This is a genomic window from Streptacidiphilus sp. EB103A, assembly GCF_041261405.1.
GTDB lineage: Bacteria > Actinomycetota > Actinomycetes > Streptomycetales > Streptomycetaceae > Streptacidiphilus.
Genome location: NZ_JBGCAQ010000002.1, coordinates 1 through 57,671 on the forward strand (window position 1 = coordinate 1; position 57,671 = coordinate 57,671).

The window sequence follows — 57,671 nt, forward strand, 5'->3', positions numbered from 1 at the left end:
GTGCGCGGCCCTCGACCTGCCCGAGCAGGCCCTGGACGCCGGACGCGTCGACGAAGCCGGTGTGCCACTGGTCGGCCACCGGCTCCCAGCGGCCGGAGTCGGGGTCCTGCCGCCACTGCCTGCGCCCGCGGCGGGTCTCGTCGATGCCCAGCACCTGGACCGGCGGCAGGGGCGCGGCGGTGACCTGGGTCGCGGCGGTGCGGAACGCCTCCATCACGGTGGGCCAGGACAGGTGCAGGTCACGGGCGGCCTGCACGACGGTCGAGCCGGTGTCGCAGACCCTGCTCCCGGCCGCGGCGCGTAACCGCCCGGTGATCCGTGCCCGTGCCGGGACCTGTCGGACCTGCTCGGTGAACGACACCGTGGGACACGGGGGCTCGCGGCAGTACCAGCGGCGTTTGTGCCACACCAGTTCCAGGGCCCGCTCGCCGTGGGGCAGGTCGCGCGGGCGGGTCACCGCGGAGCCCTTGGGCCTGGTGGCCTGCACACCGCAGTCGGGACAGGCCCGCGCGCCCGCCTCGGCCGTGACCAGGTGCACCCGCCGGGTGCCGTCCTCCAGCCGCTCGACCCTGTCCACGGCCAGGCCGTCCAGGTTGAGCCCAGGCCGTCCAGGTTGAGCAGTAACGTCGTATTGTTGTCCAAGCCCGTGGTTCCGTAATGATCAGGTTGCGTAGAGAACAACCAAGATCACTGACGGCCAGGGGCGCCCTGCATCCAGGGGGCCAACAAGGCTACCGGTCACCTTCCGTGACGTCCCATCAGGCCAACACCGCCACCACGCCGCTGAACTTCGAAGACCCGCCACAGGGGCACGTGATGGGCAAAGCGATCGAGGGCCGGGAGTATCCCTGACGGGGATCTGCCGCTTGCAGCCCCCTCCACCGTCTTACGAGTGCTAGGGCTGCAACGTCTATCGCAGCCCAGCTCCTAGCTACATGCATACGCAGCAGTATCCCTGGAACATCTCGCAACTGCCGGAATCAGCTGTCACTACACAGGGCCCTGAGACAGATGCTGCAACGTGAGCGCATTCAAGGTTGCATGGATTCGGTCCACAGATGGCGATGGACTGTTTTGCTATTCCGGCTTCCCCTTGTGGGCCCTGGTTTCCCGTAGCTCCCTTGCGTCCCTTATCTCCCTGAATCCCGATTCTTGTTGCGCTGGTCTGGACTGTTCCGTCGGGGTACTTAATGCCGCCCACGGTGCTTTCTATGACCCCCTGAACAGTCAGAGTCTGACCGGGGGTGGTAGTCCCGATTCCAACGTTGCCACTGTTTGTTATCGTCAAACGTGTGGCATGACCGGTAGCAAGGCTGAGGCCATAGAGGTTGTCACCCTGTTCGGCATGCCGCTCAGACATGATCCACTCTCCGGTATTCCCGAAGCCGAAGAGTGCGGTGTTGTCGAGCACGACGTTGCCCGCCACCCCAAGCCTGGCCCCGGCGCCGGGATCGGTGACGCCTATGCCTACACCTCCAGTGTTGGTGATACTCAGTCGACAGGCATGGCCAGTGTAGAAGTCCAGGCCCCACTGGTTCGCCCCGGGAGACCGGTTGGACGAGACTCCCTCCCCCGTGGGGTATCCCGCGCCAAACAAGAGACCAGGACTGATTCCACCCGTGTTCGCACCCGCCGGATCCACAGTCAGATCTGCCATACCAGGTCCACTCCAGAGTCTCTTCCTAGGCTGTGCAAACGCAACAATAGCCGGCTGCATTAGTACAGGATCCGGTTTGAGAGGTCACCGAACACGGGCCAGACTGCTCAGCGAGCACTTGATCACAAATCAATCCACACTGAATTGGCCCGCATGCCGCGAAAGACTTGAGAGATATCCCAGGAGGGCCCTTCTTTCCCAACATCCCCGGCGCCCCTTGATCTCCCACTAGCCCCTTCGGCCCTTGCACGATAGCGCTGGTCTGGACTGTTCCGTCGGGGTACTTAATGCCGCCCACGGTGCTTTCTATGACCCCCTGAACAGTCAGAGTCTGACCGGGGGTGGTAGTCCCGATTCCAACGTTGCCACTGTTTGTTATCGTCAAACGTGTGGCATGACCGGTAGCAAGGCTGAGGCCATAGAGGTTGTCACCCTGTTCGGCATGCCGCTCAGACGTGATCCACTCTCCGGTATTCCCGAAGCCGAAGAGTGCGGTGTTGTCGAGCACGACGTTGCCCGCCACCCCAAGCCTGGCCCCGGCGCCGGGATCGGTGACGCCTATGCCTACACCTCCAGTGTTGGTGATACTCAGTCGACAGGCATGGCCAGTGTAGAAGTCCAGGCCCCACTGGTTCGCCCCGGGAGACCGGTTGGACGAGACTCCCTCCCCCGTGGGGTATCCCGCGCCAAACAAGAGACCAGGACTGATTCCACCCGTGTTCGCACCCGCCGGATCCACAGTCAGATCTGCCATACCTTCACCCCATCTGCCTCGGTTCCCCAACCGGATTCATGGTCCATTGCTGTTAGGTGGGTCTGTAATTAATTCTTCGACAACTTGAATAGCTCCACGTATCCGCAAGATGGTCTCGTGCACACGAATCCGCTCGGCGGATAGCTCATGCTCTTTCAATATCCCTCTATGGAGCTCAACTCTTAATTCGGACAGCCTTTCCTCCATTCTCTCCAGAGGGATGCCCTCTTCTCTCTGCAGAGAGATTGACCTAGCAAGATTGATGATTGCATCTTCGCCAATTACTGCATCGGTGGCGAGAACCCCTAGCTTGTCCACGAGGTAAGCAACTGGAGTTGCCATTATTCCGTACTGTCCGGAAATTGCCCAAGCACTCTGCGTGGCATAGTGGAACGTAAGGTGATTCTCTTCAATTTTCCCGATATTATCCTCCAGGCTTCCACGACTTACCATTAATATTTGAAGTCTGGGAAATTCTTGATGCAATGCCTGAAGCCTCGGCGCAAGCGAATTACAGGGCGTACAGTGCGGGTCCGAGAATATCAGAAGAACTGGGTTTCCGAGGAATGATGGCAAGGATATATCGCCGCCTGCTGGCCTGGGCAGCGTAAAGATCGGGGCTACATCGCCACGACGCAATGGATTCTTCTGTCGGGTGACGTTTGGCCGATCCGGCATGCCCGATGTTCCCAAATTTCCATTCTTCGAGATGATGGTTTGCCCTCCTGTGACAGGCGAAAGAGTTCATGTCAGATATTCCTGATAATTGCGGGATCGGGCTTGCTTGTAGGCTAGCGCGGGGATCATGAGCTGTCACCCGACTTGCGCCAGATCATAAAGTTGGCCCTAGCTGAGGGCGGCCCCTCCTTGCTTGCGGACTGATTTCGTGTGGCTGGTGTTACTGGACAGTGCCCGTGTGATTCGATCTACGATTTCGCCGCAGTTGTTTGCCTGGATTGTTGGATGGCCGTGCAGCAGACGCGATGAGGAGAAACGGGCGCTGGGTTCGCCGCGTACTCGGCATCATGGGATTACAAAGCAGACAGCATCCGAATTTCAGGGCAGTCCTACGGCTTGAGCCTGCGGGCCGTCCTGGTCTTGGGGTGCAGCGTGTAGGCGAACTGGGCGCCGCCTGCCCCGAGGCTGGTGGTCTCCAGGATCAGGGCTAGTCCTTCGGCTGCCCGTAGAGTGACTCGCTGGGAGATCAGGAGCGGCACACCCTCAGGTAGGTTCAGAGTGGCGCGTCATCGGGCTGCGGCATGCGTGCGCCGACGGTCTCACGCCACTCCAGTTCACCGTTGGCGGTGGCGAGGATCGCGTATGCCTTCGCGACGGACACGGCTGCGTTCTTCGCAAGCGGTGTGCCGGTGATCCGCTCCATGGGCAGGATCATGGGATGCAGCGCCCGGGTGCCACTGGCCTGGTGAATCAACGGACACTCGACCGCGTAGGCGGCTTCGCCCTCGGCGATCTCCAGCAGTTCGGCTGACGCCTCGTCAATGCGGATGTGGACGGCGGCCGGTTCCCCGCCCCGGGACCACTGGTCGACGCCGGTTGCGTAGCGGGCCCCGGTGCGGGTGATGGCCCGCTCCATGAGTACACCAGCCTTGGCCTGGCGGTCACGGACGATGCTGCCCCGGCCCTGCTGGACATCTAGCAGACCTTCGGTGCGGAGCACAGCGACGGCTTGGCGGATGGTCGGGCGCGATACCTCATAGAGGGCGCTGAGTTGCTCCTCCGGTGGAATCTGGCGGCCCGGCTCCCACTCGCCGCTGATGATCGAGGCGCGATCGGCACCGGTATCCCGGCCGCTGGGAACACCCTCCCCCAGACTCCGTCCTGGGGTGCCCCCTGGTGGCCCAGCAGGCCGACCCCTCCGCCCGGGTCGCCTATGTGGACAACGACCCGATCGTGCTCACCCACGCCAGGGCGCTGATGAGCGGCTCCGGCCACGGCGCGACCACCGTCACCCAGGCCGATCTGCGCGACCCCGAGGCGATCCTGTCCGCACCCGGGGTGCGCGATCTCCTCGACTTCGGCCGGCCGGTCGCCCTGATGCTCGTCGCGGTGCTGCACTTCGTCGGGGACGACGAGGACCCGCTGGGAGTCGTCAAGCACCTGCTGGAGGCCCTGCCGGGAGGCAGCCACCTGGATCCTGTCCCACGGCACCGGGGACACCCTGTCCCAGGACCTGGCCGACCGCGCCGAGCAGACCTACGACCAGGCCGCAGCCCACCTGCACCTGCGCCCGCGCCAGGAGGTGGAGCGGTTCTTCGGCAGTGGGGAACTGCTGGAGCCGGGGCTGGTGCTCGCGCCGTTCTGGCGTCCGGACGGACCGCTGAGCCCGGACGCCGATCGCCTCGGCATCTACGTCGGGGTCGCCCGTTACTGAGCCGGGTACGGGCCCGCCATCTGACCTGGTACGACGAACAGATGACTGATTTTCCGGACAGGTGTGAGGCGGGTGCGGGCGGGCACGCTCCCACTGTGAGGACCCCCATGCGTACGGTAGCCTTGGCCCTGCTCGCCGTCGTCTGCTCCGGTGTCGCCGGCTGCAAAGCGACCGGCACCTCGGCCTCGGGTGACGCCGCGTCACACTCCGGCAGCTCGGCCACGGCTTCGACTCCGTCGAAGGACGGGGGAGGGGCGCTGCCGATGGGGGCCGGCCCGCAGCAGATGTACACGGTGCAGGCGCAGCCTGCGGTGGGCTCCTGCCATTTCGGGGACGACCACGGGCAGCCGCTGCCGGACCCGCACTGCACTCCGGGCGCGCTTTCCCCGGCGGTGACGCAGGCGACGCTGTCGACGACGATCTGCCGCAAGGGCGGCTACACCTCCACGATCCGGCCACCGGCGGCGGTGACCGACAAGGAGAAGGCGGCGAACGCCAAGTCCTACGGCTACACCGGAACGCTCCACGATGCCGAGTACGACCATCTGATCAGCCTTGAGCTGGGCGGCGATCCCAACGACCCGCGCAACCTGTGGGTCGAACCGCCGTCACCGGGCCATCGGGCCGGAGCCGGCCCGAACAACCCCAAGGACGCGGTGGAGACCCGGCTGCACACCGCCGTCTGCGGCCACCAGGTCACCCTGAGCGCCGCTCAGCAGGCCATCGCCAGCGACTGGGAGACCGCCGAGGCCAAGCTCGGGATCACGCCCGCCAGCGGCTCGTCCTCCGGCTGAACGGCGGTCGCCGGTCACAGCGGGGGAGCGGGAGGTGCCGCCCCGCCGGTGCCTGACGCGGTGCCTGACGCGGCGCCAGGTGCGGCGCCAGGTGCGATGCCCGGCATGGACCCGGGCGCGGCGCCCGGCGCGATCGCGGCGCTGAGGACCGCGTTGTTCGGCAGCAGCACCGGCCCTTCGGCCGTGCGGAGCTGGACGAAGAGCAGGGTCATGTCGGTGACGTGGCCGTGGATCCGGCCGCCGAGGGCACCGGACTGGATCGTCACGTCCTCGCCGACGTGGAACGGACGCGCGGTCAGCAGGACCAGTCCGGCGAAGATGTTGCCCAGCACGGGCTGGGCGGCGATGCCCACGATGACACCGGTCAGCGCGCCGCCGAGGATGAGCCGGCTCCACGGCACGTGCAGCAGGCTCAGCGCGCCGAGGACGACCATCGCATAGCCGGTCAGCAGGCACAGCATCCGCAGCGTGGTCACCCTGGAGTCTCCGAACCGCTGCGGCACCAGCGCGATCAGGTCCTGGGTGGCGCCGCGGACCGCGATCAGTGCGAAGACCAGGAAGACCAGGGCGCTGACCGCGGCCACGATGCGGTCGGCCAGCGCATGATGGGAGGCGGAACCGGCGCCGAGCACGCCTCCGTAGTACGTGGACACGGCCAGCCCGGCCACCGCCATGGTGGTGGTCACCACGGCCTTGCGGGTGCGGATCACGTCGCGCGCGCGAACCCGGTGGACGTCGGTCCGGCTGCTGTCCGCCTCGGCGGACCCAACCTCATCTGGTGTTTTCACGCTCCGTATTGTGCAGCCGACGGCCGCCGCAGCGAAACGGACGCCCCCGGCCGGTCTAGGCCGCCGTCAGCAGCCGGGACAGGCCGGTGGCGTTCAGCACGCGGAGCAGCAGCGGGCCCGCCTGGACCAGGCGCAGCGGGACGCCGTAGTCGGCCGCGAGATGCTGCGCCCGGATGAACACGGTCAGTCCGCCGCAGTCGCAGGAGTCCACCAGGGCGACGTCGACCTCGATGCGCTGCACCTGCGGGTCGACGAGCAGCGGTTCGAGGGCGTCGTCGAGCAGTGCGTCGGCGCTCCGGTCGACGCACCCGGAGAGCAGGATCTCCGCGGTGCCGGAGCCCTCCCGCACCAGCACGGCCACGGCTGAACGCTCGCCCATGAATTCCTCGATCCCGCAACGATTCTGGGCAGCAAGGTAGTTGAATCGGCCGGGGCTCGTACGCGACTCCCCGTGATCCCCGTCGCATCGTGTCTCTGTCGTTATCCACGACGCGCCTGCGAGTCCGGGCTACCGGCGGGGCAGCTTCCAGCCCGCTCGCGGGAAGTGGCAGGTGTAGCCGTTGGGGTAGCGCTCCAGGTAGTCCTGGTGCTCGGGCTCGGCCTCCCAGAAGTCGCCGAGCGGCTCGACCTCGGTGACCACCTTGCCGGGCCACAGGCCGCTGGCGTCGACGTCGGCGATGGTGTCCAGGGCGGTGCTGTGCTGGCTCTCGTCCGCGTAGTAGATCGCGGACCGGTAGCTGGCGCCGATGTCGTTGCCCTGCCGGTCCACCGTGGTGGGGTCGTGGATCTGGAAGAAGAACTCCAGGAGGTCGCGGTAGTCGGTCTGGGCGGGATCGAACTCGATCTCGATCGCCTCGGCGTGCGACCCGTGGTTGCGGTAGGTGGCGTTCGGGGTGGTCCCGCCGGAGTATCCCACCCGGGTGCTCTTCACGCCCGGCAGCTTGCGGATCAGGTCCTGCATGCCCCAGAAGCAACCGCCGGCCAGAACGGCCTTCTCCGTGTTCGCAGCCATGGCTTCTCCCTCTGTGTCGTCGGGGCCGGTCGCTCCCCTGACCGGCCGGCCCGTGGCAGGTGCCACGGGCGGTCGTCTCCACTCTTGTCGTGCCGGTGCCCGAGGTCAAACCTGAACGGTCCGCCCGGGCTCCCGACTATCCGAACGCGATGAGGTGGCCGTTTGTGCCCACGTAGACCCGGCCGTTGGAGGTGGCCGGCACCTGGAACTTGGTCATCGCTCCCAGCGGCAGCGGCGTGGAGAAGAGTGGCTGCAGGACGCCGTGCACCGGCACGGCCTTGTAGGCGAAGAGTTTGCCGGTGCCGTAGGAGTGGGTGTTGTACTCCACCCAGATCACGGCGGATCCGGCGGTGGCGCCGTTGGAGGTGACCACCGGAGAGCCGGAGGTGTAGCCGAAGCTCTGGGCGCTGCTGCCGACCTTGGTGAGGGTCGGCACGCCCGCGCTGGTCGCGCCGTACTTGAGGGCGATCAGCCGGCCCGGGGCCTTGCTCTCCAGGATGTAGACGTAGCCGCCGTCGCCGCCCCAGACGCCGGGGTGGCCGAATACGCCGCCGGAGAGCCCGGTGACGCCCAGGACGTGGTCGGTGGTGGTGCTGCGGCCGCCCAGGTTGTCGCGGTTCAGCAGGAAGACCCGGCCGTCCTTGCCGACCTGGACCAGGAGGTGCGGAAAGCGGGAGGTGCCGAAGTAGGGCTGGGGCAGCGCCGCAGGGCCGCCGGAGCCCAGGTCGGTGTCGTTGGCGTTGAGCGTGGGGGCGTTGGCCGGGCTGAAGAACTGGCGGGCCGACAGCGTGCCGTTGGAGTTGACGCCGAGCTGGACCACAGCGTCGCCGAGCTGGGTCGGCGGGTGGTTGTACGCCGCGGCTGCCGGGCCCAGGCCGTTGCCGGTGGCGAAGAAGATCCGGCCGGCACCGTCGGAGACGGGACCGCCGCCGCTCATCCAGATGCCGCCCTTGCCGTCGGCGGCGCCCTTCTCGGTGGTCCACAGGGTCTGCTTGCGGGTGCTGGTGTTCACGCCGAGCAGGTAGCCGTTGTACGGGCCGATGTCGCAGTGCGAGGCGAAGCCGGCGTACACCGAGCCGCCCATCAGCAGCAGCCCAGGCCGCTGCATCGCGGTGAAGGAGTTGAACGGACGGGTCGGGTCGTTGGTCGGGGCGCCGGACACACGGACCGGCCAGCCGCTGCGCTCGGCCCCGGTGGCCGCGCTGAGGGCGTGCACGTACCAGTTGGGGTGCTGCGCGTCCTTGCCGTTGTTCTGCTCGGAGACCAGGTAGACGTTGCCGGAGGACGGGTCGTAGACGGGAGTGGAGGTGACGCCGATGCTGGGCGTCAGGTCACCGCAGCCGATCGCGGAGGCCGGCCAGGCCGCTCCGAGCGAGCGGGACCACTTGACGGCTCCGGTGGCCGCGTTGAGGCCGTAGACGTGGTTGGTCTCGGTGGCGGTGACGACCGTGCTCCCGACCACGATCGGCTGGGCGAAGACCTGGCCGTCCACCGACCGGTCGAACAACTGCTTGATGTGGGGCGCCAGAGCCGGGGACAGGGCGGGCTCGTTGGCGTCCCAGCCGGTGCGCAGTGCGTTGACCGACACCGTCGACTCGTCGGCGAAGAGCGGGCCGGCAGCGGCGCCGCCGATCAGGAGCGCGGCGACAGTGAGCGTGGCGACGCGGCGAAATCTGGACCGATTCATCTGGTTCGTCCTTCAGTTGGCGGAATCGAAGGAGATGTGCCGTTAGTTGACGACAGGTCAGACTTACACGCCTTGATGCAGATATGAGGGATTACTCCTAGTGACGGCGTTTCGTGGAGCCGGGGTGGGGCTACCCCCACCACGGACCCGGTGACCCGCCCCATGGCTGCGGCCTGGCCCGCTCCAGGAGGCTGGAGGCACAAGGACGCACGCCCGTGTCGAGCATTCAGGAGCAGTCCAGTGACCATGTCCGTATCGAGCCCCCAGGCCCAGAGCGGCGCAGCGCGCACCTCGGCCGCCCGCGCGCGCGGCCTCACCAAGGCGTACGGCAGCGGCGAGACCCGCGTGGTCGCGCTCGACGCCGTGGACGTCGACATCCCCCGCGGGCAGTTCACGGCGATCATGGGTCCGTCGGGTTCCGGCAAGTCCACGCTGATGCACTGCCTGGCCGGTCTCGACACCGCCTCCGGCGGCAGGATCTGGGTCGGCGAGACCGAGATCACCAGGCTCAGGGACAAGCGGCTGACCCGGCTGCGCCGTGACAGCGTCGGCTTCGTCTTCCAGGCGTTCAACCTGCTTCCCACGCTGACCGCGCTGGAGAACATCACCCTGCCGATGGACATCGCCGGCCGCACCCCGGACCGTGCGTGGCTTGACCGCGTCGTGGAGACGGTGGGCCTGGCCGGACGGCTCAAGCACCGGCCGGCGCAGCTCTCCGGCGGCCAGCAGCAGCGTGTCGCGGTGGCGCGGGCCCTCGCCGCCCGCCCCGAGATCATCTTCGGGGACGAGCCGACCGGGAACCTGGACTCCCGCGCCGGCGCCGAGATCCTCGGCTTCCTGCGCCACTCGGTCGACGACCTGGGCCAGACGATCGTCATGGTGACCCACGATCCGGTGGCCGCCTCCTATGCCGACCGGGTCCTCTACCTCGCCGACGGCCGCATCGTGGACGAGATGCACACCCCGACGGCCGGCGCCGTCCTGGAGCGGATGAAGTCCTTCGACTCCCGGGGCAGGACGTCATGACCGTGCTGCGAACCTCCGTGCGCAACCTCCTCGCGCACAAGGGCCGGGTGGTCCTGTCCGCGGTCGCCGTGCTGCTGTCGGTGGCGTTCGTCTGCGGGACACTCGTCTTCACCGACACCATGAACGCGACCTTCGACAAGCTCTTCGCGACGACCTCCAGCGACGTCACCGTCAGCCCCAAGAAGATCGACAACGCCCAGCAGACCGGGACGCCGGAGACACTCCCCGCCTCGCTGCAGGCCCGGCTGGCGAAGGTCCCCGGCGTGGCCCGGGTGGTGCCCGAGGTCAGCAGTCAGCAGGCCACCGTAGCCGACAGCCGCAACCAGGACGTCGGCTCCAGCACCGGCGCGCCGACCATCGTCGGCAACTGGAACCCGACCCAGACCAAGGCCGTCGACATCACCTCCGGCCACGTCCCGCTCGCACCGGGCGACGCTGTGCTCGACGCCGACACCGCGGCCAAGCACCACCTGGCCGTCGGCGACACCCTCCGGGTCATCGCCGGACCCGGCGAGGTCAAGGTGACCATCAGCGGCATCGCCACCTTCAGGACCACCAACCCGGGCGCGGCCGTCGTCTACCTCGACACCCCCACCGCCCAGCAGGCGCTCCTCGGCTCCCGGGACGCCTACACCGACTACGCCCTGGACGCCGCACCCGGCGTCAGCGACGACCAGCTCAAGGCGCGGGTCGACGCCGCCCTGGGCGGCAGCGCCTACCAGGTGCAGACGGCTGCCGAACTGACGGCCCAGAACCAGAAGGACATCGGCTCCTTCCTCACCCCCATGAAGGACGTGCTGCTCGGCTTCGCCGGGATCGCCGTCCTGGTGGGCGTCTTCCTGATCGTCAACACCTTCTCCATGCTGGTCGCCCAGCGCACCCGCGAGATCGGACTGATGCGGGCCCTCGGCTCCAGCCGTCGGCAGATCAACCGCTCGGTGCTGGTCGAGGCGATGCTCCTGGGAGTCGTCGGCTCGCTCGCCGGGATCGGCGCGGGCATCGGCCTCGCCGTGGGCCTGATCAAGCTCATGGGCGCGCTGGGGATGCATCTCAGCACCGCCGACCTGACGATCAAGGCGGCCACCCCGCTGATCGGTCTGACCGTCGGCGTCGTGGTGACCGTCGCGTCCGCCCTGCTGCCCGCCCGCCGGGCCGGTGCGATCTCCCCGATGGCCGCCATGCGCGACGCAGGCATCCCCGCGGACGCCCGCGCGGGACGGGTCCGTGCCGCGATCGGCGTGCTGCTCACCGCGGCGGGCGGGACCGCCCTCGCCTTGGCCGCGGCCTCGTCCACGGCCTCGGCCGGCTCCGGACTGCTCGCCATCGGCGTGCTGCTGACGCTGGTCGGGTTCGTCGTGGTCGGGCCGCTGCTCGCCGGGCTGGTCGTACGGATCCTGGGCGCGGTCACGCTGCGGATGTTCGGCCCGGTGGGCCGCCTCGCCGAGCGCAACGCGCTGCGCAACCCGCGCCGCACCGGGGCGACCGCCGCCGCGCTGATGGTCGGCCTGGCGCTGGTCGCGGGCCTGTCGGTGGTCGGCGACTCCATGGTCGCCTCGGCGACCGCCCAGATGGACAAGTCCGTCGGCGCCGACTTCATCATTCAGGCCGGCAACGGCAACCCGATCAGCCCGGCCGCCGCCAGGGCCATCCACGCGGCCGAACACCTGTCCCACGTCACCGACCGAACCGACGTCTCCGCGACGATCACTGCCCCCGACGGCAGCAAGGACCGGACCGCGATCGCGGCGGCCACCCCGTCCTACACCGACGACCTCCAGGCCAAGACGGTGCGGGGACGGCTGATCGACGCCTATTCACCTGGTGCCATGTCGGTGCCCGAGGGCTGGGCCAAGGCCCACAAGGTCACCCTCGGCGACCGGCTCAATGTCGCCTTCACCAGCGGCGGCGCGGCACGGCTCACGGTCAGGGCGATCACCTCGGACGACACGGTCTTCGACCGGGGCGCGATGTACATGAACATCGCCGACGCGAAGAAGTACCTCCCGGCCGGCAAGTTCCCGCTGAACGACATGATGTTCGCCGCCGCGGAGCCCGGGCAGCAGAGCCAGGCAGCAACGGCGCTGAAGGCGGCCACCGCCGACTACCCCCAGATCAAGGTCCGAGACCAGGCCGACTACAAGACCATGATCAAGCAGCAGCTCGACCAGCTGCTCAACATGATCTACGCCCTGCTCGCGCTCGCCATCGTCGTCGCCGTCCTCGGTGTGGTGAACACCCTGGCCCTGTCGGTCGTCGAACGCACCCGAGAGATCGGGCTGATGCGCGCCATCGGGCTCTCCCGGCGCCAGCTGCGCCGGATGGTCCGGCTGGAGTCCGTGGTCATCGCCCTGTTCGGCGCGGTCCTGGGGGTGGCCCTGGGCATGGGCTGGGGCATCGCGGCGCAGAATCTGCTGGCCCTCTCCGGGCTGGGCGTGCTCAGCATCCCGTGGACCACCATCGCCGTCGTCTTCCTCGGATCCGCGCTGGTGGGCCTGCTGGCGGCGCTCTTCCCGGCCTTCCGCGCCGGGCGGATGAACGTCCTGAAGGCCATCGCGACGGACTAGCCGGACCGGGGTCCTCCGGGAACGGTCAGGGACCGTTCCCGGAGGACCCCGGCAGCGGCACGGTGTTGAAGGTGCCGAAGGGGACGCCGTTCAGTGCGGCGCCCATGGCGTCGTGCCAGATCGGGCCCGCCACGGTGCTGCCGAAGACCTGGCCCTGGCCGTAGGAGGTACCACCGATGGACTGGCCGTCCTCCAGGCTGCTGATGCTGTTGCCGGTGTCGCTGACCACGGTGGCGCCGGAGAGCTGCGGGGTGAAGCCGACGAACCAGACCTGCTTGTGGGAGTCGGTGGTGCCGGTCTTGCCGGCGCTGGGGCGGCCGTCGGTGAAGCCGTCCGCCGCGCCGGTGCCGTCCTCGACCACGCCCTTGAGCATGGTGGTGATGGCGTCGGCGGTGCTCTGCTGCATGACCGAGTGGCAGTTGGCGGAGGGCACCGGCAGGCTCTTGTGGTTCACGTCGGTGACCGAGGTGATCGCGGTGGGCGAGCAGTAGACGCCCCGGGCGGCGAAGGTGGCGTAGACGTCGGCCATCTCCAGCGGGGTGAGGCTGTTGGTGCCCAGCGTCAGGGACTGCACCTGCGCGATGGGTGCCAGGTGCAGTGTGCCGGGGGAGTAGGTGGCCTGGGTGGTGATGCCCAGCTTGGCCATCATCTGCACGACGTTGCACAGCCCGGCGTCTTTCTCCAACGGCACGAAGTAGGTGTTCACCGACTTCGCCATGGCCTCGGGCATGGTGAACGGGCCGACCAGGGAGGTGGAGTCGTTCTGGTTCGGCGGGTTGTTCGACTCGGGCAGCGGTTTGCCCTGACAGTCCGTCATGGCCGGGTAGGGCTGCTGGTAGGGGGAGGGGTAGCTCTGGTCCATGCCGATGCCCTGCTCCAGCGCGGCGGCCGCGGTGATCGGCTTGACGGTCGATCCGGTCGGGAAGCCGCCGCCTCCGCCCATGGAGCGGTCGACGTTGTAGTTGAGGGTGGTCACCGCCGGGCTGCTGCCGTTGCCGTACGGACGGCTCTGGCCCATGGCGACGATGGCGCCGGTGCCCGGCTGGACCATGGTCATCGCGGTCGCGGCCTTGTCGCCGGCGTTGACGTGCGAGGTGACCGACTTCTGCAGGGCGCTCTGGGCCTTGGGGTCGAGTGTGGTGTGGATGCTCAGACCGCCTCGGTCCCACAGTGCCTGGCGCGCGGTTGCGGTCGCGCCGAAGGCGGGGTTGCTCAGGAAGACGTGCTCGACGTAGTCGCAGAAGAACTGCTCGCCGTTCTGGGCGGTGATGCAGCCCTCCTGGGGGCGGCTCACCTTCAGCCGCAGCGGATTGGCCTGGTAGGCCTTGGCCTGGGCCGCGGTGATGGCCCCGTACTTCGCCATCGCGTCCAGCACCACATTGCGGCGGACCAGGGCGGCCTGCGGGTCGGCGAGCGGGTCGTAGCCACTGGGGGACTGCACCAGACCGGCCAGCAGCGCTGCCTGAGGAACCGTCAGCTGGGAGGCGTGGACGCTGAAGTAGCGCTCGGCGGCGGCCTCGACGCCGTAGGCCTGCTCACCGAAGAAGGCGATGTTGAGGTAGTCGGTGATGATCTGGTCCTTGCTGAGGGTCTCCTCCAGCTTGATGGCGACCTTCAGCTCGGCGATCTTGCGCCCGATGGTCTGCGCCTGGGCCTCGCGCACCTTGGCCGGGTCGTTGCCGGCCAGCTCGACGTTCATGTTCTTCACCAGCTGCTGGGTCAGCGTCGACCCGCCCTGGGAGGCGCCGGAGGAGGCGTTCTTGGTGAGCGCGCGCAGGGTGCCCTTGAGGTCGATCGCGCCGTGCTGGTAGAAGCGGTTGTCCTCGATGTCGACCAGGGCCTGCCGCATCACCGGCGCGATCTGACTGAACGGGACCACGATCCGGTCCCGGGCGTAGACCTTGGCGATCACCCCGCCGTTGGCGTCGTAGATGGTCGACGCCTGCGACAGCGTCGGCTCGGTGAAGGCCGACGACAGCTTGTTGAAGTCGGTCACCGCCGACTTCGCCCCGAAGCCGATCGCCCCGACCGCAGGCAGCGCCAGACCGGCGACGAGCGTGCCCGCGAGCACACTCGCGCCGACCATCGCCGCGCCCAGACCGAACCTGCGGATGACACCGTGCGAACGCTTCGCTGCCATGCCCCCCGGATACCCGGTTCGCCCGCTTCCAGCACCATTCCTTACCGCTCTCACACGTTCCCGGCCGTCAGAGCGATTGCAGCCGGCGCCGGAGGAAGCGCCGTTCGGCGTCGGTGGGGGCGAGGTCGAGGGCCGCGCGATAGCTCGCGCCGGCCTCCGCCGCGCGGCCGAGCCGGCGCAGCAGGTCGGCGCGGGTCGCGTGCAGCAGGTAGTAGCCGTCCAGTCGCCCGGTCTCCGCGATCGCCTCGACCAGCGGCAGCGCCGCCTGCGGACCGTCGGCCATGCTGATGGCGACGGCGCGGTTGAGATCCACGACGACGCTCGGCGCCACGGCCGCCAGTTCCGTGTACAGCCCGACGATCTGCGGCCAGTCGGTGTCCTCCGCGACCGTCGCGGTCGCATGGCAGGCGGCGATGGCCGCCTGGATCTGGAACGGCCCGGCCCGGCGTCGCCGCAGCGCCCGTTCGAGGACCGCGCTGCCCTCGGCGATCCGGGCCTGGTCCCAGCGCGAGCGGTCCTGCTCGGCCAGGGTGACCAGTTCGCCGTCGGCGTCGATCCGGGACGGCCGCCGGGCGTCGTGCAGCAGCATCAGCGCGAGCATGCCCTGAGCCTCGGGTTCGTCGGGCATCAACGCCGTCAGCACCCGGGCGAGACGGACCGCCTCCTGGCCCAGCCGACTCTTCGGCGGGTCCCCGTTGCTGCAACCCTCGTTGCTGTAACCCTCATTGAAGAGCAGGTAGAGCACATGGAGCACGGCGGGCAGGCGCTCGGGCAGCAGATGCCCGGGCGGCACCCGGAACGGGATGCCCGCATGCGCGATCTTCTGCTTGGCCCGGAACAGCCGCTGGCCCATGGTGCGTTCCGGCAGCAGGAACGCGCGCGCGATCTCGGCGGTGCTCATCCCGGTCAGGCTCCGCAGTGTCAGCGCCACCTGGGCGTCCAGGTTCAGCGACGGATGGCAGCAGGTGAAGATGAGCTCCAGGCGCTCGTCCGGGATCTCCTGGTCGCTCACGTACGGCTGCGGATCGGGTTGCATCGCGGCGGCCTCCCGTAGTTTCGCCGCCTCCGTCGACGCCCGGCGGATCCGGTCGATCGCGCGGTTGCGCGCGGTGGTGGTGAGCCAGGCCAGCGGCTGGTCCGGTACGCCGGTCTCCGGCCACTTCGTCAGGGCCCGTGCGAAGGCGTCCTGCGCGCACTCCTCGGCCAGGTCCCAGTCACCGCCGGTGAACCGGATCATGGTGGCCACGATCCGGCTCCAGCCGTCGGTGTAGATCCCGGCGATCCGGTCCTCCACCTGTTCTGACACGGTTGCTGCTCTAGTCCTCGTCGTCGGGCCAGAACGGACGCAGCTCGATCATCCCGTGCCAGGCCATCGGGTGCTTGGACGCGACCTCGATGGCCTCGTCGAGATCGGCGCAGTCCAGGATGTCGAAGCCGGCGATCTGGTCCTTGGTCTCGGCGTACGGACCGTCGGTCAGCAGCACCTCCCGGTTGCGGACCCGCACGGTGGTGGCGTCGTCGGCCGGCCGGGTGCGGTTGCCCATCAGCCGGATCCCCTTGCCGTCCATCTCGGTGACCCAGTCCTCGACGTCCGGCGCGCCGTCGTCCTGGCCGGGCGTGAAGTCGGGGTCGGTGCAGACCAGCATCAGGTACTTCATCGGGGTACTCCCATCGTGCGATCAGCGGTGACCATGGCGGGGACCGTGGTCCTTTCATCTTCTCCGTGTGATTGACGAACGGCTGGGGCGTTCTACTACCGCGGTGCCCGAGATTCTTCCGAGCGGGATCCGGATCATGCCGGAGGACGGCTCTAGACTCCAAGCGTTCTGTCTGCGCCGCCTGGTGTGGCCCAACGGTGCCGGGAGTGGGTTCATGGGTGGTCCCAAGCGTGTGACGTTGAACGACGTCGCGGCGGCGAGCGGTGTCTCACGTGCCACGGTCAGCTTCGTGCTCAACGACGATCCGCGGCAGACCATCTCCGCGGCCACCCGGGGCCGGGTCCGCGAGGCGGCGAAGGAGCTCGGCTATGTGCCGCACGGCATCGCCCGCGCCCTGCGCGAGGGGACGTCGCGGGTCGTGGTGCTCAACCTGGACCGCGAACTGGAGGGCAACTACTCGCACAGTTATGTGCAGGGGCTCGACGACGAGTTGGCGGCGCACGACCACGTCCTGCTGGTCCGCTACGGGCACTCGGCGGCGAAGGCCACGCAGCAGGTGCTGGACGCGATCGTCCCGCGCGCGGTGATCAGGTTCGGTGCGGCCTATCTGACCGGTCATGCCCTGGACGACGTGGGGGCCGGCTGGAACGACGGCCTGGCCGCGCACGCGGCGCTGCAGATCCAGTACCTCGCCGACGCCGGGCACCGGCGGATCGCCCTCGCCCTGCCGGACAGCGACTCCCCGCTGATCGACGTGCGCCGGAACTTCGTCCGCGAGTCCGCCGAGAAGATCGGGTTGGAGCCGTTGCTCCCCCTGGTCGTCCCCCTGTCCCGGCCGCAGGGCCGGGCCGCGGTCGAGGCGTTCCTGGAGGCCCACGGCGAGGTGACGGCAGTCGCGGCCTTCGACGACCGGGTGGCCCTGAGCACGCTCGCCGCGCTCAGGGACCTGGGGGTCGAGGTGCCGGGCCGGATCGCGGTGATCGGTTTCGACGACACCGAGTACGGCAGCCTCGTCACGCCCGCGCTGACCACGGTCCGCATCGACGCCGAGGCGCACGGCCGCAGGGCGGCACGCGCGGCACTCGGCCTGGACGACGCGGGCCTGCCCTCGACCCCGGCCCGGGTGATCGTGCGCGAGTCGGCCTGACCGGCTCGGAGGGCGGCAACGGACCCGCCCTGTAAGCCGCCTACGGCTTCCGCCGACCGTCGACGCCGCCCCGCTGTCGACGTGCCTCAGATGGGCTCTGCGGAGCCGGACAGTTGCAGTTTGCGTTGGGCGCGCTGGTAGAAGGTGGTCTGGCCGAGGCGCACGATGCGTGCCGCGGCGGGGAGCATGGTCACCTCGACGACGTCTCCCGGGCGGACCTTTCCGACCAGGCGGCCGTCGGCCTCGATGGCGAGGTCGCCGCTGTTGGGGAGGATCTCCAGGGCGAGCCGCTCTCCGCTGGAGAGGAAGAGGGAGCGGTTGAACGCCGAGTGCGGCGCCACCGGCGTGACCAGCAGTCCCTCGGCGTTGGGGGAGACGATCGGTCCGCCGGCGGAGAAGCTGTAGGCGGTGGAGCCGGTGGGGGTGGCGACGACGATCGCGTCGGCGCTGTAGTGCACGAAGGGCTGGTCCTGGACCCGGACCGCGACCGCGGCGGAGCGCTGCCCGGGGGAGCGGATCAGGACGATGTCGTTGAGTGCCGTCTCCTGGCCGGATCCGAAGCGGACCTGGACGCCCGAGCGGCCCTCCACGGTGAAGCGGTGCTGGTCGATGGCGTCGAGCGCGGCCGGGAGGTCCGGCATGTCGATCTCGGCGAGGAACCCCAGACGTCCGACGTTGACCCCGAGGACGGGAGCGCGGCCTCCGACCGCCAGGCGCATCGCCCGCAGCATGGTGCCGTCCCCGCCCAGGCTGACCACCAGGTCGGCGGAGGCGTTCATCTCCTCGGCCTGGACCGGTACGGCCTCGCAGCCGATCCGTGCGACTTCCTCCGCCAGCCCCAGGACCTTCGTGTTCCGGCCCCGGCTCCAGCGGACGATGGTGTCCACGAGCTGGGTAGGGGTGCGCTCGGGGTGGAGCACCAGCCCCACTGAACTGATCAGTCCCATCGGAACACCTCGATGTCGGTCAGGCCAGCCACCGTGACGCACTCAGTCAGGCACATCCGGCGAGCACGGACAAGACCTTATCCCGACGTCCGGACGCATCCCCACCGCGCCGCGCCGCGCTGCGGTGAAACGAAATGAAACACAGCACCGACCTTCGGCCTGGGGGTAAGCTCCGGCGCATGAAACAAAACCCGGTCTCGCATGGCTAGACCCCGGGCGAAGCACGTCACGGTGCGGGCCATCGCGGCGGAGGCCGGGGTGTCCATCGCCACCGTCTCGCGCGTGATCAACGGACATGTGACGGTCGCCCCCGAGACGCAGGACCTGGTCCGCCGCGCCATGGAACGGCTCCAGCCGGCGCCCGCCGCCGCGCGTCCCGGCGCGGTGTACGTGCGCTGTCCCTATGTGCTGACGGACTACTTCGGCGTCATCGTCACCTCGATCGCGGACACCCTGGCCCTGCACGGGCGCGACCTGGTCCTCGGCGCGGGCGAGTCCGCGCAGAGCGCCCATGTGCTGACCGCGCTGCCGCGCAACCCCTCGATCGCGGGCGCCGTGCTGATCCTGCCGCCCGAGCCGGACCAGGAGTTGCAGGACCTGCGGGCCGCCGGCTTCCCCTTCGTGGTCGTCGATCCGCGCACCGCGCTGCCGCGCGAGATCGCCTCCGTCTCGGCCGCCAACGCCGCCGGGGCGCGCAGCGTCACCGCCCATCTGACCGCCCTGGGGCATCGGCGGATCGGCGTCATCGGCGGCCCCACCCAGTGGCTGGCCGGCGAGGCGCGGCTGCTCGGTCACACCTCCGCCATGGCCGAGGCCGGCACGCTGACCAATCCCGACCTGCTGCGCAGCGTGGAACCCACCACGGAGAACGGTTACCGGGCGGCCCGGGAACTCCTCGCCCTGGCGGACCGCCCCACCGCCCTGATCGCCTTCAACGACAAGGTCGCCGTCGGCATCCTGCGCGCCGCCCACGAGCAGGGCCTGCGCGTCCCACAGGACCTGTCCGTCACCGGCTTCGACGACAGCGACCTGAGCCGGAGCACCCAGCCCACGCTGACCACGGTGCGTCAGCCCCTGGAGGAGATGGGCCGGATCGCGGTCTCGCTGCTGTCCCGGCACCTGGACGGCCACACCGTCGACACCCTCCACATCGAGCTGGCCACGCAGCTCATGGTCCGCGACTCGACCGGCCCGGTCCCGGCTCCGGTGCAGTGACCTCGGTGCAGCGTCCGGGTGGGTGGTCAGGACGCCGGCCAGTTCCTCAGCAAAGCGTCCAGCGCGTCCAGGGTCCGAACCCAGCTCTCCTGGCTGTCCGGGGCGCTGTGGCTGAACCCGCCCGCCGCCTCCAGAGCCACATAGCCGTGGATGACGCTTCCCAGCAGCCGCACGGCGTGGGTCTGGTCGGGCTCGGCCAGGTCGTATCCGCGCAGCACCGCCCGCGTCAGCTGGGAGTGGCGGATGCCGGCACCGGCGGCGGCCGCCTGTGGGTCGAGCCTGAACTGGGTCGCGGCGTAGCGGCCGGGATGCTCGCGGGCGTAGTCGCGGTAGGTGTTCGCGAGGGCGGTCAGCGCGTCCTTGCCGGCCCGGCCGGCCAGGGCGTCGGCGGCCCGGTCGGCGAGTTCCTCCAGGGCGAGCAGGGCGATGCCGGTCCTGAGGTCCTGGGAGTTCTTCAGGTGCGAGTACAGGCTGGCGACCTTGACGTCGAACCGCCTGGCCAGTGCCGAGAGCGTCGCCTGGTCGAAGCCGACCTCGTCGGCCAGCTCCGCCCCCGCCTCGATGAGACGTTCCGCGGTCAGCCCTGCACGTGCCATGCCCTGCCTCTCGGTTGCCTGTACTGACCTTACATTTGCCTAATGTATATAGGCAAATGATAGGCAATCAGGGCAGGGTGAGGATGCGGGGTCCGGCCTCGGTGACGGCGATGGTGTGCTCGATGTGGGCGGCCCGGCTGCCGTCGACGGTGCGCAGGGTCCAGCCGTCGGGGTCGGTGCGGTAGGCGTTGCGCCCGCCGGCCATGAGCATGGGTTCGATGGCGATGGTGAGGCCGTGGCGCAGCGGGTAGCCGCGGCCGGGGCGTCCGTGGTTGGGGACGTGCGGGTCCTCGTGCATCCGGCGGCCGATGCCGTGGCCGCCGAAGTCGGTCGGCATGCCGCAGCGCGCCCTGCGGGCGACGGTGCTGATGGCGTGGGAGATGTCGCCGATGCGGTGGCCGACCGTGGCCGCGGCGATGCCGGCGTCCAGGGCCCGCTGGGTGGCCGCGATGAGTTCCAGGTCGGCGGGGCGCGGCGTGCCGACGGTGAAGCTGACGGCGGCGTCGCCGGTCCAGCCGTCGAGTTCGGCCCCGCAGTCGATGCTGACCAGGTCGCCGTCGCGGAGCCGGTAGTCGTCCGGGATGCCGTGGTCGACGGCGTCGTTGACGGAGGTGCAGATCACGGCCGGGAAGGGGGTGGGGGCGAAGGGCGGCCGGTAGCCCAGGAACGGCGAGCGCGCCCCGGCTGCGGCCAGTACGGCGCGGGCGGCCTCGTCGAGCTCGCGCAGACGGACACCCACGGCTGCCGTCCCGCGTACGGCTGCGAGCGTGTTGGCCACCACGCGTCCGGCTTCGCGCATGGTCTCCAGCGCCGTGTCGGTTTTGATCTCCACCATGGATCGAGTGCTCCCTGCCTGTGATACGGCGATGCGGTGATGTCCAATACTTATACCGGTATTAGTATCACGGCCATGGTGAGAACTCCGTTGACTCCCGAGGAACGGCAACGCGGCGAGCGCTTCGGCGCACTGCTCCGTCAGGCCCGTGGCGACCGCAGCATGGTGGACGTGGCGGCGGCGGCCGGACTCTCCGCCGAGACCCTGCGAAAGATCGAGACGGGCCGGGCCCCGACCCCCGCCTTCTTCACCGTGGCGGCCCTGGCCTGGGCGCTGAACCTGTCACTGGACGACCTGGCCGCAGCCTGCGCGGTGGAAGCCGCCGCCGAGGGTCCGGCCCTGTCGGCGTGAACGCCGCCGGCGGAAGCGCGGCCAGGTCCGGGCGGCCCCTCGTCGGAGCCCTGGGATCTCGGGGCTCACGTGGGCCCCGCCCAGACAGGTAGCACGAGACAGCTAGTAGCTGTCGTAGCCGGGCTTGCCGGTTGGCCGGTAGACGCCGACGACGGTGCCGCCCTTCGTCGTCGAGACGCTGACCGGCTCCAGCGCGGTGGGGATCGCTCCGTCGGCGAACAGCCGTTTGCCGGTGCCGATGATCACCGGGTGGATGGTCAGCCGGTACTCGTCGACCAGTCCGTGGTGCATGAGGGTCTGAGCGAGGCCGCCGCTGCCGACGACGTTGACGTCGCCGCCGTCGGACGCCTTCAGCCCGCGGACCGCATCGACGGTGTCGCCCTCCAGCAGGGTGGAGTTCTGCCACTCGACGGACGTCAGGGTCCGGGACGCCACATACTTGTGCATGCTGTTCATCCGATCGGTGAACGGGTTGCCGGGATCGGCGGTCGGCCAGTACGACGCGAAGATCTCGTACGTCCTGCGGCCGAGCAGCATCGCGTCGGAGTGCTCGTACCAGCCGGCGATGGCCGTACCGACCTCGTCGTCGGACACCGGTTTCTGCCAGCCGCCGTGCTCGAAGCCGCTCCCGGCGTCCTCGTCCGGGCCGCCCGGCGCCTGCATGACGCCGTCGAGGGTCAGGAACGTGCAAACGATGATCTTGCGCATGGTGTGCTCCCTTCGTCGACGGGTAGACGGTACGACCGCCGGAAACTCATCGACGGAACCTCGGTCACCGACACCGCTCAGTCGCCGTGGGGGCCGCGGAGGCCGCGCCAGACCGGGTGGCCGAGGACTCCGGCGTCGGTGACGTCGAGGTAGTCGACCTCGCCGGTGAGGTCGGGGCGTACGAAGCGGACCGGTTCGGTTCGCGGGAGGGCGGGGCCGGCGGTGAAGGGGGAGCGGTCGGCGCCGAGGCTGCCGAGCAGCCCGGCCAGGGCCTTGCCCTCGGCGTCGGAGAACCCGGCGCCCACCCGGCCGACGTAGCGCAGGTCGGCGCCGTCGCGGACGCCGACCAGCAGCGCCTTGACCGTGGTGCCGACCGGGATCCAGCCGCCGATGGTGATGTCCAGGGACTTGGTGTGCTTGAGCTTCACCCAGTCCTCGGAGCGGACGCCGGGCTGGTACGTCGAGGCCAGGCGTTTGACGACCACGCCCTCCAGGCCCTGCTGCGTGGTCCACTCCAGCGCCGAGTCGGCTTCGCTGCCGGGCCAGGTCGGGGGGACGACGACGCGGTGCCCGGCCAGTGGCAGCGACTCCAGTACCTCGCGCCTGCCCCGGTAGGCGGTCTCCACCAGGGAGCGCCCGTCCAGCCAGAGCACGTCGAACAGCACCAGCGTCACCGGGAAGGTCCGCGCGCCGGTGCGGATCGCCGCGGGGCGGCGCAGCGACATCCGTTCCTGGAGACGGCCGAAGGAGGGGCGGCCGTCGGGGCCGGTGGCGATGATCTCGCCGTCGAAGACCCCGTCGGTCCCGGCCGGCAGCAGTTCCAGCAGCTCGGCGGCCTCCGGGTACCGCTCGGTGGCCTGGTTGGCGTTGCGGGTGAACAGCCGCAGCCCCGCACCGCCGCCGAGGTAGGCGGTGATCCGCACCCCGTCCCACTTCACCTCCACCGCCCATTCCTCCGGGTCGGCGGGAAGCCGCGTGCTCGCGGTGGCGAGCATCGGCCGGATCAGCGGCAGTTCCACGAGCGTACGGGCCAGCACCACGGTGATCAGCGCCTTCAGTGACGGCGGCGGACAAGGCCGGCGGACGGGACGCCGACCGTCACGTGCCGGGGGACCGACGGATCTCTGCCACTGCTGCCCCTGGTCCGGTCATCCGCTGCGATCGGCGCCTATCCACGCTAAGACGGGACCACCTGCGCCGCAGCTCGGAGCGCGGCGCAGGTGGTGGTCTGCAAGGCCGGTCAGGGCGCCGTGTTCGCGGTGACGGTCGTGCTCAGGGTGAGGCTGCCGCTCAACGGCAGGTTGCGGGAGGAGTCGCCGACCAGGAGCTGGTAGCTGCCGGCCGAGGCGGTCCAGCTGCTGGAGGAGGTGCTCCAGGACGCCAGGTCGTGGGCGGTGACGGTGAAGGTGACGGTGCCGGAGGCACCGGGGTTCAGGCTGATCCGCTGGAATCCTTTCAGCTGGTGCGGCGGCTCGCCCGCCGCCGCGGGATCGGACACGTAGAGCTGCGCCACGTCGGCCCCGGCCCGGCTGCCGGCGTTGGTGACCGTCGCGGTGACCGTGGCCTGGCCGTTGGTGAGCGCGCCCACGTTCAGGTTGCTGTAGGAGAAGGAGGTGTAGGACAGGCCGTAGCCGAAGGGGAACAGCGGGGCGACGTTGTTGGCGTCGTACCAGCGGTAGCCGATGTCCATTCCCTCGGAGTACTGCACCGAGCCGTTGACGCCCGGCCACTGGGCGGTCGTGTTGGCGGGGACCGCGGACAGCGAGGTCGGGAAGGTCACCGGCAGGTGGCCGGACGGGTTGGCGTCGCCGAACAGCAGCGCGGCGATTCCCTGGCCCCACTCCTGACCGTCGTAGAAGCCCTCGAAGACGCCCGCGACCTGGTTCAGCCACGGCATCAGGATGGCGGAGTTGTTGTTGAGCACCACGATGGTGCGCGGATTGGCCGCGGCGACCGCCGCGATCAGCGCGTCCTGGTTGTTCGGCAGGTTGAGTGAGGTGTTGTCGGCCTCCTCGTGCCCGTAGTTGTCGCTGGCGAAGACCACCGCGACGGAGGAGGACCTGGCCAGGGCGGCGGCCGCGTTCTGATCCGTTCCGTCGTTGTAGGTGACGGTGGTGCCGGTGCCGGCCAGCCGGTCCTGGATGCCGATGATCGGGGTGTAGGTGCCGGGGCTGGTGACGGTCCCGCTGCCGCCGCCGATGGTCTGGGCGCCCGGGCCGGCGTCCTGGCCGATCACCGCGACCGACGCGAGGCCGGCCGTGTTCAGCGGCAGGGCGCCGTTGTTCTTCAGCAGGACGGTGCCCTCCTCGACGCCCTGCAGGGCGACCAGCGCGTGCGCGTGGCTGGTGACGATGGCGGTGGTGCTGCCGGAGGGCGCCTTGTCGAACAGCCCGAAGCGGAACATCTGGGTGAGCACCCGGGAGACCATGGTGTCCACGGTGGCCTGGCTGACCGTGCCCGCCTGGACCGCCTGGACCAGGAAGTCGGCGTAGTAGTAGCCGCCGGGCATCTCCACGGTCATCCCGGAGTTCGCCGACTCGACGGTGGAGTGGGCGCCGCCCCAGTCCGAGGCGACGAAGCCGGTGAAACCGGCCTGCTGGTAGAGCCCCTGGTTGAGGATGGACGGGTTCTGGCAGGAGGGGACGTTGTTGACATTGCTGTACGCGCACATCACCGCGGCCGCGCCGCCCTGCTTGATGGCGGTCTGGAACGCCGGCAGGTAGATCTCCTGCAGCGTCCGGGGGTCGACCACGATGGTGCCGGCCGGCTGCTCGATGTTGTACGCCGCCGCGTGCTTGACCATGGCCATCACGCCCTGGCTCTGGATGCCCTGGACGTCGGCCGCGCCCATCTGCCCGGACAGGTAGGGGTCCTCGCCGAAGGTCTCGAAGGAGCGGCCCCAGCGCGGGTCGCGCACCATGTTGACGGTCGGGCCGAGGGCGACGTCCACGCCCTTGGCGGCGAACTCCTGGCCGATGGCGGAGCCGTACTGCTGCTCGTAGGTGGGATCGAAGGTCGCGGCCGAGACCAGTCCTGAGGGCATCTGGGTGACTCCGCCGAGGCCGTCGCCGACTCCGGCCGGGCCGTCCTGCATCGTCAGGTCGGGGATGCAGAGCGACGGGTCGCCGACGACCTTGCCGATGTAGTCGGGCGAGTTGGTGCCGTGCAGCATGGCGACCTTCTGAGCCAGCGTCATCTGTCCCATCAGCTGGGCGACGCGGGTGCTGGTCGCGGCGGCGGAGTTGATCCAGGGGCAGCTGCCCGGAGCCGGTTTCGGCGCGGGCGGCGGCATGGTCGCGGTCACGCCGCCGACGGTGTAGACCTCGAACTCCCAGAGGGCGTAGCCGTATCCGGTGGCGCGCCCGGTGCCGTACATGCGGATGTAGCGGCCGGTGCCGGAGGCGGTCACGGTCTGGTTCCCGCCGGTGCCGGTGGTGGTGGAGTAGATCGGGGTCCAGGTGGTGCCGTCGTTGGACAGCTGGATCTGGAACGCGGTCGCATAGGCGTTCTCCCACTTCAGCACCACCTGGCAGACCGGCAGGGCCGCGCCGAGGTCGACCTGCAGCCACTGCGGGTCCGCGTAGGCGCTGCCCCAGCGGGTCACCGTGCTGCCGTCCACGGCGAGGGCGGCGGAGTACCCCGGGTTGTTGTCCTGGACCGAGGAGGCGGTGGCCGGGTGGTCCACCGCGGCGTTGTTCGTTCCGCAGCCGCCGGTGCCGCCGCCGGTGCCGCTGCCGCCGGTGAAGACCTGGAACTCCCAGAGGGAGTAGCCGTATCCGGTGGCTCTGGCGGTGCCGTACATGCGGATGTAGCGGCCGGTGCCGGAGGCGGTCAGGGTCTGGGTTCCGCCGGTGCCGGTGGTGGTGGAGTAGACCGGGGTCCAGGTGGTGCCGTCGGTGGACAGCTGGATCTGGAACGCGGTCGCATAGGCCGTCTCCCAGTTCAGGACCACCTGGCAGACCGGCACGCCGGCGCCCAGGTCGACCTGGAGCCACTGGGGGTCGGCGGCCGCACTGGACCAGCGGGTGCCGGTGTTGCCGTCGACCGCGGCGGCGGCCGGGGTGCCGGCGTTCTCCGTCGAGGAGGCGGTGGCCGGCTGGTTGAGCGCCGCGTTGGTGGTGCCGCAGGTCGCCCCGCCGCCGCCGGTCAGGGAGCCGTAGACCTGGAACTCCCAGAGGGAGTAGCCGTATCCGGTGGCTCTGGCGGTGCCGTACATGCGGACGTAGCGGCCGGTGCCGGAGACGGTCAGGGTCTGGGTTCCGCCGGTGCCGGTGGTCGTGGTGTAGATCGGGGACCAGGTGGTGCCGTCGTTGGAGACCTGGATCTGGAAGCCGGTCGCGTAGGCCGCCTCCCACTGCAGGACGACCTGCGTGACCGTCGCGTTCGCGCCCAGGTCGACCTGGAGCCACTGGGGGTCCGCGAAGGCGCTGGACCAGCGGGTGCCGGTGTTGCCGTCGACCGCCGCGGACGCCGGGGTCCCGGCGTTCTCGACGGACGAGGCGGTGGCTGGCTTGCCCTGCGACAGCAGCGAGGCCGCAGCACGGGCCGGCCCGGCGGAACCGAACAGCGAGGCGACCAGTGCCAGGACGGCGAGGGGGACGGCCCACGCGGAGCGGAGCGTTCGGGCGGAGCGGGGTCTGACCCGTTGACTGGCGTACATGAGTCTTCCTCACGGGGTGGGATGGGGAAGCAAGGGCATGGGGAACCGAGGTCCGTGGTCGTGGCAGGCCACTGACGAGACGTCAGAGAGCGCTCTCTAGCTGCGAAGTGAACACTCATGCCCTGGACGCGTCAAGGTGCGCGGGCAAGTTCCGGTACCCCGGGCCTGTCCGGCCCGGGGTACCGGTGCACAGCGGTACCGCCGTACCGCTGTGCTGCTCGTGTCGGCCGGGTGTCAGCCGATGCTGAAGAACGGTGCGTCGCCCCGCACGCCGAGTTGCGGCGCTGCAGTGCTGCCTCCGTTCTGGGCGAGGCCGCCGGTGGCGGCAATCATGGACACCTGACCGCGCTTGAGGCAGGAGTCGAGGGTCGCGGGCACGATCAGCCGGGTGCGCAGCGTCAGGCTCTGGCCCGCGCCGAGGCCGACCGTTTCGAGGCTCGGCCAGCCGCTGCTGAGCGAGACATTGCGCCAGCCGGTGCCGTCCCACCACTGAGCGGTGGCGAAGGGGGCGAACGTGCAGTTCGACGTGGATCCGCCGGCGTTGAGGTACAGACCCACCGCGCTGTAGTCCGCCGTGGTGATGTTGCTCAGCGTGAAGTCGAACTCCGCCGAGGTGGTTCCGGGAGTCACCGAGGCGGGGCCGGTCCCGGTCAGTCTCGGGGTGGCCAGGGGCAGCGCCTGCGACCGGGTGACTGGCGCGGAGCCGCCGGTGAGCCGGACCGCGAAGTCGACGGACTCCACGCCGACCGGGGTCACCCGGAGGTGTTCCTGCACGTCGGCCCGGGCCGGCAGGGCCAGCTGGTACGTCGCCGTGTCGGCGGCGGTCCCGGATGCCGACCCCGTGCTGGTGTAGCTGACCGGCACCGTGACCCAGGCGCCGCCGGGGCCGTCCTGTCGCTGCACGATCCCGCGCTCGAGCGGCGTGGTGGACGACGGTGCACCGGACGCCGGCCTGCCCAGGTCCAGGGTCACCGTCTCGGTGCGGGCGGGGCCGGGGTTGGTGACGGTGAAGCCCACCTGGTTGGCGGTGGCCTTGGCCAGCGCGGTCGGCAGTTGCAGGGACAGCGTCGGCGCGGCGTCGCTCGACCCGGCGCTGCGGCTCGGCGTCGGGCTCGGATCCGGGCTCGGTCGACCGCTGGAGCTGACGACGGGAGAGGCAGGAGCGGGCCCGCCTCCGGACCGGCTCACGGCCAGCGCGGTGCCGATCCCGCCGGCCAGAAGTACCGCCGACAGTGCCGACACGGCCAGCCGGCGGCGCAGGGTGCGCTGGGCTCCGCGCCGCCGGGCGGCGTCCGGACCGTGGGGACGGGCGGCTGCGCCCGCCGAGGTGGCTATGGCGGACAGGAGGTTGTCGAAGTCCTCGGGCACGGCTAGATCTCCTTCCCGGTGCTGGGCCGCGAGGCGGCGCCCTGGTCGGTGCGGCGGGCCGCTGCGGTTTCGGGGTACTCGTTCAGATGCGGAGCCAGCGCTTTGCGGCCGCGGGAGAGCCGGGCCTTGACCGTTCCGGCCGGGACACCGCTCTGGGCGGCTATCTCCTCCACGGACAGACCGACCAGGTGGTACAGGACGATCGACTCGCGCTGGTCGGCGGAGATCCGCCGAAGCGCGGCCACCAGGGCCAGGTGATCCGGGTTCAGCCCCTGCACCACGGCCTGCCCGCGTTCGCGGCGGTGCGCCGAGAGCCGGTTCACGGTCTTGCGCCAGGACGAGACGCTGAGCCGGTAGGCGACGGTGCGCACCCAGGCCTCGGGCGCGCCGTGTCTGCTGACCCTGGCCCAGCGCTGCCAGGCGCGCGCATAGGCCTCCTGGACGCAGTCCTCGGCCTCGGTCATGCTGCCGGTCATCGCATACAACTGACCGACCATCCGCCGGTACGTCGCGGCGTAGAACCCGTCGAAGTCCATACTGGGCTCGTCCTTCACCGCGCCTCCCCTCCTGCTCGTGCATCCGGCAGCGCTCCCCGGCACTGCTGGAGTGTTCACGCGTGGCAACGCGCCCCAGTTGCATCCTCGGCCCCGAAAAAGTGATTCGGCGGCGCCGGTCCGCGCCGGGGGCTGCGGTGGTTGTTCTCCCCCTGATGTGTGGAGTTGCGGAACTGCCGCTATTCTCACGTTGAAACGGCGCGATGGAGGGCTCGAGGAGCCCGCCCGCCGAGGGTGACGGGGGTGAGTCCATGGCGGCGAGGACCGGCGGCTCCGCGGTACCGCGGCTCAAGGACGTCGCCGAGGCCGCAGGGGTCTCGGTGAAGACGGTCTCGAACGTGGTCAACGGCTCCGTCCAGGTGGCCGAGGACACCCGGGCCCGGGTGCAGCAGGCCATCGACGAGCTGGGCTACCACCCGAATGTGATGGCCCGTCGGCTGCGCACCGGGCGCAGCGGCGTCATCGCCCTGGCCTTCCCCGAGCTGCCTTCGCCCTACTTCGCGGAGCTCGCGGTCGAGGTGACCGCGGCGGCCCGCCGGCACGGCTGCACGGTGCTGATGGACGACACCGGCGGTGATCCGGTCGCGGAGCTGCGCATCGCCTCCGGGCTCGGCGACCCCATGATCGACGGGGTGATCCTCAGCCCGCTCGGGCTGGACCAGGCGGAGCTGGTGGACCGGGAGCGCCCGATCCCGCTGGTGCTGCTCGGCGAGGCGGACCTCGGCCCGGTCGCGGACCGGGTGCACATCGACAATGTGTCCGCGGCCCGGGACGCGACACAGCACCTGGTCGACCAGGGCTACCGCCGGATCGGCGCCATCGGCTGGCAGGACCCCTCCCCGCGGGCGACGGCGCAGCAGCGGCTGCAGGGCTACGCCGAGGCGCTGGAAGGCGCCGGCCTGCAGCTCGATCCCGCGCTCTACCCGCCGGTGCGCTCCTACTTCCGCCCCGACGGCGCCGCGGCGATGCGGCGGCTGCTGAAGCTGCCCGAGCGTCCGGACGCCGTCTTCTGCTTCAACGACCTGCTGGCGCTGGGCGCGATGCGCGCGGTGCACGAGGCGGGGCTGCGGATACCGGAGGACATCGCGCTGGTCGGGTTCGACGACGTGGAGGAGGCCGAGTACGCGATCCCGTCGCTGACCACCATCGCCCCGGACAAGGCGAAGATCGCCGAACTGGCCGTCAGCCTGCTGCTGCAGCGGATTGTGCACGGCGACAGCGCCCCCAGCCAGTTCCTGGTCCCGGGCTACCGCCTGGTGGTCCGCGAGAGCAGCCGGCGCCGCTAGCGGGTGCCCGTCGTTCGCGGCGGCGGGCCCGGCCGACCAGGGCGGCCGGCGGTGGACTCCCGGACCACGAGCCGGTGACCGGGCCGGATCCGGCGCGGCGGCGGCTCGGGGTCCGCGCCGGCGGTGGCGATGCGTTCCAGCAGGCAGTCCACCGCGATCCGGGCGATGCCCCGCTTGTCGGGCGCGACGGTCGTCAGCGAGACCGCGGCGTAGCGGCCTTCCTCGACATCGTCGAAACCCACCACCGCGATGTCCTCGGGCACCCGCAGCCCGCGCTCCGAGAGCACCCGCATCGCGCCGAGGGCCACCAGGTCGTTGTAGGCGAACACGGCGTCGATCCGCTCGCCCCGGTCCAGCAGGGCGGCCATCGCGGTGGCGCCGTCGTGCCGGTCGTAGCCGTCGGTGGCGGCGACCAGGGCGTCGCGGGCGATGCCGCCGGAGGCGGTGATCTCCTGGCGCCAGCCGCTCAGTCGCAGATGGGCGGGTTGCCGCGCGCTCTCCTGGCGGGCGCCGAGGAAGGCGATGCGGGTGCGGCCCAGGTCCAGCAGGTGCCGGACCGCCGCGCGGGCGGCCGTGACGTTGTCGATGGCGATGTGGTCGTACGGCGCGTCGTACTCCCGTTCGCCGAGGAGCACCATCGGCGGCCCGGCGGTGCGGGCGAGCAGGTCCTCCGACTCCAGCTGGATCGGGCTGAGGATGAGCCCGTCGATGACGTGCGCGCGGAAGCCCTGGGACACCAGGGCCTCCTTCTCCCGCAGCCCGGCGGTGTGGTCCAGCAGGACGGTCTGCTCATGCCGTGCGGCGGCGTCGATGACGGCCCCGGCGACCTCGGCGAAGTAGGGGTTGCCCAGCTCGGGGACGGCCAGCGCGATGATGCCGGTCCGCCCCTTGCGCAGATGACGCGCCATCAGGTTGGGCCGGTAGCCCAGCTCGTCGATCGCGTGCTGGACCCGGGCCCGGGTCCCCGGCGTCACATGGGGATAGTCGTTGACCACGTTCGAGACAGTCTTCACGGACACGCCGGCACGGAGCGCGACGTCCTTCAGGCTGACGCCCACGGCACTCTTTCCGGAACGGGATTCTTGGCGGGCCGACGGATCAGGACAGCTGCTGGGTTCTGCTGAGCAGCGTCTGCAGCAGCACGACCAGGGCCAGGAAAGCGCCGTTGACGGTGTCGGTGAACGCCGATCCGTACTGGGAGACGTAGTGGTCGATCAGGTTGTGGATGACCGCGAGCAGCAGCACGCCGCTGACGGTGCCGCCGACGGAGCCGCTGCCGCCGCTGAGCAGGGTCCCGCCGATGACGACGGCGGAGATGGCGGTGAGCTCGTAGCCGACGCCGATGGTGGTCACCCCGGACCCCAGCCGGGCGCTGCCCAGCGCTCCGGCGGTGGCGGCCAGGGTTCCGGAGAGCAGGTAGACCAGGACCTTGGCGCGGGCCACCGGAAGGCCCATGAGCAGGGCGGCGTTCTCGTTGCCGCCCAGTGCGGTGACGGTGGCGCCGAAGCGGGTGCGGGTCAGCAGCAGCCCGCCGAGCGCGAACAGGACGGCCACCAGGACCACCGGCGTCCAGACGCCCGCGCCGAGGTCGCGGAACCAGGACCCGGCCGGGACCAGGTAGGTGGTGACGCCCTCGTGGGTGACCGCCTGCAGCAGTCCGCGCGCGCCGAGCAGCCCGGCGAGGGTGACGATGAAGGGCGCCATCCCGGCGCGCGCGATGAGCAGGCCCTGGACGGTACCCCAGGCCGCGCCGACCGCGAGCGGCAGCAGGACCGCCAGCCAGGCTCCGCCGGTCTGCGCGCCGTAGGCGGCGAGGACGCCGCCGAGCGCGTACAGGGAGCCGACGGACAGGTCGATGCCGCCGGTGATGATCACGAAGGTCATGCCGAGGGCGAGCAGCCAGACGAAGGCGTTGTTGCCGAGGATGCTGCTGATGTTGGACCAGGTGGGGAAGGTCGCGGAGGTGGCCGAGGCGACGACGGCGACCAGCAGCAGCACCGCGAGCGCGCCCCGGCGCTGGACCTGCGCCGCGAGCCGCTCGCGCAGCGGCGGCCGGGTGCCGGCACGGGTCGCACCGGGGGCGGCGGACAGCGCGGTCGAGGGGAGGAAGGTCGGGCTCATCGGGTACCACGCTCCTGCGAGGCGTACACGGCGCAGCAGATGATGGCCGCCTCGACGATCTGGGTGTACGAGTTGGGCACGTTGTGCTGGGTGAGCACGGCGGTGATCAGCTGCATGAAGAGCGCTCCGGCCACGGTGCCGAGCACCCGGACCCGGCCCCCGGTCAGCGGGGTTCCGCCGACGACCACCGCCGTGATCGCGTTGAGCTCCATGCTCAGCCCCTGGTTGGCCGGGTCGGCCTCGGCGCCGTGGCCGACGATCATCACTCCGGCGAGGGCGGCCAGCACACCTGACACCAGGTAGACGGTCAGCAGCACCCGGCGCACCGGGAGCCCCGCCAGTCGGCTCGCCTGCCGGTTGTCGCCGATCGCGACGAGCCGGCGTCCAAAGGTGGTGCGCCGCATGACGAGGCCGACGACCAGGGCGCAGAGCCCGGCGATCCAGGCCATCAGCGGGATGCCGCCGAAGCTGTCGGAGCCCAGGCCGAGTAGCGCCGGGTCGGTGACCGGTTTGGCCGAGTCGCCGTTGACGATCTCGGCCAGTCCGCGCACGCCGATCATCAGCGAGAGCGTCGCCACGATCGGCTGCACCCGGGCGAACGCCACCATCGCCCCGCCGACCGCTCCGGAGAGCGCGCCCAGGACCAGGGCGAGCGGCAGCGCGACCACGAGTCCGTACCCGAGGTAGAGCGGCACGACCGCGGCGGCGAGCGCGACGACGGCGCCGACCGAGAGGTCGATGCCCTCGGTGCCGATGACCAGGGCCATGCCGAGCGCCACCAGCAGCGTGGGGGCGACCTGGAACAGCTGGATGCGGACGTTGCCTGCGGACACGAAGCCGGAGTCCAGTGCGACGGCGACCAGGAAGAGGGCGGCCAGGGCGGCGTAGACGCCGTACTCCTGAAGCAGTCTCAGCAGTTTGTCGCGGTCGCGGATCGCGTCGGTCCACGCGAGGGTGCTCATGCGGTGGGCTCCTTCCCGTGGTCACGGGCGTCGGCGTCCTGGACACCTGCGTCCTGGGCCAGCACGCCGAGCAGTGTGTCCTCGCTGACCTGCTCGCCTTCCAGCTCGCCGACGACGCGGCCGTCCTTGAGGACCACCACCCGGTCCGAGCCCTCGATCAGTTCCTCCAGCTCGGAGGAGATCAGCAGCACGCCGAGCCCGTCCTCGGCCAGTTCGTTGATCAGCGCCTGCACCTCGGCCTTGGCCCCGACGTCGATCCCACGGGTGGGCTCGTCCAGCAGCAGGACTTTGGGCTGCAGGCAGAGCCAGCGGGCCAGCAGCACCTTCTGCTGGTTGCCGCCGGACAGGTCGCTGACCCTCTGGTCCGGGCCGGAGGCCTTGATCCGAAGCCGATCCATGAAGAAGCGGACCAGCTCGTCCTGTCTGGCCCGGGAGACCAGACCGGCCCGGGAGAGCGTGGGCAGCGCGGCGAGTGAGATGTTCTCGCGCACCGACAGGTTCGGGATGATCCCCTCGGTCTTGCGGTCCTCGGCCAGCATGACGACACCGGCCCGCATCGCGGCGGCGGGGCTGCGGCGGTGCAGCCGCACGCCGCCGACCTCCACCGAGCCGCTGTCGGTCGCCAGTGCGCCGGTGATCGCCTTGGCGGTCTCACTGCGCCCCGCGCCCAGCAGACCGCCGAGGCCGACGACCTCGCCGGGCCGGATGTCCAGGGAGACCTGGTGCAGGCGGTGACGCAGACTCAGCCCCGTCGCCCTGAGCGCGGGCCGGGTGTCGCTGGTGGCGCGGGTGCGGTCAGCGTCGAAGGCGGTGGCGCCCTCCTCCCGTACCGCGGACATCTCCCGGCCGAGCATCAGCGAGATCAGCTGCAACCGCTGCAGACCGGCGATCGGGCCGGTGTGCACGACCGCGCCGTCGCGCATGACGGTGACCCGGTCGCAGACGGCGTAGAGCTCGTCCAGCCGGTGGCTGACGTAGACGACGGCGATGCCCTGGGCCTTCAGGCCACGGATCACCTCGAACAGGGTGTCCACCTCGCGGGGCTCCAGGGACGAGGTCGGCTCGTCCATGATCACCACCCGGGCGTCCACCTGCACCGCGCGGGCGAGTGCCACCATCTGCTGCGCGCCCAGCCCCAGCGTGCGCAGCGGCCGAGTGACGTCGGCGCCGACGCCGAAGCGGCGCAGCTCCTGGGCCGCCTGACGGTTCATCCGGCGCACGTCGACCAGCCCGAGGCGGCGTGGTTCGCGGCCGAGGTAGAGGTTGCGGGCGACCGACATCAGCGGCACCAGGTTGACCTCCTGGTAGATCGTCGATATCCCGGCCGCCTGCGCCTCCAGCGGATTGCGGAACTCCCGCTCCGCGCCGGCGAAACGGACCCGGCCCGCGTCGGGACGGTGGACCCCGGTCACCACCTTGATCAGGGTGGACTTGCCGGCGCCGTTCTCACCGACCAGCGCGTGCACCTCGCCCTGCCCCAGCGCGAAGTCCACGCCGCGCAGGGCGTGGACGCCCGCGAAGCTCTTGTCGACCCCCGCGACCTCCAGGACGGAGGCGGGCTCGGGGTCCGTGGCCTGTTGGACCAAGGTAGTCCTCCTCGTACGGCAGCGTGCGTCAGTAGACGAGCCCCTGGGCCAGCGCCTGCTGTGCGTTGGCGCTGGTGAAGTGGCTGTCCTTGATGATCACCTTGGGCTGCACGCCGGTGCTGCCGAAGAAGTCCTTGAGCGACTGGAACGCGAGCGGGCCGAAGCGCGGGTTGGTCTCGATGTCCGCGACCAGCTGTCCGGTGGCCACGTCCTGGACCGCCTGCTGGATTCCGTCGATGGAGACGATCTTGATGTCCTTGCCCGGGGTCTTCCCGGCGGATTTGATGGCCTGGATCACTCCCAGCGCCATGGCGTCGTTCTCGGCGTACACGGCGTTGATCCCGGGGTGCGCCTGGAGCAGCTGCTCCATCACCTTCTGGCCGTCGGTCTGGTCGAAGTTGCCGGTCTGCGAGGCGACCACGGTCATGCCGGGGTACTTGGAGCCGACCTGGTCGGTGAAGCCCTTGGTGCGGTCGGCCGAGACGTTGTTGCCCGGCGTGCCCTGCAGGATCGCCACTTGCGCCTTGCTGCCGGTGGCGCCGGCCAGGTCGTCGGCGGCTGTCTGCGCCTGGCCGTAGAAGTCGGAGCCGATGAAGGCGATGAAGTCGGAGCAGGCGGTGCCGGTGACGGTGCGGTCGATGGTGAGCACCGGGATCTTCTTGGCCTTGGCCTGGGCGAGGGCGGGCCCGAGGCCGTCGGAGTTCTCCGGGGCCACGATCAGCACCTTGGCGCCCTGCGCGATCATGTCCTCGATCTGCGAGTTCTGCGCGTTCACATCGGCGTTGGCATTGCGCTCGATGAGCTTGACGCCGAGCCGCTTGGCCTCGTCCTCGATGCTCCTGGTCTCGGTGGCGCGGAAGGGATTGCTGGTCGACTCGGACTGCGAGAAGCCCACGACTGTTTTGCCGTCGGTGACGTCCAGCTGCGGAACACCCCCGGCGTACGTCTGGTGGGTGCAACCGGGGCCGGCCGCCGAGCCGGACGGCGACACCACCTGCTGGGCGTCGGCCGTACCGGCGGTCGTGGGCCCGGTCGATGACGAAGCAGAGGTCGTGGAGCCTGAGTTGGTGCATGCAGTCACTGCCAGGAACAGACCGGTCGTGACGACTGCCGCGGTCACGGTTCTGGTTCGGGGAGAGGTGTTCATGCGCGCCGATCACATCCTCGGGAGAAGGGTGGAAGGAGGAAGGGGCGATGGATTTCCAACGATGTAGAGGACAGTGGGCCATGGACAGACAAACTGTCAAGACTCTGTGTCGGAAACGTTTTCGCGTGGCGCATCGGTAGCTCCGTCGGCCTGACGAGTTGTCCGGGACGCCGTCTTCCGATGACATCTCAAAAACCTTGCTGAGCAGGGAGGTTGTGGCTCGCAGCGGATGCCGGACCTTCGCTGGGCGAACTCGGCCGGGGTCTGGACATGGCACCGTCGCCGTGCTGTCATTCTTGCTGCTGCGGATTTCCAACGTTGTCAACGGGCTATGGCCGAGTTCCACGCGCCCCCTCCCTGCCACCACTGCTCTCGCGGGCAGCCCTGGAGGAACACATGACAGATCCTCAGAACTACTCCCGTCGCGGGCTGATCCGCTGGTCCGGAGCGGCCGGACTCGGAGCGGCAGGCCTGGCGCTGCTGCCGCCCGGCCTGGCCCGCGCCGACGAGCCGGCGAGCGTCGCGGAGCAGTCCGCCGCCGACGCCACCCTCGCGACCACCCTCGCCACCGACTTCGACCCGATCCGGCCCCCGGCCATGCCCCTGGCGGTGCGTTCGCCCTACCTCAGCACCTGGCTCCCGGCCGACAACCCGGCCGGGACCTGGCCGACCTTCTGGACCGGACGCACCACCGCGATGACCGGCATCGCCCAGATCGACGGCGTACCCTTCCTCTTCCTCGGCGCCCCCAACATCCCGGGCCACGTCCTGCGCGGAATGGCCCAGCGCCGGCTCACCACGTCCGCCACCAAGTCCCGGTTCCTCTTCGAGGCGTCCGGCCTGGAACTGACCCTGACGTTCCACTCGCCGGTGGAACCCGGCGACCTCCGGCGCCAGTCCGTGCCGCTCTCCTACGTCACCGCCGATGTCCGCAGCAGTGACGGCCGCGCCCACGAGGTCCGGCTCTACCTGGACATCTCGGGGGAGTGGGTCGACGCCGACTCCGGCACGCCGATCCGGTGGTCGCAGGAGCAGGTCACCGGCTCGGGCGCCGCGCTGACCGCGCTCAGCCTCACCCCCGACGCGCCGCGGGTCCTGGGCGAGAGCGGCGACATGGCCACCTGGGGCACGGTCGTCTGGAGCGCCACCAATCGGCCGGGGCTGACCTGGCAGATCGGCGCCGACACCGTCGTACGCTCGGCGGCGATGAACGACGGCAAGTTGGGCAATTCCTCGGACACCAACCAGCCGCGCCCGATCAACGACAACTGGCCGGTGTTCGCCTTCCACTTCGACCTGGGCAGCGTGGGTCGGTCCACCGAGTCCGCGGTGCTGTCGGTGGGCCACGTCCGCGAACCCGCCCTCAGCTACCTCGGCGCGCAGCTGCCGCCGCTGTGGAAGTCCTCCTGGCCCGGCTGGCAGCAGATGGCGGCCTTCTTCCACGCCGACGCCGCGGCCGCCGACAGGCGCGGCGACGCCCTGGACCGCAGGATCCGGGAGCAGGCCACCGCCGTCGGAGGCGTCAAGTACGCCGCCCTGTGTGCGATCTCGCTGCGACAGGCCTATGCCGGCACCGAGCTGGTCAGCCGCGACGGGCAGCCCTGGGCCTTCCTCAAGGAGATCTCCAGCGACGGCAATGTCTCGACGATCGACGTCACCTACCCGGCGATGCCGGTCTTCGTGTACACCGATCCCGAGTACCTCGGGCTGCTGCTGGCGCCGATGCTCGACTACGCGGAGCACGGCGGCTGGCCCAAGACCTTCGCCGAGCACGACCTGGGCTCCAGCTACCCCAACGCCAGCGGGCACAACGACGGCAACGAGGAGGACATGCCGATCGAGGAGTCGGCCAACATGCTCATCATGAGCGCCGCCTACGCCGCCCGTACCAGCGCTGCCAAGGGCCGGGACTTCGCGACCGCCCACTACCCGATCCTCAGGCAGTGGGCCGACTACCTGGTCGGCAACACCCTCGACCCGGGCTTCCAGAACCAGACCGACGACTTCACCGGCTTCATCGGCCACAGCGCCAACCTCGCCCTGAAGGGGATCATCGCCGTCGGCGCGATAGGCCAACTCGCGCTGCTGGCAGGAAAGTCGGCCGACGCCGACCACTACCGGGCGGTCTCGCGCGACTACATCTCCCAGTGGGCCGGCCTGGCCCAGGACAGCTCCGGCGACCACCTCAAGCTCGCCTACGACCAGCCCGGCACCTGGAGCCTGAAGTACAACGGCTACCCGGACGCGCTGCTCGGCCTGGGCCTGATCCCCGAGTCGGTCGCCGCCCAGGAGGCCGCCTGGTACCTCACCCAGGTCAACCAGTACGGCATCCCGCTGGACGTCCGCCACTCCTACACCAAGGGCGACTGGGAGATGTGGACGGCGGCCTGGCTGCGCGACCACCCTGTCAGCGAGTACCTCGTCGACTCCCTCTACGCCTTCGCCCACACCTCGCCGTCCCGCGCCCCCTTCACCGACTGGTACGACACGGTGACGAACCATCAGAACGGCTTCCAGGCCCGCCCGGTGATCGGCGGAGTGTTCGCCCTGCTGAGCCTGGCGCAGGGCTAGCGCCACGGACCACGCGGGCCCGCCCGGCCGAGGTGGCCGGCCGACGGGTGGGGCGTTCGATCGCATGGGTGGCGTGCGGGTGGCGGCAGCTGTGGGTGGCTTACATGGCGCCACCGTTGCCGCCCTCCGCCGTCCGTGGCTTGTTGCTGTTGCTCGCTTCGCTCGCGGCGACAAGGCCGGGGGAGGGTGCGGGCGGAGCGCCGTTGCCGGGCGGCGGGGCGGTCGGTGGCGCCTGCAGAAACGATGCACCAGGTAGGTGCCCTATGCATTTAGGGTCACTCGACCTACTTTGGGGTCACTCGTCCGACAAATCCTGCCGCGTATGTCCGTTATGTCGTCGAGGCAGTGACCCCAAAGTAGGTCGAGTGACCCCAAAACGGACCATGCCGATCGCCGCACGCCCCCCGGCCCGGCCGCACGCCCCCCGCACAGGCCTACGGCGCCCAACCAGGACGCCCCCTCCCGCAGTTAGCCTGCGAGCGGAGCGAGCAACAGCAACAAGCCACGGACGGCGGAGGGCGGCAACGGTGGCGCCATGTAAGCCACCTACAGTTGCCGCCAACAACCAGCCACGTCGCCCCGGTCATCCGGATGGCCCCCGCCTCGGCGAACGACAGGCGACTCCCCGGAGTCGACCAGGTCACCACGGGCAGCGGGCAGCGGGCAGCGGGCAGCGGTGACCCACTGCCCGCCCGGCCGGATCGCTCCGGTCGGGCGGTCCGCGCGTTCGGGGCAGGGCTCAGTTGAGGGTGAAGATCTGGGCTGCGCTGCTGTTGCAGTCGTAGATCTGGAGTCGGGTGCCGTTGGTGGTGGCGTTGTTGGGGGAGTCGAGGCAGCGTCCTGATTGGGGGTTGAGGAGGGAGCCGTTGGCTTGTTGGATCCATTTTTGGCCGCCGACGCCGTTGCAGTCCCAGAGTTCGACCTGGGTGTTGTTGGCGGTGCCGTTGCCGTTGATGTCCAGGCAGCGTCCGAGCGTGGACAGGGAGTTGTCGGCGTTGTGGGTCCAGTGCTGGTCCAGCGCCCAGGACTGGCAGTTCCACAGCTGGACGGCGGTGCCGTCGCCGCCGGTGTCGTCGCCGGAGACGTCGAGGCACTGGCTGCCGGGGCCGTTGACCGGACCGCCGCCGTTGACGGCGAACCGCTGGGCTGCGCTGTTGTTGCAGTCGTAGATCTGGAGGCGGGTGCCGTTGGCGGTGGCGTCGTTGGGGGAGTCGAGGCAGCGTCCGGATTGGGGGTTGAGGAGGGAGCCGTTGGCTTGTTGGATCCATTTCTGGCCGCCGACGCCGTTGCAGTCCCAGAGTTCGACCTGGGTGTTGTTGGCGGTGCCGTTGCCGTTGATGTCCAGGCAGCGTCCCAGCGTGGACAGCGAGCCGTTGGCGTTGTGGGTCCAGTGCTGGTCCTCGGCGTAGGACTGGCAGTTCCACAGCTGAACGGCCGCACCGTCCACGCCGGTGTCGTCGGCCGCGACGTCCACGCACTGGCCGCCGGGACCGGTGATCGTCCCCTGGGGGCCGTTGGGCACATTGGTCTCGCCGGAGTAGCCCACCGAGACGATATTGGCCTGGACGGCGTTCTCCGCGGCGTCGGTCGGGTAGCCGGAGACCATCACGCCCTCGAAGAAGGTGCCCATGTTCCAGTTGCTGTTGTCGCCGCCGGTGCCCAGGATGATGCCGCCTTCCTGGTGCATCGGCATGTAGCCGCCGCGGGTCGGCAGCGAGCCGCTCCACCAGGTCGACAGGGAGCCGGACTGGGAGTTGCCGCCCTTGAGGGCGTAGCTGGTCTGACCGTTGTTCTTCAGGACGGCCGTGACGTACGTCGTGCTGTTGCCGGCGTTCGCGGTGTTGGAGCCGTTGTCGCCCTGGAACATGCCGTTCTCCATGTCGGCCTCGACCCAGGGGCCCGAGCCGGTGCAGGGTGCGAAGTAGCAGGTGGTGGCGATGGACACGGCGTCCATGTGGCCGTTGCCGGTGTCGGCCGGGGTGCTCTCCGCGTTGCCGTAGTCGAAGCAGCAGTTGGACCCCACGTGGGTGCCGCTGGCCACCATGTAGGCGCCCTCTGGCTGCCCGTTGACCGCGACGCCGGAGGCCGCGCCGTTGGAGCGGTAGCCGACGCCCGGCGAGATCCAGATCCCGTACACCTTGTGGCCGCCGGCGGTGACCGCGAGCTCGCTCGCGTCCGCACCACGGTCGGCGCCCATGCCGGAGGTGCCGGCCGGGCCCGGGTTGAGGTCGTTGTGGCGCGAGGTCTGGTCGTAGATCCTGGTGATGCGGCAGCTGGTGTTCCCGCAGAAGGCGTCCTGCGTACCGGCGTTGGCGTAACCGCCCTGTGCCAGCAGCCCGATGTCGGCGGTGGCCCCGTCGGAGACTCGGGTGACCTGGTAGAGCGGGCCGTTGTAGGCGGAGAACAGGGCGCGCGCCGTGCTGTGGGCGGCGACGCAGGGGGTGCCCGCGGCCGCGTAGATGTCGCATGGCAGCGAACCGGCGGCCTGTGCCACCTGGGGAAGTCCGATCACGGCGGCGAGGACCAGTCCGAGGGTTGCCACGGTGGACGCGAGCGCCCTGCGGAAGCTGAGCGCCGGGCTCGCCGCGAGGCGCCGGACGGCTCTGGTGACGACGGATCTGCTGCTGGGCATGGCGTCCTTCCGGCCCGATTACAACGTTGTAGGTCACGGTCACCGTGGCGCATTGCCGATGCACTGTCAAGTGGCTGGGAATGGACGGGAGATGACGGGAGATGAGGACGGTCAGCGGAGCTGTTGGGCGACCAGGACCAGGGCCGCCTGGTCGTCGTCGGTGACGCCGCCGGTGAAGGCGTCGACGGCGCCGGTGACCGCGTCCAGGATCTGCTGCGCGTCGGTGGACCCGGTGGTGGAGCTGATGGCGGCGACCAGGCGCTCCTCGCCGAAGAAGGTGCCGGCCTGGTCGCGGGCCTCCAGGATGCCGTCGGTCACCAGGACCAGGCAGTCGCCGTGGTCCACCGTGAAGGACTCCAGGACCAGGTCCGGATCGGCGGAGACGCCGAGGAGCTGGCCGGCCGGACTGGGGCTGCTGACGGTGCCGTCGGCCCGGCGCAGCAGGGGCGGCGGGTGCCCGGCCCGCACCATGCTCATGGCGATCCCGTCCCGGGTCCGGCGCAGTTCGGCGTAGATCAGGGTGACGAAGCTCTCGCCGCTGTCGGACCGGGCCAGCAGGGCGTCGTTGATGGCCTCGGCCACCGCGCTGGGGGTCGCCAGCAGCGGGGCCACCGCGCGGGCGGTGTTGCGGACCAGTGCGGTGGTGGTCGCCGCGTAGGCGCCGCGGCCGCAGACGTCCCCGATGACCAGCCCCCACCAGTCCCCGGGCAGCGGGAAGACGTCGTAGAAGTCGCCGCCGATGTCCAGTCCCTCGCCTGCGGGCCGGTAGGAGGCGGCCAGTTGCGCTCCGGGCACGTCGGGGAGCGCGGCCAGCAGCAGCCCTGCCTGCAGGTCCCGCGCCAGCCGGGCCCGCTGGTCGTGCTGGCGGGTGGTCTCGGCGCCGGCCGCGGCGGTACGGGCCAGCGCCTCGGCGAGGGCGATCGTGCGGTCGTCCAGCGGCCGGTCGGCGGTGGCCGCCAGGGTCAGCACACCGAAGGTGTGCCCCCGGGCGGTGAGCGGGACGCAGACCTGCGCGGTGACGGGCAGGCCCAGTTCCTGCCAGGCCCCCGGGGGAGGGGTCGGACTGATCTCGCTCGCGCCGGTGGCGAGCACGCGCCCGACGGGGGACGCCGCCAACCGCGTCGGCTCCTCTGCTGCCAGCAGCGCCTGGACCCGCTGGGGCAGGTTCGGTGCGACCGCGACGGCCACCCGCTGGATCCGGCCCGACTCCAGCACGTCGATGACGCACACCGGGCCGAGCGCCGGTACCGCGAGCCGGGCCAGCCGCTGCAGGTTCTGCGGGTAGTGGGCCTCCTCGCTGACCGCGGTGCTGGTCTCGAGTACGAACGTCAGATCGGAGCTGAGGGCTTGCTCGCTCGCGTGCGCCTGGCGGCGCGCCTGTTCGGCGCGGTGGCGCTCGATGGCGAGAGCGGCGGTGCGGGTGAAGACGATGCTCAGGTCGAGATCGTCCTCGCGCAGGTGCTGGGGCGTGCGGTGGTACATGGCGAAGGTGCCGAGCAGTTCCCCGGTGCTGGACATGATGGGTGAGGACCAGCAGGCCGCGAGCCCGGCCCGCCGGGCCAGGTCCCGGTATGTGGTCCACAGCGGGCTGGCGGCGATGTCGTCGACCACGACCATCTCGCGCCGGTACGCGGAGGTGCCGCAGGAGCCCCCCTGCGGGCCGATCTCCATGCCGTCGATGGCCTCGTTGTAGAAGTCCGGGAGGCTGGGGGCGGCGCCGTGCACCAGACGCTGCCCCGACGGGTCCAGCAGCAGCACGGAGCTGAGCACCTTGGGGGAGAGCTTCTCGATGGCCCGGCACATGCCGTCCAGGACCTCGGCCAGGGGCGCGTCCCGGGCGATCTGTTCGAGCAGCACCTGCTGCTCGGCGGCCAGCTTGTGGGCGGCACGCTGGCGGGTGACGTCCACGGCGACGAAGGCCACGCCCTGGATGTGCCCGGCCTGGTCCAGGCGTGGTTCGAGGCTGAAGTCGTAGTAGCGCAGCCGGGCCTTGCCCGTCGGTCCGAGCAGTACCCCGGCGCCGAGCGCGATGAACGGCGCCCCGTCCCGGTAGACCCCGTCGAGCAGCGCCGGCAGACCCTGGTGCACCAGCTCGGGCACGACGTCGACGGTGGGGCGGCCCAGCAGCTCACGCCCCCGGCCGACCCCGATCGCGTCGAAGAAGGCGTCGTTGGCCCCGGCGAGCAGGTGGTCGGGGCCGCTGAGCACGGCGAAGATCACCGGAGCGTGCGCGAACATGCCGGCCAGCAGATCGGGGCCGGCCACGAGGTCGGCTGGCCTCCTCATGACTGCGGTCCATGCGATCGGATCCCACGCTGCATGAGATCAGACTGACCCCGCCGGTGCGGGCGAACAAGTCGAAGCGGTGCGCCGGCTCGTCAGGGAGCCCGGGACGCTGCGGGCGCGCCCCGGCTCTGTTCTCCCGGACGCGCCGGGTGTGAAGGTTCGGACCGTCGTGGGTCAGACCTCTGCGGTGGCCTGTTCGGCGGTGGTGTCCGCGTCGTCCTTCTCGCTGTCGGCCGTGGCGCGGCGTACGGCCGGGATGAGGGCCGCGACCGTGGCGGCGACCAGGGCGACGCCGCAGCCGATGATCAGGCCGGTCTGGAAGCCCGTTTTGGAGGTGAAGCTGTAGCCGGCCATGGTGGTGTTCATGTGCGAGAGGACCACGCCGATCACGGCGGCGCCGATCGAGGTGCCCAGCGCGCGCATCAGCGTGTTGAAGCCGTTGGCCGCGGCGGTCTCGGAGAGCGGGACCGCGCTCATGATCAGCGCGGGCATCGCACCGTACGCCAGGCCCACGCCGCTGTTGATCACCATGCTGACCAGCATCAGGCCCCAGGCGGAGCCCATCAGCGCCAGCGACAGGCCGTAGCCGGCGGCGATCACCAGGACGCCGCAGACCAGTGTGAACTTCGGGCCGCGGGCGTCGCTGAGCTTTCCGCCGAACGGGGAGACGAACATCATCATGATCCCGCCGGGCGCCATCCACAGGCCAGCCTGGAGCATCGACTGCCCGAGGCCGTAGCCGGTGGCCGCGGGGAACTGCAGCAGCTGAGGGGTGATCAGCAGGCTGGCGTACATGCCGAAGCCGACGAAGACCGAGGCGAGGTTGGTCATCAGCACCCGGGGGCGGGCGGTGGTGCGCAGGTCGATCAGCGGGTCCCGGGTCCGCAGCTCCCAGAAGCCCCAGCCGACCAGGAGCGCCAGCGCGCCGACGGACAGGCTGAGGGTGGTGGTCGAGCCCCAGCCCCAGTCGGCGCCCTTGGAGACGGCGAGCAGCAGACAGACCAGGCCGGCGCCGAGACCGAGCGCGCCGAGCACGTCGAAGCGCTGGCCCTTCGCGGCGGCCGGCACCTCGGGGATCAGGAACCAGATCAGCAGCGCGACGATGGTGGCCAGGCCGGCCGCGCCCCAGAACAGCACCCGCCAGCTGGAGTACTGGGCGACCGCGGCGGCGATCGGCAGGCCGAGGGCGCCGCCGATGCCCATGGAGGCGCTGACCAGCGCGATGGAGGAGCTGAGCTTCTCCGCGGGGACCACGTCGCGCAGCAGGGCGATGCCGAGCGGCAGCATGCCCATGCCCATGCCCTGCAGACTCCGTCCGATGATCATCGGCACGACGGAGGAGGAGAGCGCGCACACCACCGATCCCGCCACCAGCGGCACCGAGCACACCAGCAGCATCCGGCGCTTGCCGAGCATGTCGCCCAGACGCCCGGAGACCGGTACGCAGACAGCCGACACCAGCAGGGTGGCGGTGATCACCCACGCCGCGTTGGAGGACGTGGTGTGCAGGATCTTCGGCAGCTCCGCGATGAGCGGGGTGACCAGGGTCTGCATGATGGCCGCCGTGGTTCCGGCGAATGCCAGGGTGGCGACGATCCGTCCTGCGCGGGCTGATGGCTGGGGTGCACCCATCCGGGACTCCTCGGGCTGTCTGTGGGAACGTTCTCGTGCATCATACATGTCTTGTGCATCGAACATATGACGTGTATGTTGCACTAATCTGATGGAGGGTCAGGCCGACCCGGCGCCGGGACGTGTCGACGGCCCGGACGACGGCATGGAGACGACAGGCGCATGATCAGACCCACCCACGAGGTCGAGTACGAGCAGATGCTCCTCAGCCGCCATGGCCTCCTGCAGCAGAAGGGCGGACGCCGCAAGGACGGTCTGCTGGAGCGCAGCGCCTACATCCTGCTCAGCCGGGTGCGGGTGCAGGGGCCGATGACCATAGGCGAACTCAGCGACGCCTTCGGACTGGACGCCTCCACCCTCAACCGGCAGACCGCGGCGGCGGTGCGGGCCGGGCTGGTGGAGCGCATCGCCGACCCCGGGGGCGGCATGGCCCGCAGGTTCCGGATCACCGACGAGGGTGCGCGCATGCTCGACGAGGAACGCGAGGGACTGGTCCGCTCCCTGGAGCAGATCATGGCCGACTGGCCGGACGAGGACATCGCCGGCTTCGCCGCCTACCTGAGGCGCTTCAACGCCGGCATCGAACGCCTCGGCGGCCGCCCCTGGCCGCGGCCCTGAGCTGCTGAGTCCCGGTCAGGTCAGCTGCAGCAGGGTGATGCTGGTGGCGGTGACGACGATCCACAGGCAGCCGCCGAGGAGCAGCGGACGAGGCCCGGCCCGCCGCAGCGAGGTGAGGTCGGTGGACAGGCCCACCGCGGACAGGGCCGTGGTGATCAGGAAGACGGCCGCCTGGCTGAGGGCGGGATGGCAGGGGGCCGGGATCAGGTGGGCGGTGTTGGCCGCGGCGGTCAGCAGGAATCCGACGATGAACCAGGGGACCAGCCCGGACACCCGCAACCGGGGCGGGTCCGGGGCGGGCGAGGAGGCGGCGGCCGCCCGCGCGCGGCGGGTGCGGGCGGCGAGTGCCAGGCAGATGGGGACGATCAGCAGGGTGCGGGTCAGCTTGACGACGACGGCATGACTGACCGTGCCGGGGCCGTAGGCGGTGGCGGTGGCCACCACCGAGGACATGTCGTTGACCGCGGTCCCGGCGAACAGCCCGAAGGCGTGCTGGTCCATCCCGAGCAGGTGGCCCAGCAGCGGGAAGGTGAGGACGGCGGCGAGGTTGAACACGAAGATGGTGGAGACCGCGTAGGCGACGTCGGCGCCGGCGGCTTCGATGACCGGGGTGACCGCGGCGATGGCGGAGGCTCCGCAGACGCCGGTGCCGACGCCGACGAGGGTGCGCAGGTCACTGCTGATGCGCAGGGCGCGGCCCAGCCACCGGGCCGCCAGCAGGCAGGCCCCCAGGGTTCCGAGCATGACCGGGAGCGAGGCGGCGCCGACATGCACGACCTGGGCCAGGGACAGCTGGCAGCCCAGGACGACGATGGACGCCTGCAGGATGCCTCGGCTCGCGAAGGAGATCCCCGGGGCGAGCCGGGCATCGGGGCGGCGCAGGACTGCGAGCAGCGTCCCGAGCACGATGCCGCACACCGGTGCGCCGACCAGCGGAAGGATGCCGCCCAGCCCGGTGGCCGCAGCCGCGACCAGCAGCGCCAGCGCGAGCCCGGGCAGTGCCGGGCCCGGACGGGACGACGCGGCGCCGGGTGGGTGCTCGGCCGGGCGGGCGCGCCGGGGGGTGTCGACGTGGGTGTTCACGTTTCCGACTGTGGTCGGCCGGTCGGTGCGCTTGTAGCCCCCACGGTTCGATGAGGTCATAAGCCGCTGTTATGGGCCGCGCCGGTGCGGCCTGCGCGCACGGCACCGGATCGCGGCCTGCGACTTACGCTTGGAGGGCATGGAAGCACGGGGCGCACCGGCTGCGTGCCCTACGGTCGAGGGAGCCGCGCCATGATGACCACCGCCGCTGACCACCGCGCCGCCGAACCCGGTGACCAGCACCGGGCCCAGGAGATGCTGCTGGCCAAGATCGGGCACGGCGGCCTGCCAGCCCTGGCCCTGGTCCTGATCGACTCCCGCCGCGGCGACCCGGTCGCGGCTGCCATGACCGTCGGCGCACTGCTGCGCGCCGTCCCCGAGGTGGACTGGCTGACCTGCCACGACCTGCTGCGCAACGCCGGGCTGCGCGACGACCAGCTCCTCGGCGACCTCACACCCGACCAGCACCGCGCCATGGCGCACACCCTGAACCGCGCCCCGCGCCCCCACCTGCCGAGCTGACCCGCCTCCTGCGTGGCGACGGTCAGCTGCCGCAGGCGCATCCGGTGCCCGCCGCGGCCTTGCCGAACCGGTCGGAGTCGGCCTTGACGACGTAGACCTCCCAGGGCTCCTGGCCCGGACCGGTCACCCAGACCTTGTCCTGCAGGGCGTAACAGCAGGACGTGTCGTTCTCCTCGAACGTGGCCAGGCCGGCGTCTTTGAGGCGGCCGGTGGCGGCGGCGACCTGGTCGGTGGACTCGACCTCGACGCCGAGGTGGTCCAGCCGGGTCTCCTGGCCAGGGGCGCCCTCGATCAGGACGAGCTTGAGCGGCGGCTCGGTGACGGCGAAGTTCGCGTAGCCGGGGCGGCGCTTGGCGGGCTCGGTGCCGAACAGCTTGGAGTAGAAGGCGACCGAGGCTTCGAGGTCGGCGACATTGAGGGCGAGCTGAACGCGGGACATGGAGGTCTCCCCGATCCGATTCCTGTATCGATGGTTGTCGATGCAGGGAAGGTTGCTCTCTGAATCGATGGATGTCAACATAGACGCATGTCGAAATTGGAGCTGCCGGTGCTCGACCAGGGGGTGTGCTGTTCGCCCCTGGTCCGTGAGCCTCTGGGCGAGGAGTCCGCCGCCGACCTGGCCCGGATGTTCAAGGCGCTGTCGGACCCGGTCCGGCTGCGGCTGCTGTCGCTGATCGCCTCCCACGAGGGCGGCGAGGCATGCGTCTGCGACCTGACCGGCCCCTTCGACGTGTCCCAGCCGACCATCTCGCACCACCTCAAGGTCCTGCGCGAGGCCGGCCTGGTCGGTTCCGAACGCCGCGGGACCTGGGTCTACTACTGGGTGCTGCCTCCGGCCCTGGCCAAGCTCTCCGCCCTGCTCCAGGCCCCGGCGACCGCCGCGGGAGCGACGGGATGACGGCCCGGGCCCCGCTGGCCCGCCGGGTTGTCGCCGAGGCGGTCGGGACGGCGGCGCTGGTCGCCGTCGTGGTCGGGTCCGGCATCCAGGCGAGCGAGCTCTCCGCGGACGTCGGTGTGCGACTGCTGGCCAACTCCCTGGCCACGGTCTTCGGCCTGGGCGTGCTCATCGCGCTGCTCGGCCCGGTCTCCGGCGCCCACTTCAATCCCGTGGTCACCCTCGCCGCCTGGTGGACCGGCCGGAGGACGGGCAGCGGTCCGGAACTGCTGCGCGAGGCCGCTGCCTTCATCCCCGCCCAGATCGCGGGCGCTGTCGGCGGTTCGGTCCTGGCGAACGCCATGTTCGCCCAGCCGCTGGTGACGTGGTCGACGCACCAGCGCTCTGCCGGTCACCTGTGGCTCGGTGAGGTCGTGGCGACCGCCGGCCTGGTCCTGCTGATCCTCGGCCTGAACCGGACCGGCCGGGCCCGCTTCGCCGCGGTGGCGGTCGCGTCCTGGATCGGCGCGGCCTACTGGTTCACCTCGTCCACCAGCTTCGCCAACCCGGCGGTGACCATCGGCCGGGCGTTCACCGACACCTTCGCCGGCATCGCACCCGCCTCCCTGCTGCCGTTCATCGCCGCCCAACTGCTCGGCGCCGCCATCGGGGTGGGCCTGGCCGCCGCCCTGTTCGGCGCCCCAAGCCGCGCGGGCGAGGACGCAGCCGTCGCGCCTGACGACGAGCACGGGCACGAACTCGCCGCCACGGTCATCGCATGAGCGCCGCCCGTCCGTCCGTGCTGTTCGTCTGCGTCCACAACGCCGGCCGGTCCCAGATGGCCGCCGCGTTCCTGACCCACTTCGCCGGCGACCGTGTCCAGGTCCGCTCCGCCGGCTCCGCGCCGGCCGACCGCGTCAACCCGGCCGTGGTCGAGGCGATGCGCGAGGTCGGCATCGACCTCTCCGCCGAGACCCCCAAGATCCTGACCGGCGAAGCGGTGCAGGAATCCGATGTGGTGATCACCATGGGCTGCGGTGACGCCTGCCCGTACTTCCCCGGCAAGCGCTACCTCGACTGGCAGTTGGCCGACCCCGCCGGACAGGGGGTCGCGGCCGTACGCCCGATCCGCGACGAGATCGCTGCCCGCATCCGCACCCTCATCGACGAACTCACCGGTGAGCCGCCGCACTTGTGAGGCGGGCTCAGTGCGGGGCTGCGAGTCCGGGGCGGTGGCGTTCGACAGCCTCCAGGACCGACCGGGGGCGGCACCCGTAGGGTGATCGTTGGAATCGTGGCCGGGCCGAAGCCAGGTCGTGCGTTGCGCACGGCGGACCCGAGCTCTCGTCAGCGGTAGTCCTTTCGGGCTCGGGCTGCGGCTTCCACGGCACCAGCGGCCGGGCCTGTCCCGCTCAACCGTCACGCTGGTGCGGATCCCGGCAGGTCAGTGCCGGTGCCGTCCCGCAATCCCAGCAGACCCCGACTCGCTGTGGACACGGGCCGGAGCGGGGCCCAAAGATCACCAGCAGCGCTGCTTCAGCGTTGCTCACCGCAAGACGTCAAGGATTGGAACGTGTCATGAACCTGTCTGACCATGGCCATGGATTGTCCCGACGCAGGCTGCTGACCCTCGCCGGCGGCGCTGCGGTGGCCACCGCGGCCGGTATCGGATTCGCCCAGTCGGCGTCTGCGGCGTCCTCGGCGACCGGCTACGGGATCGACTACAGCGACCCGTCGCTCATCACCCCCGATTCGGTCGCCGCGGCGGGCTACGGCTTCGTGTGCCGTTACCTCAGCTGGCTGCCGAACCCTAAGGTCCTCACCCTGTCCGAGGCCCAGGCCCTCACCGCCAAGGGTCTGGGCATCGTCTCCAACTGGGAGTCCGACGGGCTGCAGTCCTGGCAGAGCAGCGTCCCCTCCGACCCCTACGCCCAGGGGGTCAGGCATGCCACTGAGGCGGAGCGGCAGGCGCTGGCCAATGGGATGCCGTCGTCGCGGCCGATCTACTTCAGCGTCGATTTCGACCTTCAGTCCTCGATGTACTCCCCGCTCAACTCCTACTTCGACGGCGTCGCTTCGGTGATCGGCCGGTCTCGGACCGGTGCCTACGCCGGCTACTACGTGATCAAGGAACTCTTCGACAACGGGAAGATCGCCTGGGGCTGGCAGGCGAACGCGTGGTCCTATGGGAACTGGGACAGCCGCGCGCAGTTGCGGCAGGTCCAGAACGACATCACGGTCGCCGGGCACGGCGCGGACCTCGACCAGCCGATGGCCGCCGACTTCGGGCAGTGGGGCGGCAAGGGCGGCAGCGGTGGCGGCGGTGTCATCCTGCCGTCCTGGCCGAACATCACCGACGGCATGACGGGGCCCAGCGTGCAGGCGGCGCAGTATCTGCTGCGTTACCACGGTGCCTCGATCACCGCTGACGGTCAGTTCGGGGCGGCCACCCTTGCCGCGACCAAGAGTTTCCAGTCCGCGCACGGCTTGGGCGTGGACGGGCAGATAGGCCCGCAGACCTGGTCGGCGCTGGTCGTCCAGGTCCAGCAGGGCTCCAGCGGTGACGACGTCCGGGCCGCCCAGGTGGAGCTGAACCGGTTCGGTTACGGCCTCGCGGTCGACGGCAGCTTCGGCTCCGGCACCGACAGCGCCGCCCGGGCCTTCCAGTCCGCGCACGGCCTGGGCGTGGACGGCCAGGTGGGACCGCAGACCTGGCAGATGCTCGTGGGTACCGGGAGCGGCGCCTCCGGCGGCGGCACCGTCGCGCCGCCCTGGCCGAATGTCGTCGACGGCGACACCGGGAACAATGTGCAGGCGGCGCAGTACCTGTTGCGCTACCACGGTGCCTCGATCACCGCTGACGGTCAGTTCGGGGCGGCCACCCTCGCCGCGACCAAGAGTTTCCAGTCCGCGCACGGCCTGGGCGTGGACGGGCAGATAGGCCCGCAGACCTGGTCGGCGCTGGTCGTCCAGGTCCAGCAGGGCTCCAGCGGTGACGACGTCCGGGCCGCCCAGGTGGAGCTGAACAAGTTCGGTTACGGCCTCGCGGTCGACGGCAGCTTCGGCTCCGGCACCGACAGCGCCGCCCGGGCCTTCCAGTCCGCGCACGGCCTGGGCGTGGACGGCCAGGTGGGACCGCAGACCTGGCAGATGCTCGTCGGCAGCTGACCGCCGAGCCCCTCCGGTGGCGAGTGTGCGGGGCGGGGGAACCGCGACGGTTCCTTCGTCCCGCACGCGCTCGCCGCGGCTGAGGCCGCATCCCGGGGCGTTGACAGGGTCTCGCCAATTCGGTTCACTTCCTCGGAGACAGGTATGGACCAATGTCCGATTCCTGGTCGGCCGGCGCGCCCACTGCGGACGACCTCCATCGTGAAATCGAGGCGAGTTCGATGTCCTTACGCGCTGCCGACATCGTTGTCAGGTTTTCGCGGCTGCTCAGGTTCCTGGTGACAGCTGCCGTTGTGGCCGTCGTACTGGTCCCGATGGCGACGCCCGCGCGTGCCGCTACCGCGGTGTGCGTGCTGGCCTGTGACACCCTGGATCCCTCGCTGGCGAAGCAGGAGAGCTTTCCGGTGCCGAATCTGGCCCTCAACGGCCGTCGCGTCGAGCTTCACGTGTCCGATGCCGACGACATGGCGTGGGCCAGCATCGACGGCGGTGTGACCGGCGACTCGGTGTGGCTGGACCGGTCCTGGGACGGGGGCGCCAGCTGGGAGGGGCTGCTGGGCAAGGCGAGCATCCCGAGCACCTGGACCGGCACCAGGACGCTGATGTACAACATCACCGACCCCCGTGACCACCGACGCGGGCTGGTCCGGGCCTGTGGCGACGCGGCCGCCGTCGGCTGCACGAGCTGGGTGTACCCCACGGTGTGCGACACGCTCTGCGACGGGACGGACGCTGCCCGGGCGGCCGGCGACGACCAGCCGGTGCCGTCGACCACCCTGTACGGCCGCACCATCCGGCTGCACGTCGACCAGCAGAACGCTATGGCCTGGGCGAGCATCGACTCCGGCGGCGCCGGTGACGAGATCTGGCTGGACCGCTCCTGGGACGGCGGCTCCACCTGGCCGGACGGCTCCTCGCGCGGCCGCACCAGTACACCGTCCGGCGCCACCGGCACCCGTACCGCGATGTACGCCACCCGCGACCCGCGCGGTCTCCTCTACGGCGGCGCGGTACGCGCCTGCGGCCGGGAGGCGAGCCACCAGGAGGGCAGCTGCACCGCCTGGGTCCGCCCGGCGCCGACCCCGGCGCGCGCGGCGGCGGACGCGCTGATGTCCTCCTACGACCCGTACAACGGCTGGTGGCCCAGCAGTTGGTGGAACTCCGCCGCCACCCTCACCACCCTCGTCGACTTCGCCAGGACCACCGGAACGCACGACTACGACTGGGCCATCGCGCGCACCTTCGACCAGAACAAGGGCGTCTTCGCCGCCGGGGTGCGCAGTTCGGACGCGATCGAGGGCGACTTCATCAGCCGCGCCAACGACGACGCGGGCTGGTGGGCCATCGCCTGGCTGGACGCGTACGACTACACCGGCAACTCCCGCTATCTGAACGAAGCGGTCACCATCGTCAGCTACCTGCAGCAGTACTGGGACGCCGGCAGCTGCGGCGGCGGCATGTGGTGGGACCGCGAGCGCACCTACAAGAACGCGGTGACGAACGGGCAGTACCTCTGGCTGACCACGGCACTGCATCAGCGCATCCCCGGCGACACCGTGTGGCTCCAGCGGGCCACCACAGCTGCGGCCTGGTACCGGTCCAGCGGGATGATCAATTCTTCGGGGCTGGTGAACGACGGGCTGACCTCGGCCTGCGCCAACAACGGCAGCACCGTGTGGAGTTACAACCAGGGGCTCGCCATCGGCGGCTTCACCGAGCTGTGGAAGGCGACCGGGGACAGCTCGCTGCTGGCCACCGCGCGCACCCTGGCTGACGCCGCGATCAGCAGCCCGTCGCTGACCAGCGGAGGAGTGCTCACCGAGTCCTGCGACACCGGATCGGCATCCTGCGACGACAACCAGAAGCAGTTCAAGGGCATCTTCATGCGGAACTTCGCCGACCTGGCGAAGGCCACCGGCTCCACCGCCTACCTGAGCTACGTCCAGCAGCAGGCGGCCACCCTGTGGGCGCAGGACCGCAGCCCGATCAACGCCCTGGGCGAACGCTGGGCCGGCACCAGTCCCGACCCGACCGACTGGCGTACCCAGGCGAGCGCCCTCGGCGCGCTCACCGCCGCCGCGGGCTGAACGGCGGGCCGGGCCCGGGCCGGATCGGTCAGGTCGAGTCACCGGAAGCGCGGCTGGGCGGGGATGGCCTCCAGGTCGGTGCGGACCAGTTCGCGGTGGTCGACGGCCGCAGGGCTTTCGCGGTCAGGCCGACGCGGTGCGCCAGCTGACCGACCGTGATCAGTTCAGGTCCGTCCGCCATGCCCCGAACCTAGGACCTTGCCCCGGGGGAACCTCAAACGCAGCGCCGCAGCCGACCCGCAGGGACATGGAGCTCTGCTCCATTCCGGAATTCCCTAGACAACGGCGGCGGCACGGGGTGCCCCCGGACCCCGGTGCTAGCCTCCGAATCTGACCTGACAGGTCGACCCCCAGCTTCCCTTTGGTGCGCGGTGCACCGGACTCCCGACGTCCCTTCGAACCTTCGATTTTCAGGAGACATCTGTGGTTGATGTCAGTACCGCTGCCGAACCCGTCGCTCCCACGGGTGAGCCGATACCGGGCCCGCCGGGGCTGGGTCCGAAAGAGCTGCGCGCCCTGCTGGCCGATGCCCCGAGGTTCTTCACCGGACTCCGTGAGCAGTACGGGCCCATCGCGAGCTTCCCCTACGGCTTGTCCCGCGGCTACCTGGTCAGCGACCCGAACGTGATCCAGGACATCTACGTCAGCACCGGCCGCAAGTTCGACAAGAATGTGCTGCCCGGCGGCCGTGGCAAGAGGATCGCACCGTTCAGCGTCGGCCTCGGCGACGGCCTGGCCACCAGCGGCGGGGAACTGCACCGCAAGCAGCGCCGGCTCATCCAACCGGTCTTCCACCGCCAGCGGATCGCCGGGTACGGGGACGCCTTCGCCCAGCTCGCGGAGGCGGGTGCCGCCGAGCTGAAGGACGGACACGAGCTCAACATCCAGGAGGCGATGTACGAACTGTCGCTCGGGATGGTGGCGAAGACCGTCTTCGACGTCTCGCTCGACAGCCACGTGGCGACGACCATCCGCCTCGCCTTCCCCCGCCGGGGCGGCCCGATGCGCTGGGAGCAGGTCGTCCCGTTCGGCCGGTTCATCATGCGCCTGCCGCTGCGTGCCAACCGCCGCTTCTGGAAGGGCCACAAGTACCTCAACGGCATCATCCAGCAGATGATCGACGAGCGGCGGGCGGGGCCCGGTGACGGCGACGACCTGCTCTCGGTGCTGATCAACGTACGGGACGCCGACACCGGCGAACCGATGAACGACCAACTGCTGCACGACGAAGCGGTCACCCTGCTGATGGCCGGTCATGAGACCTCGTCGGCAGGGCTCACCTGGGCCTACCACCTGCTCGCGAAGAACCCCGAGGCCAAGGCGCGGCTCCACGCCGAACTGGACGAGGTGCTCGGGGACCGCCTTCCCGAGGCCGCCGACCTGCCCAACCTCCCCTACACCGACGCCATCTTCTCCGAGGTGATGCGTATGTATCCGCCGGTGTGGAACACCGTCAGGCGCTCCCTGGAGGACTACGACGCCAACGGCTACGTCATCCCGAAGGACCGGTTCGTGATGATGAGCCCCTGGGTCGTGCACCACGACCCGACGTGGTGGCCGGAGCCCGACCGCTTCGCCCCGCAGCGCTGGATCGCCGCCGACGACGGCGACCCGCTCAGCGGCCAGGCGCTGGAACCCGGCCGGCCGCGGATGGCCTACCTCCCCTTCGGGTCCGGGCCCCGGCAGTGCATCGGCAACGCCTTCGCGCGGATGGAAGCGGTCATGACGCTCGCCACCATCGGCCGGCACTGGGAGTTCGACGCGGTCAACGACGACCCGGTGCCCATCCTCACCCACATCACCGTCCAGCCCAAGGACGGCTTGACGATGATCGCCCGCCGTCGCCGGTGACCGGTGCGGCCGGTGATCACGCAGGGCCGGCGAACCCGGTGGTGGCGCCCGAGCGCACGTAGGGATTCCTCCCAGGAAGCGGTAGACGATGGCGAGCAACGAAGAGAAGCTGCGGGACTACCTCAAGCTGGTGACCGCGGATCTCCGGCAGACCCGCAAGCGCCTGCACGAGGCGGAGACCCAGCAGCAGGAGCCCATCGCCATCGTGGGTATCGGCTGCCGCTTCCCGGGCGGCGTGGCGTCGCCCGAGGACCTGTGGCGGTTGGTGTCCGAGGGAGTGGACGCGGTCACCGAGCTCCCGACCGATCGCGGATGGGACCTGGACGCGCTCTACGACCCCGCGGGAAGCGCGGGGACGACGTACGCGCGGCACGGCGGATTCGTCCATGACGCGCCGCTGTTCGACGCCTCCTTCTTCGGGATCTCGCCGCGTGAGGCGATGGCGATGGACCCGCAGCAGCGCCTGCTGCTGGAGACGTCGTGGGAGGCGCTGGAGCGGGGCGGGATCGAGCCGGGGACGTTGCGCGGCAGCCGTACCGGGGTGTTCATGGGGTCCAACGGCCAGGACTACGTGGCGCTGCTGCTGAACCGGCCGGAGGAGGCCGAGGGGCAGCTGACCACGGCGGCCACCGCGTCCGTCCTGTCGGGTCGGGTGTCCTATGTGCTCGGGCTGGAGGGTCCGGCGCTGACGGTGGACACGGCCTGCTCGTCGGCGCTGGTGGCGCTGCACCTCGCGGTGCGGTCGCTGCAGGCCGGCGAGAGCGATCTCGCGCTCGCGGGCGGGGTGACGGTGATGTCGACGCCCGGCGCCTTCGTCGAGTTCAGCCGGCAGCGGGGGCTCGCGGAGGACGGCCGGTGCAAGGCCTTCTCCGACTCGGCGGACGGCACCGCGTGGGGTGAGGGCATCGGCGTGCTCGTCGTCGAGCGGCTGTCGGACGCACGGCGCAACGGGCACACGGTGCTCGCGCTGGTGACGGGCAGCGCGGTCAACCAGGACGGCGCGTCGAACGGGCTGACGGCCCCGAACGGCCCCTCGCAGCGCCGGGTGATCGCCGCCGCCCTGGCCGGAGCCGGGCTGACGCCGCAGGACGTGGACGCGGTGGAGGCACACGGAACCGGCACCACGCTGGGCGACCCGATCGAGGCGCAGGCGCTGCTGGCGACCTACGGCCAGGACCGGGAGCCGGAGCGGCCGTTGTGGCTCGGCTCGGTGAAGTCGAACATCGGGCACACCCAGGCGGCGGCCGGTGCGGCCGGTGTGATCAAGATGGTGCTGGCGCTGCAGCACGGCGTACTGCCGCCGACCCTGCACGTGACCGAGCCGTCCACGCACGTGGACTGGTCGCAGGGCGAGGTGCGCCTGCTGACGGAGAACACCCCCTGGCCGGAGGTCGATCGGCCGCGCCGGGCCGGGGTCTCCGCCTTCGGCGTGTCCGGGACCAACGCGCACGTCGTCCTGGAACAGGCCCCGTCGGACGCCTCGGTGGACGCGCCGACGCAGGCCGTCCCGCCGACCGCGACCGAGTCGTCGCCGGTGATCCCGTGGTCGATCACCGGCCGGACCCCTGACGCCGTCCGGGAACAGGCCGCACGGCTGCGGTCGCACCTGGCCGCGACCTCCGACGCCGACCCGCGCGACATCGGCCACTCGCTGGTGACGACGCGATCCGTCTTCGAGCACCGGGCGGTGCTGCTGGGCGGTGACCGCACAGAGCTGATGAATGGTCTGGAAGCCTTGGCTGCAGGCCAGTTCGCGCCGAACGTGGTGACCGGAGCAGCGGTCGGCGGCCGGACGGCGTTTCTCTTCGCCGGTCAGGGCTCGCAACGGCTCGGTATGGGCCGGGAGTTGTACGAGTCCTTCGACGTCTTCGCGACCGCGTTCGACGCGGTCTGCGCACAGGTGGACGCGGAGTTGGAACGGCCGCTCTACGACGTGGTGTTCGGGGACGACGCTGAGCTGCTGAACGCCACCGGCTACGCGCAGCCGGCGTTGTTCGCCCTGGAGGTGGCGCTGTTCCGGCTGGTGGAGTCCTGGGGCGTCCGGCCGGACCTGCTGGCGGGGCACTCCGTCGGGGAGATCGCCGCCGCCCATGTGGCGGGGGTGATGTCGCTCGCGGACGCGTGCCGACTGGTGGTGGCGCGTGGGCAGTTGATGCAGGCACTGCCCGTCGGCGGCGCGATGGTCGCGCTGCGGGCGACCGAGGACGAGGTGCTGCCGCTGATCGCGGGCCGTGCGGACGAGATCGGCATCGCGGCGGTGAACGGCCCGGACGCGATCGTGGTCTCCGGCGCGGAGGCGGCAGTCGAGGCGATCGCCGAGCACTTCCGGGAGTCGGGGCGGAAGGCGACCCGGCTGCGGGTCAGCCACGCGTTCCACTCGCCGCTGATGGAA

47 protein-coding genes and 1 pseudogene (1 of these 48 running past the window's edge) are annotated in these 57,671 nt (G+C 70.4%); 19 read left to right on the forward strand and 29 right to left on the reverse strand.

All coding sequences use genetic code 11. The features are described 5' to 3' along the window. From ABH941_RS03640 to ABH941_RS03655, 4 genes are all read right to left on the reverse strand, one after another. A partial coding sequence (locus ABH941_RS03640) for a transposase family protein (protein ID WP_370127078.1) occupies positions 1-577 on the reverse strand: 577 nt, incomplete at its 3' end. Between the two features lie 1,870 nt (positions 578-2,447). Beyond that, a complete protein-coding gene (locus tag ABH941_RS03645; protein ID WP_370127080.1) occupies positions 2,448-3,089 on the reverse strand; it encodes a peroxiredoxin family protein in 642 nt (213 codons plus the stop codon). Positions 3,090-3,478: 389 nt separating this feature from the next. Continuing rightward, positions 3,479-3,628: a hypothetical protein gene (locus ABH941_RS03650; protein WP_370127081.1), complete on the reverse strand. Its 150-nt coding sequence runs from the start codon at positions 3,626-3,628 to the stop codon at positions 3,479-3,481. 14 nt (positions 3,629-3,642) lie between these two features. Beyond that, positions 3,643-4,242, reverse strand: a complete 600-nt coding sequence (locus ABH941_RS03655; RefSeq protein WP_370127373.1) for a GntR family transcriptional regulator — start codon at positions 4,240-4,242, stop codon at positions 3,643-3,645. A gap of 23 nt (positions 4,243-4,265) precedes the next feature. On the opposite strand from ABH941_RS03655, the pseudogene ABH941_RS03660 reads away from it, so the two are divergent. From ABH941_RS03660 to ABH941_RS03670, 3 genes and pseudogenes are all read left to right on the forward strand, one after another. Continuing rightward, positions 4,266-4,547: pseudogene (locus ABH941_RS03660) on the forward strand (SAM-dependent methyltransferase); the annotation flags it as partial. 19 nt (positions 4,548-4,566) lie between these two features. After that, a complete protein-coding gene (locus tag ABH941_RS03665; protein ID WP_370127374.1) occupies positions 4,567-4,803 on the forward strand; it encodes an SAM-dependent methyltransferase in 237 nt (78 codons plus the stop codon). A 107-nt stretch (positions 4,804-4,910) separates the two neighbouring features. Continuing rightward, positions 4,911-5,597, forward strand: a complete 687-nt coding sequence (locus tag ABH941_RS03670) for a hypothetical protein (RefSeq protein WP_370127375.1) — start codon at positions 4,911-4,913, stop codon at positions 5,595-5,597. 14 nt (positions 5,598-5,611) lie between these two features. On the opposite strand, the gene ABH941_RS03675 is transcribed toward ABH941_RS03670, so the two are convergent. The 4 genes from ABH941_RS03675 to ABH941_RS03690 form a co-directional block, all read right to left on the reverse strand. Beyond that, entirely contained in the window at positions 5,612-6,385 is a 774-nt protein-coding gene (locus tag ABH941_RS03675; RefSeq protein ID WP_370127082.1) for a mechanosensitive ion channel domain-containing protein, read from the reverse strand. Positions 6,386-6,440: 55 nt separating this feature from the next. Then, positions 6,441-6,764 (reverse strand): STAS domain-containing protein, encoded by a 324-nt coding sequence (locus ABH941_RS03680; RefSeq protein ID WP_134007254.1) that lies wholly within the window; start codon positions 6,762-6,764, stop codon positions 6,441-6,443. Positions 6,765-6,893: 129 nt separating this feature from the next. After that, positions 6,894-7,397 (reverse strand): peptide-methionine (S)-S-oxide reductase MsrA, encoded by a 504-nt coding sequence (msrA, locus tag ABH941_RS03685; RefSeq protein ID WP_370127083.1) that lies wholly within the window; start codon positions 7,395-7,397, stop codon positions 6,894-6,896. 136 nt (positions 7,398-7,533) lie between these two features. Continuing rightward, the gene (locus ABH941_RS03690; RefSeq protein WP_370127084.1) at positions 7,534-9,084 is read right to left on the reverse strand and encodes a PQQ-binding-like beta-propeller repeat protein; all 1,551 of its coding nucleotides are present in this window, start codon (positions 9,082-9,084) and stop codon (positions 7,534-7,536) included. Between the two features lie 240 nt (positions 9,085-9,324). Between ABH941_RS03690 and ABH941_RS03695 the strand changes: the two genes are divergently transcribed. Continuing rightward, on the forward strand, positions 9,325-10,110 hold the full coding sequence (locus ABH941_RS03695) for an ABC transporter ATP-binding protein (RefSeq protein WP_370127085.1): 786 nt from the start codon (positions 9,325-9,327) through the stop codon (positions 10,108-10,110). Beyond that, positions 10,107-12,674, forward strand: a complete 2,568-nt coding sequence (locus ABH941_RS03700; protein WP_370127086.1) for an ABC transporter permease — start codon at positions 10,107-10,109, stop codon at positions 12,672-12,674. Before ABH941_RS03695 ends, ABH941_RS03700 begins: the two co-directional genes overlap by 4 nt. 25 nt (positions 12,675-12,699) lie before the next feature. Here ABH941_RS03700 and ABH941_RS03705 read toward each other — a convergent pair whose 3' ends face one another. The 3 genes from ABH941_RS03705 to ABH941_RS03715 form a co-directional block, all read right to left on the reverse strand. Beyond that, on the reverse strand, positions 12,700-14,814 hold the full coding sequence (locus ABH941_RS03705; RefSeq protein ID WP_370127087.1) for a transglycosylase domain-containing protein: 2,115 nt from the start codon (positions 14,812-14,814) through the stop codon (positions 12,700-12,702). Positions 14,815-14,881: 67 nt separating this feature from the next. Next, entirely contained in the window at positions 14,882-16,120 is a 1,239-nt protein-coding gene (locus ABH941_RS03710) for an RNA polymerase sigma factor (RefSeq protein ID WP_370127088.1), read from the reverse strand. 10 nt (positions 16,121-16,130) lie between these two features. Then, a complete protein-coding gene (locus tag ABH941_RS03715) occupies positions 16,131-16,472 on the reverse strand; it encodes a YciI family protein (protein WP_370127089.1) in 342 nt (113 codons plus the stop codon). Positions 16,473-16,686: 214 nt separating this feature from the next. On the opposite strand from ABH941_RS03715, the gene ABH941_RS03720 reads away from it, so the two are divergent. After that, the gene (locus ABH941_RS03720) at positions 16,687-17,619 is read left to right on the forward strand and encodes a LacI family DNA-binding transcriptional regulator (RefSeq protein WP_370127090.1); all 933 of its coding nucleotides are present in this window, start codon (positions 16,687-16,689) and stop codon (positions 17,617-17,619) included. A gap of 86 nt (positions 17,620-17,705) precedes the next feature. Here ABH941_RS03720 and ABH941_RS03725 read toward each other — a convergent pair whose 3' ends face one another. After that, a complete protein-coding gene (locus ABH941_RS03725; protein WP_370127091.1) occupies positions 17,706-18,566 on the reverse strand; it encodes an NAD(+)/NADH kinase in 861 nt (286 codons plus the stop codon). 201 nt (positions 18,567-18,767) lie between these two features. Here ABH941_RS03725 and ABH941_RS03730 point away from each other — a divergent pair, with 201 nt between their 5' ends. Next, entirely contained in the window at positions 18,768-19,781 is a 1,014-nt protein-coding gene (locus tag ABH941_RS03730) for a LacI family DNA-binding transcriptional regulator (protein WP_370127092.1), read from the forward strand. A 26-nt stretch (positions 19,782-19,807) separates the two neighbouring features. On the opposite strand, the gene ABH941_RS03735 is transcribed toward ABH941_RS03730, so the two are convergent. Further along, positions 19,808-20,377 carry a TetR/AcrR family transcriptional regulator gene (locus ABH941_RS03735; protein WP_370127093.1) on the reverse strand — a complete coding sequence of 190 codons (570 nt, stop codon included), beginning with the start codon at positions 20,375-20,377 and terminating at the stop codon, positions 19,808-19,810. Positions 20,378-20,444: 67 nt separating this feature from the next. Beyond that, positions 20,445-21,212, reverse strand: a complete 768-nt coding sequence (gene map / locus ABH941_RS03740; protein WP_370127094.1) for a type I methionyl aminopeptidase — start codon at positions 21,210-21,212, stop codon at positions 20,445-20,447. Between the two features lie 75 nt (positions 21,213-21,287). Between map and ABH941_RS03745 the strand changes: the two genes are divergently transcribed. Continuing rightward, on the forward strand, positions 21,288-21,563 hold the full coding sequence (locus ABH941_RS03745) for a helix-turn-helix domain-containing protein (RefSeq protein ID WP_370127095.1): 276 nt from the start codon (positions 21,288-21,290) through the stop codon (positions 21,561-21,563). Positions 21,564-21,665: 102 nt separating this feature from the next. Here ABH941_RS03745 and ABH941_RS03750 read toward each other — a convergent pair whose 3' ends face one another. From ABH941_RS03750 to ABH941_RS03770, 5 genes are all read right to left on the reverse strand, one after another. Continuing rightward, entirely contained in the window at positions 21,666-22,271 is a 606-nt protein-coding gene (locus ABH941_RS03750; protein WP_370127096.1) for a dihydrofolate reductase family protein, read from the reverse strand. A gap of 77 nt (positions 22,272-22,348) precedes the next feature. Beyond that, positions 22,349-23,311, reverse strand: coding sequence for a hypothetical protein (locus ABH941_RS03755; RefSeq protein WP_370127097.1), 963 nt, complete (start codon positions 23,309-23,311; stop codon positions 22,349-22,351). A gap of 200 nt (positions 23,312-23,511) precedes the next feature. Continuing rightward, a complete protein-coding gene (locus ABH941_RS03760; protein ID WP_370127098.1) occupies positions 23,512-26,931 on the reverse strand; it encodes a discoidin domain-containing protein in 3,420 nt (1,139 codons plus the stop codon). 234 nt (positions 26,932-27,165) lie between these two features. Continuing rightward, positions 27,166-28,299, reverse strand: coding sequence for a hypothetical protein (locus ABH941_RS03765; protein WP_370127099.1), 1,134 nt, complete (start codon positions 28,297-28,299; stop codon positions 27,166-27,168). A gap of 2 nt (positions 28,300-28,301) precedes the next feature. Next, positions 28,302-28,853, reverse strand: coding sequence for a SigE family RNA polymerase sigma factor (locus tag ABH941_RS03770; RefSeq protein WP_370127100.1), 552 nt, complete (start codon positions 28,851-28,853; stop codon positions 28,302-28,304). A gap of 251 nt (positions 28,854-29,104) precedes the next feature. Between ABH941_RS03770 and ABH941_RS03775 the strand changes: the two genes are divergently transcribed. After that, a complete protein-coding gene (locus ABH941_RS03775) occupies positions 29,105-30,139 on the forward strand; it encodes a LacI family DNA-binding transcriptional regulator (RefSeq protein ID WP_370127101.1) in 1,035 nt (344 codons plus the stop codon). Here ABH941_RS03775 and ABH941_RS03780 read toward each other — a convergent pair. The 5 genes from ABH941_RS03780 to ABH941_RS03800 are packed head-to-tail and all read right to left on the reverse strand — an operon-like array spanning position 30,136 to position 35,955. Further along, complete coding sequence (locus ABH941_RS03780) at positions 30,136-31,197, reverse strand: LacI family DNA-binding transcriptional regulator (RefSeq protein WP_370127102.1); 1,062 nt, start codon at positions 31,195-31,197, stop codon at positions 30,136-30,138. The genes ABH941_RS03775 and ABH941_RS03780 overlap by 4 nt on opposite strands. A gap of 40 nt (positions 31,198-31,237) precedes the next feature. Continuing rightward, a complete protein-coding gene (locus tag ABH941_RS03785; protein ID WP_370127103.1) occupies positions 31,238-32,260 on the reverse strand; it encodes an ABC transporter permease in 1,023 nt (340 codons plus the stop codon). Next, the gene (locus tag ABH941_RS03790; RefSeq protein ID WP_370127104.1) at positions 32,257-33,222 is read right to left on the reverse strand and encodes an ABC transporter permease; all 966 of its coding nucleotides are present in this window, start codon (positions 33,220-33,222) and stop codon (positions 32,257-32,259) included. Before ABH941_RS03790 ends, ABH941_RS03785 begins: the two co-directional genes overlap by 4 nt. Beyond that, entirely contained in the window at positions 33,219-34,808 is a 1,590-nt protein-coding gene (locus ABH941_RS03795; RefSeq protein WP_370127105.1) for a sugar ABC transporter ATP-binding protein, read from the reverse strand. Before ABH941_RS03795 ends, ABH941_RS03790 begins: the two co-directional genes overlap by 4 nt. Positions 34,809-34,836: 28 nt before the next feature. After that, positions 34,837-35,955, reverse strand: coding sequence for an ABC transporter substrate-binding protein (locus ABH941_RS03800; protein ID WP_370127106.1), 1,119 nt, complete (start codon positions 35,953-35,955; stop codon positions 34,837-34,839). A 396-nt stretch (positions 35,956-36,351) separates the two neighbouring features. Here ABH941_RS03800 and ABH941_RS03805 point away from each other — a divergent pair, with 396 nt between their 5' ends. After that, complete coding sequence (locus ABH941_RS03805; RefSeq protein WP_370127107.1) at positions 36,352-38,526, forward strand: DUF5127 domain-containing protein; 2,175 nt, start codon at positions 36,352-36,354, stop codon at positions 38,524-38,526. 739 nt (positions 38,527-39,265) lie between these two features. Here the strand turns inward: ABH941_RS03805 and ABH941_RS03810 are convergent. From ABH941_RS03810 to ABH941_RS03820, 3 genes are all read right to left on the reverse strand, one after another. Then, positions 39,266-41,158, reverse strand: a complete 1,893-nt coding sequence (locus tag ABH941_RS03810; protein WP_370127108.1) for an arabinofuranosidase catalytic domain-containing protein — start codon at positions 41,156-41,158, stop codon at positions 39,266-39,268. A 111-nt stretch (positions 41,159-41,269) separates the two neighbouring features. Then, positions 41,270-43,444: a SpoIIE family protein phosphatase gene (locus ABH941_RS03815; protein WP_370127109.1), complete on the reverse strand. Its 2,175-nt coding sequence runs from the start codon at positions 43,442-43,444 to the stop codon at positions 41,270-41,272. A gap of 174 nt (positions 43,445-43,618) precedes the next feature. Beyond that, complete coding sequence (locus ABH941_RS03820) at positions 43,619-45,076, reverse strand: MFS transporter (RefSeq protein WP_370127110.1); 1,458 nt, start codon at positions 45,074-45,076, stop codon at positions 43,619-43,621. A gap of 162 nt (positions 45,077-45,238) precedes the next feature. Here ABH941_RS03820 and ABH941_RS03825 point away from each other — a divergent pair, with 162 nt between their 5' ends. Continuing rightward, positions 45,239-45,694, forward strand: coding sequence for a MarR family winged helix-turn-helix transcriptional regulator (locus tag ABH941_RS03825; protein ID WP_370127111.1), 456 nt, complete (start codon positions 45,239-45,241; stop codon positions 45,692-45,694). Positions 45,695-45,709: 15 nt separating this feature from the next. On the opposite strand, the gene ABH941_RS03830 is transcribed toward ABH941_RS03825, so the two are convergent. Then, entirely contained in the window at positions 45,710-46,777 is a 1,068-nt protein-coding gene (locus tag ABH941_RS03830) for a YeiH family protein (RefSeq protein ID WP_370127112.1), read from the reverse strand. A gap of 195 nt (positions 46,778-46,972) precedes the next feature. On the opposite strand from ABH941_RS03830, the gene ABH941_RS03835 reads away from it, so the two are divergent. Next, positions 46,973-47,299 carry a hypothetical protein gene (locus ABH941_RS03835; protein ID WP_370127113.1) on the forward strand — a complete coding sequence of 109 codons (327 nt, stop codon included), beginning with the start codon at positions 46,973-46,975 and terminating at the stop codon, positions 47,297-47,299. A 22-nt stretch (positions 47,300-47,321) separates the two neighbouring features. Here ABH941_RS03835 and ABH941_RS03840 read toward each other — a convergent pair whose 3' ends face one another. After that, positions 47,322-47,738 (reverse strand): ArsI/CadI family heavy metal resistance metalloenzyme, encoded by a 417-nt coding sequence (locus ABH941_RS03840; RefSeq protein ID WP_370127114.1) that lies wholly within the window; start codon positions 47,736-47,738, stop codon positions 47,322-47,324. Between the two features lie 87 nt (positions 47,739-47,825). Between ABH941_RS03840 and ABH941_RS03845 the strand changes: the two genes are divergently transcribed. The 7 genes from ABH941_RS03845 to ABH941_RS03875 form a co-directional block, all read left to right on the forward strand. Next, a complete protein-coding gene (locus ABH941_RS03845) occupies positions 47,826-48,197 on the forward strand; it encodes an ArsR/SmtB family transcription factor (RefSeq protein WP_370127115.1) in 372 nt (123 codons plus the stop codon). Further along, positions 48,194-48,955: an aquaporin gene (locus tag ABH941_RS03850; protein WP_370127116.1), complete on the forward strand. Its 762-nt coding sequence runs from the start codon at positions 48,194-48,196 to the stop codon at positions 48,953-48,955. Before ABH941_RS03845 ends, ABH941_RS03850 begins: the two co-directional genes overlap by 4 nt. After that, positions 48,952-49,371, forward strand: coding sequence for an arsenate reductase ArsC (locus ABH941_RS03855; protein WP_370127117.1), 420 nt, complete (start codon positions 48,952-48,954; stop codon positions 49,369-49,371). The genes ABH941_RS03850 and ABH941_RS03855 overlap by 4 nt, the downstream gene beginning before the upstream one ends. Before the next feature lie 380 nt (positions 49,372-49,751). Then, positions 49,752-51,341 carry a peptidoglycan-binding protein gene (locus ABH941_RS03860; protein WP_370127118.1) on the forward strand — a complete coding sequence of 530 codons (1,590 nt, stop codon included), beginning with the start codon at positions 49,752-49,754 and terminating at the stop codon, positions 51,339-51,341. Between the two features lie 221 nt (positions 51,342-51,562). Then, positions 51,563-53,428: a glycoside hydrolase family 76 protein gene (locus tag ABH941_RS03865; protein WP_370127119.1), complete on the forward strand. Its 1,866-nt coding sequence runs from the start codon at positions 51,563-51,565 to the stop codon at positions 53,426-53,428. Between the two features lie 423 nt (positions 53,429-53,851). After that, the gene (locus ABH941_RS03870; protein ID WP_370127120.1) at positions 53,852-55,279 is read left to right on the forward strand and encodes a cytochrome P450; all 1,428 of its coding nucleotides are present in this window, start codon (positions 53,852-53,854) and stop codon (positions 55,277-55,279) included. A gap of 88 nt (positions 55,280-55,367) precedes the next feature. Beyond that, positions 55,368-57,671: the beginning of a type I polyketide synthase gene (locus ABH941_RS03875; RefSeq protein WP_370127121.1), read on the forward strand. It continues 8,364 nt past the right edge of the window; 2,304 of the gene's 10,668 nt are visible here — the first part of the coding sequence; its start codon is at positions 55,368-55,370; its stop codon lies beyond the right edge, outside the window.

Coding starts and splice junctions, on each gene's coding strand:
- ABH941_RS03750 (WP_370127096.1), bottom strand. CDS start 22,271: ATGCGCAAGATCATCGTTTGCACGTTCCTGACCCTCGACGGCGTCATG.
- ABH941_RS03805 (WP_370127107.1), top strand. CDS start 36,352: ATGACAGATCCTCAGAACTACTCCCGTCGCGGGCTGATCCGCTGGTCC.
- ABH941_RS03820 (WP_370127110.1), bottom strand. CDS start 45,076: ATGGGTGCACCCCAGCCATCAGCCCGCGCAGGACGGATCGTCGCCACC.
- ABH941_RS03840 (WP_370127114.1), bottom strand. CDS start 47,738: ATGTCCCGCGTTCAGCTCGCCCTCAATGTCGCCGACCTCGAAGCCTCG.
- ABH941_RS03720 (WP_370127090.1), top strand. CDS start 16,687: ATGGGTGGTCCCAAGCGTGTGACGTTGAACGACGTCGCGGCGGCGAGC.
- ABH941_RS03670 (WP_370127375.1), top strand. CDS start 4,911: ATGCGTACGGTAGCCTTGGCCCTGCTCGCCGTCGTCTGCTCCGGTGTC.
- ABH941_RS03730 (WP_370127092.1), top strand. CDS start 18,768: ATGGCTAGACCCCGGGCGAAGCACGTCACGGTGCGGGCCATCGCGGCG.
- ABH941_RS03785 (WP_370127103.1), bottom strand. CDS start 32,260: ATGAGCCCGACCTTCCTCCCCTCGACCGCGCTGTCCGCCGCCCCCGGT.
- ABH941_RS03690 (WP_370127084.1), bottom strand. CDS start 9,084: ATGAATCGGTCCAGATTTCGCCGCGTCGCCACGCTCACTGTCGCCGCG.
- ABH941_RS03845 (WP_370127115.1), top strand. CDS start 47,826: ATGTCGAAATTGGAGCTGCCGGTGCTCGACCAGGGGGTGTGCTGTTCG.
- ABH941_RS03680 (WP_134007254.1), bottom strand. CDS start 6,764: ATGGGCGAGCGTTCAGCCGTGGCCGTGCTGGTGCGGGAGGGCTCCGGC.
- ABH941_RS03810 (WP_370127108.1), bottom strand. CDS start 41,158: ATGCCCAGCAGCAGATCCGTCGTCACCAGAGCCGTCCGGCGCCTCGCG.
- ABH941_RS03715 (WP_370127089.1), bottom strand. CDS start 16,472: ATGAAGTACCTGATGCTGGTCTGCACCGACCCCGACTTCACGCCCGGC.
- ABH941_RS03700 (WP_370127086.1), top strand. CDS start 10,107: ATGACCGTGCTGCGAACCTCCGTGCGCAACCTCCTCGCGCACAAGGGC.
- ABH941_RS03790 (WP_370127104.1), bottom strand. CDS start 33,222: ATGAGCACCCTCGCGTGGACCGACGCGATCCGCGACCGCGACAAACTG.
- ABH941_RS03865 (WP_370127119.1), top strand. CDS start 51,563: ATGTCCTTACGCGCTGCCGACATCGTTGTCAGGTTTTCGCGGCTGCTC.
- ABH941_RS03860 (WP_370127118.1), top strand. CDS start 49,752: ATGAACCTGTCTGACCATGGCCATGGATTGTCCCGACGCAGGCTGCTG.
- ABH941_RS03800 (WP_370127106.1), bottom strand. CDS start 35,955: ATGAACACCTCTCCCCGAACCAGAACCGTGACCGCGGCAGTCGTCACG.
- ABH941_RS03705 (WP_370127087.1), bottom strand. CDS start 14,814: ATGGCAGCGAAGCGTTCGCACGGTGTCATCCGCAGGTTCGGTCTGGGC.
- ABH941_RS03775 (WP_370127101.1), top strand. CDS start 29,105: ATGGCGGCGAGGACCGGCGGCTCCGCGGTACCGCGGCTCAAGGACGTC.
- ABH941_RS03815 (WP_370127109.1), bottom strand. CDS start 43,444: ATGAGGAGGCCAGCCGACCTCGTGGCCGGCCCCGATCTGCTGGCCGGC.
- ABH941_RS03760 (WP_370127098.1), bottom strand. CDS start 26,931: ATGTACGCCAGTCAACGGGTCAGACCCCGCTCCGCCCGAACGCTCCGC.
- ABH941_RS03835 (WP_370127113.1), top strand. CDS start 46,973: ATGACCACCGCCGCTGACCACCGCGCCGCCGAACCCGGTGACCAGCAC.
- ABH941_RS03825 (WP_370127111.1), top strand. CDS start 45,239: ATGATCAGACCCACCCACGAGGTCGAGTACGAGCAGATGCTCCTCAGC.
- ABH941_RS03850 (WP_370127116.1), top strand. CDS start 48,194: ATGACGGCCCGGGCCCCGCTGGCCCGCCGGGTTGTCGCCGAGGCGGTC.
- ABH941_RS03855 (WP_370127117.1), top strand. CDS start 48,952: ATGAGCGCCGCCCGTCCGTCCGTGCTGTTCGTCTGCGTCCACAACGCC.
- ABH941_RS03645 (WP_370127080.1), bottom strand. CDS start 3,089: ATGCCGGATCGGCCAAACGTCACCCGACAGAAGAATCCATTGCGTCGT.
- map (WP_370127094.1), bottom strand. CDS start 21,212: ATGGTGGAGATCAAAACCGACACGGCGCTGGAGACCATGCGCGAAGCC.
- ABH941_RS03725 (WP_370127091.1), bottom strand. CDS start 18,566: ATGGGACTGATCAGTTCAGTGGGGCTGGTGCTCCACCCCGAGCGCACC.
- ABH941_RS03735 (WP_370127093.1), bottom strand. CDS start 20,377: ATGGCACGTGCAGGGCTGACCGCGGAACGTCTCATCGAGGCGGGGGCG.
- msrA (WP_370127083.1), bottom strand. CDS start 7,397: ATGGCTGCGAACACGGAGAAGGCCGTTCTGGCCGGCGGTTGCTTCTGG.
- ABH941_RS03745 (WP_370127095.1), top strand. CDS start 21,288: ATGGTGAGAACTCCGTTGACTCCCGAGGAACGGCAACGCGGCGAGCGC.